45 protein-coding genes (2 of these 45 running past the window's edge) are annotated in these 57,326 nt (G+C 70.2%); 20 read left to right on the forward strand and 25 right to left on the reverse strand.

All coding sequences use genetic code 11. The annotated features are described in order from the left end of the window. The 5 genes in view from Tchl_RS00285 to Tchl_RS00305 are tightly spaced (each overlapping or abutting the next) and all read right to left on the reverse strand, a layout consistent with a single transcriptional unit that may run on beyond the window. Window positions 1-98, reverse strand: the 5' end (the start) of a protein-coding gene (locus tag Tchl_RS00285) for a K+/H+ antiporter subunit F (RefSeq protein WP_075146638.1). Its footprint begins 187 nt before the window's first position; only the first 98 of its 285 coding nucleotides appear in the window; its start codon is at window positions 96-98; its stop codon lies off the left edge, out of view. Further along, the gene (locus tag Tchl_RS00290) at window positions 95-613 is read right to left on the reverse strand and encodes a Na+/H+ antiporter subunit E (protein WP_075146639.1); all 519 of its coding nucleotides are present in this window, start codon (window positions 611-613) and stop codon (window positions 95-97) included. The genes Tchl_RS00285 and Tchl_RS00290 overlap by 4 nt, the downstream gene beginning before the upstream one ends. Next, entirely contained in the window at window positions 610-2,235 is a 1,626-nt protein-coding gene (locus Tchl_RS00295) for a monovalent cation/H+ antiporter subunit D (RefSeq protein ID WP_075146640.1), read from the reverse strand. Before Tchl_RS00295 ends, Tchl_RS00290 begins: the two co-directional genes overlap by 4 nt. Beyond that, window positions 2,232-2,573, reverse strand: a complete 342-nt coding sequence (locus Tchl_RS00300) for a Na+/H+ antiporter subunit C (protein WP_075146641.1) — start codon at window positions 2,571-2,573, stop codon at window positions 2,232-2,234. The genes Tchl_RS00295 and Tchl_RS00300 overlap by 4 nt, the downstream gene beginning before the upstream one ends. Next, complete coding sequence (locus Tchl_RS00305) at window positions 2,573-5,464, reverse strand: monovalent cation/H+ antiporter subunit A (protein ID WP_075146642.1); 2,892 nt, start codon at window positions 5,462-5,464, stop codon at window positions 2,573-2,575. Before Tchl_RS00305 ends, Tchl_RS00300 begins: the two co-directional genes overlap by 1 nt. Window positions 5,465-6,047: 583 nt before the next feature. Here Tchl_RS00305 and Tchl_RS00310 point away from each other — a divergent pair. From Tchl_RS00310 to Tchl_RS00335, 6 genes are all read left to right on the forward strand, one after another. After that, window positions 6,048-6,452, forward strand: a complete 405-nt coding sequence (locus tag Tchl_RS00310; RefSeq protein ID WP_075146643.1) for a hypothetical protein — start codon at window positions 6,048-6,050, stop codon at window positions 6,450-6,452. Window positions 6,453-6,513: 61 nt separating this feature from the next. Continuing rightward, the gene (locus Tchl_RS00315) at window positions 6,514-7,248 is read left to right on the forward strand and encodes a HupE/UreJ family protein (protein WP_075146644.1); all 735 of its coding nucleotides are present in this window, start codon (window positions 6,514-6,516) and stop codon (window positions 7,246-7,248) included. Between the two features lie 20 nt (window positions 7,249-7,268). Beyond that, entirely contained in the window at window positions 7,269-7,943 is a 675-nt protein-coding gene (locus tag Tchl_RS00320) for a transmembrane anchor protein (RefSeq protein ID WP_075146645.1), read from the forward strand. Window positions 7,944-8,014: 71 nt separating this feature from the next. After that, complete coding sequence (locus tag Tchl_RS00325) at window positions 8,015-9,052, forward strand: DMT family transporter (RefSeq protein WP_075146646.1); 1,038 nt, start codon at window positions 8,015-8,017, stop codon at window positions 9,050-9,052. A gap of 302 nt (window positions 9,053-9,354) precedes the next feature. After that, window positions 9,355-15,261 (forward strand): excinuclease ABC subunit UvrA, encoded by a 5,907-nt coding sequence (locus Tchl_RS00330; protein ID WP_075149508.1) that lies wholly within the window; start codon window positions 9,355-9,357, stop codon window positions 15,259-15,261. A gap of 123 nt (window positions 15,262-15,384) precedes the next feature. Then, window positions 15,385-16,065, forward strand: coding sequence for a cytochrome b/b6 domain-containing protein (locus Tchl_RS00335; RefSeq protein WP_083945276.1), 681 nt, complete (start codon window positions 15,385-15,387; stop codon window positions 16,063-16,065). A gap of 24 nt (window positions 16,066-16,089) precedes the next feature. On the opposite strand, the gene Tchl_RS00340 is transcribed toward Tchl_RS00335, so the two are convergent. Then, the gene (locus tag Tchl_RS00340) at window positions 16,090-16,551 is read right to left on the reverse strand and encodes a c-type cytochrome (protein WP_075146648.1); all 462 of its coding nucleotides are present in this window, start codon (window positions 16,549-16,551) and stop codon (window positions 16,090-16,092) included. A 161-nt stretch (window positions 16,552-16,712) separates the two neighbouring features. Then, window positions 16,713-18,194: a DegQ family serine endoprotease gene (locus Tchl_RS00345; protein ID WP_075146649.1), complete on the reverse strand. Its 1,482-nt coding sequence runs from the start codon at window positions 18,192-18,194 to the stop codon at window positions 16,713-16,715. Window positions 18,195-18,444: 250 nt separating this feature from the next. Between Tchl_RS00345 and Tchl_RS00350 the strand changes: the two genes are divergently transcribed. Both Tchl_RS00350 and Tchl_RS00355 read left to right on the forward strand, forming a co-directional pair. Beyond that, the gene (locus Tchl_RS00350; protein WP_075146650.1) at window positions 18,445-19,392 is read left to right on the forward strand and encodes a hydrogen peroxide-inducible genes activator; all 948 of its coding nucleotides are present in this window, start codon (window positions 18,445-18,447) and stop codon (window positions 19,390-19,392) included. 146 nt (window positions 19,393-19,538) lie between these two features. Beyond that, entirely contained in the window at window positions 19,539-20,009 is a 471-nt protein-coding gene (locus tag Tchl_RS00355; protein WP_075146651.1) for a Dps family protein, read from the forward strand. A gap of 121 nt (window positions 20,010-20,130) precedes the next feature. Here Tchl_RS00355 and Tchl_RS00360 read toward each other — a convergent pair whose 3' ends face one another. Further along, window positions 20,131-20,652, reverse strand: a complete 522-nt coding sequence (locus Tchl_RS00360) for an Lrp/AsnC family transcriptional regulator (RefSeq protein WP_075146652.1) — start codon at window positions 20,650-20,652, stop codon at window positions 20,131-20,133. A 116-nt stretch (window positions 20,653-20,768) separates the two neighbouring features. Here Tchl_RS00360 and ipdC point away from each other — a divergent pair, with 116 nt between their 5' ends. Then, window positions 20,769-22,397 carry an indolepyruvate/phenylpyruvate decarboxylase gene (ipdC, locus tag Tchl_RS00365; RefSeq protein ID WP_075146653.1) on the forward strand — a complete coding sequence of 543 codons (1,629 nt, stop codon included), beginning with the start codon at window positions 20,769-20,771 and terminating at the stop codon, window positions 22,395-22,397. 60 nt (window positions 22,398-22,457) lie between these two features. On the opposite strand, the gene Tchl_RS00370 is transcribed toward ipdC, so the two are convergent. The 4 genes from Tchl_RS00370 to Tchl_RS00385 all read right to left on the reverse strand — a co-directional run bounded on the left by Tchl_RS00370 (window position 22,458) and on the right by Tchl_RS00385 (window position 27,949). Next, window positions 22,458-25,040, reverse strand: coding sequence for a DNA topoisomerase III (locus tag Tchl_RS00370; protein ID WP_075146654.1), 2,583 nt, complete (start codon window positions 25,038-25,040; stop codon window positions 22,458-22,460). Between the two features lie 105 nt (window positions 25,041-25,145). Then, window positions 25,146-25,616: a DUF494 family protein gene (locus tag Tchl_RS00375; RefSeq protein WP_075146655.1), complete on the reverse strand. Its 471-nt coding sequence runs from the start codon at window positions 25,614-25,616 to the stop codon at window positions 25,146-25,148. Between the two features lie 106 nt (window positions 25,617-25,722). After that, window positions 25,723-26,895 carry a DNA-processing protein DprA gene (gene dprA, locus Tchl_RS00380; RefSeq protein ID WP_075146656.1) on the reverse strand — a complete coding sequence of 391 codons (1,173 nt, stop codon included), beginning with the start codon at window positions 26,893-26,895 and terminating at the stop codon, window positions 25,723-25,725. Window positions 26,896-26,914: 19 nt separating this feature from the next. Continuing rightward, window positions 26,915-27,949 (reverse strand): LysM peptidoglycan-binding domain-containing protein, encoded by a 1,035-nt coding sequence (locus tag Tchl_RS00385; RefSeq protein ID WP_075146657.1) that lies wholly within the window; start codon window positions 27,947-27,949, stop codon window positions 26,915-26,917. 192 nt (window positions 27,950-28,141) lie between these two features. On the opposite strand from Tchl_RS00385, the gene def reads away from it, so the two are divergent. From def to tpx, 4 genes are all read left to right on the forward strand, one after another. Further along, the gene (gene def / locus Tchl_RS00390) at window positions 28,142-28,645 is read left to right on the forward strand and encodes a peptide deformylase (protein WP_075146658.1); all 504 of its coding nucleotides are present in this window, start codon (window positions 28,142-28,144) and stop codon (window positions 28,643-28,645) included. Further along, complete coding sequence (gene fmt / locus Tchl_RS00395) at window positions 28,642-29,613, forward strand: methionyl-tRNA formyltransferase (protein WP_075146659.1); 972 nt, start codon at window positions 28,642-28,644, stop codon at window positions 29,611-29,613. Before def ends, fmt begins: the two co-directional genes overlap by 4 nt. An 85-nt stretch (window positions 29,614-29,698) precedes the next feature. Further along, on the forward strand, window positions 29,699-30,538 hold the full coding sequence (gene htpX / locus Tchl_RS00400) for a zinc metalloprotease HtpX (protein WP_075146660.1): 840 nt from the start codon (window positions 29,699-29,701) through the stop codon (window positions 30,536-30,538). Between the two features lie 181 nt (window positions 30,539-30,719). Then, the gene (gene tpx, locus Tchl_RS00405) at window positions 30,720-31,220 is read left to right on the forward strand and encodes a thiol peroxidase (protein WP_075146661.1); all 501 of its coding nucleotides are present in this window, start codon (window positions 30,720-30,722) and stop codon (window positions 31,218-31,220) included. An 84-nt stretch (window positions 31,221-31,304) separates the two neighbouring features. Here the strand turns inward: tpx and Tchl_RS00410 are convergent, their stop codons facing one another. From Tchl_RS00410 to Tchl_RS00420, 3 genes are all read right to left on the reverse strand, one after another. Beyond that, window positions 31,305-33,218, reverse strand: a complete 1,914-nt coding sequence (locus Tchl_RS00410; RefSeq protein WP_075146662.1) for a B12-binding domain-containing radical SAM protein — start codon at window positions 33,216-33,218, stop codon at window positions 31,305-31,307. Between the two features lie 310 nt (window positions 33,219-33,528). Further along, complete coding sequence (locus Tchl_RS00415; RefSeq protein WP_075149509.1) at window positions 33,529-34,041, reverse strand: LEA type 2 family protein; 513 nt, start codon at window positions 34,039-34,041, stop codon at window positions 33,529-33,531. 40 nt (window positions 34,042-34,081) lie between these two features. After that, entirely contained in the window at window positions 34,082-36,265 is a 2,184-nt protein-coding gene (locus Tchl_RS00420) for a UvrD-helicase domain-containing protein (RefSeq protein WP_075146663.1), read from the reverse strand. 174 nt (window positions 36,266-36,439) lie between these two features. Between Tchl_RS00420 and Tchl_RS00425 the strand changes: the two genes are divergently transcribed. The 5 genes from Tchl_RS00425 (at window position 36,440) to Tchl_RS18210 (ending at window position 44,481) form a co-directional block, all read left to right on the forward strand. Beyond that, complete coding sequence (locus tag Tchl_RS00425; RefSeq protein WP_075149510.1) at window positions 36,440-38,215, forward strand: ABC transporter transmembrane domain-containing protein; 1,776 nt, start codon at window positions 36,440-36,442, stop codon at window positions 38,213-38,215. Between the two features lie 106 nt (window positions 38,216-38,321). Beyond that, complete coding sequence (locus Tchl_RS00430) at window positions 38,322-39,479, forward strand: metallophosphoesterase family protein (RefSeq protein WP_075146664.1); 1,158 nt, start codon at window positions 38,322-38,324, stop codon at window positions 39,477-39,479. Further along, window positions 39,476-42,160: an AAA family ATPase gene (locus Tchl_RS18205; RefSeq protein WP_075146665.1), complete on the forward strand. Its 2,685-nt coding sequence runs from the start codon at window positions 39,476-39,478 to the stop codon at window positions 42,158-42,160. Before Tchl_RS00430 ends, Tchl_RS18205 begins: the two co-directional genes overlap by 4 nt. 148 nt (window positions 42,161-42,308) lie before the next feature. After that, window positions 42,309-43,916, forward strand: coding sequence for a DUF6351 family protein (locus Tchl_RS00440; protein ID WP_083945070.1), 1,608 nt, complete (start codon window positions 42,309-42,311; stop codon window positions 43,914-43,916). Further along, window positions 43,876-44,481, forward strand: coding sequence for a DUF6351 family protein (locus tag Tchl_RS18210; protein ID WP_146060777.1), 606 nt, complete (start codon window positions 43,876-43,878; stop codon window positions 44,479-44,481). The genes Tchl_RS00440 and Tchl_RS18210 overlap by 41 nt, the downstream gene beginning before the upstream one ends. Window positions 44,482-44,498: 17 nt before the next feature. Here Tchl_RS18210 and Tchl_RS00445 read toward each other — a convergent pair whose 3' ends face one another. From Tchl_RS00445 to leuA, 7 genes are all read right to left on the reverse strand, one after another. Next, a complete protein-coding gene (locus Tchl_RS00445) occupies window positions 44,499-44,984 on the reverse strand; it encodes a MarR family winged helix-turn-helix transcriptional regulator (RefSeq protein WP_075146666.1) in 486 nt (161 codons plus the stop codon). A 116-nt stretch (window positions 44,985-45,100) separates the two neighbouring features. Then, a complete protein-coding gene (locus Tchl_RS00450) occupies window positions 45,101-45,292 on the reverse strand; it encodes a DUF2783 domain-containing protein (protein WP_075146667.1) in 192 nt (63 codons plus the stop codon). A 12-nt stretch (window positions 45,293-45,304) separates the two neighbouring features. Further along, window positions 45,305-46,996, reverse strand: coding sequence for an FAD-dependent monooxygenase (locus Tchl_RS00455; RefSeq protein WP_075146668.1), 1,692 nt, complete (start codon window positions 46,994-46,996; stop codon window positions 45,305-45,307). Window positions 46,997-47,211: 215 nt separating this feature from the next. After that, window positions 47,212-48,342 (reverse strand): alpha-hydroxy acid oxidase, encoded by a 1,131-nt coding sequence (locus Tchl_RS00460; protein ID WP_075149511.1) that lies wholly within the window; start codon window positions 48,340-48,342, stop codon window positions 47,212-47,214. A 93-nt stretch (window positions 48,343-48,435) separates the two neighbouring features. Beyond that, complete coding sequence (locus Tchl_RS00465) at window positions 48,436-50,145, reverse strand: acyl-CoA dehydrogenase family protein (protein ID WP_075146669.1); 1,710 nt, start codon at window positions 50,143-50,145, stop codon at window positions 48,436-48,438. A gap of 146 nt (window positions 50,146-50,291) precedes the next feature. After that, complete coding sequence (locus Tchl_RS00470) at window positions 50,292-51,152, reverse strand: DNA ligase (RefSeq protein ID WP_083945277.1); 861 nt, start codon at window positions 51,150-51,152, stop codon at window positions 50,292-50,294. A gap of 181 nt (window positions 51,153-51,333) precedes the next feature. Further along, window positions 51,334-53,064 (reverse strand): 2-isopropylmalate synthase, encoded by a 1,731-nt coding sequence (gene leuA, locus Tchl_RS00475; protein ID WP_075146670.1) that lies wholly within the window; start codon window positions 53,062-53,064, stop codon window positions 51,334-51,336. 170 nt (window positions 53,065-53,234) lie between these two features. On the opposite strand from leuA, the gene Tchl_RS00480 reads away from it, so the two are divergent. Continuing rightward, the gene (locus tag Tchl_RS00480) at window positions 53,235-53,705 is read left to right on the forward strand and encodes an Lrp/AsnC family transcriptional regulator (RefSeq protein WP_075146671.1); all 471 of its coding nucleotides are present in this window, start codon (window positions 53,235-53,237) and stop codon (window positions 53,703-53,705) included. Between the two features lie 6 nt (window positions 53,706-53,711). Here Tchl_RS00480 and Tchl_RS00485 read toward each other — a convergent pair whose 3' ends face one another. Further along, window positions 53,712-54,542, reverse strand: a complete 831-nt coding sequence (locus Tchl_RS00485) for an extracellular solute-binding protein (RefSeq protein WP_075146672.1) — start codon at window positions 54,540-54,542, stop codon at window positions 53,712-53,714. Window positions 54,543-54,814: 272 nt separating this feature from the next. On the opposite strand from Tchl_RS00485, the gene paaX reads away from it, so the two are divergent. After that, entirely contained in the window at window positions 54,815-55,765 is a 951-nt protein-coding gene (gene paaX / locus Tchl_RS00490) for a phenylacetic acid degradation operon negative regulatory protein PaaX (protein WP_075146673.1), read from the forward strand. Between the two features lie 44 nt (window positions 55,766-55,809). On the opposite strand, the gene Tchl_RS00495 is transcribed toward paaX, so the two are convergent. Next, window positions 55,810-56,712 carry a DmsC/YnfH family molybdoenzyme membrane anchor subunit gene (locus Tchl_RS00495; RefSeq protein WP_075146674.1) on the reverse strand — a complete coding sequence of 301 codons (903 nt, stop codon included), beginning with the start codon at window positions 56,710-56,712 and terminating at the stop codon, window positions 55,810-55,812. Continuing rightward, a protein-coding gene (locus Tchl_RS00500; RefSeq protein WP_075146675.1) for a 4Fe-4S dicluster domain-containing protein crosses the window boundary here: on the reverse strand, window positions 56,709-57,326 show its 3' portion. 30 nt of this gene lie beyond the right edge of the window; the window shows 618 of its 648 coding nt (coding positions 31-648); its start codon lies off the right edge, out of view — the gene reads right to left on this strand; it ends in the stop codon at window positions 56,709-56,711. The genes Tchl_RS00495 and Tchl_RS00500 overlap by 4 nt, the downstream gene beginning before the upstream one ends.

The following is a 57,326-nucleotide window of genomic DNA, read 5'->3' on the forward strand; positions in this document are numbered from 1 at the left end:
GGGCCGATCATCAGGCGCAGCGTGCACAGCAGCATCGCCAGCACCACGCAGGCGAGTGCGAAATAAATCGCCGCCGAGAGCAGCGTCGCCGTCGTCATGTCCGGTCTCCTCGGGTGTCGGGCGTCTCGAACACCTCGATGATGGGCTGTTCGTAACGCGTCTTGATGGTATCCACCCACCACGCCTCGTCGTGCAGGTCGAAGACGTGGAGCAGCAGTTCGTAGCGCTCGGGGAGGATCTCCACCCACACCGTGCCGGGGGTCGAATTGATCAGGCAGGACAGCAGCGCCAGGCCGTGGGGGCTCTTCAGCTCGAGCGGCACGCGGATGAACTGCGAGTTCACGTCGGCCGAGCGGCGCAGCAGGATGATCTGGGTGACGTTGAAGCAGGAGCGCACGATCTCGATCGCCGCCATCCACAGCAGCCGGGCCAGCGCCAGCGGGCGGCGGATGCGCGCATGGCCATGCGGCTGCAGCGGGCGCGCGAGCAGTGGCGCGACGATGCCGAGCACGGCGCCGAGCAGCCAGTGCGCCGGTTCCGCGCTCTGGTTGAGCAGCAGCCACATCAGCAGCAGCGTCAGCGACAGCAGCGGTGAAGGCAGCCAGCGTCTCATCGCCCCCCCTCGGCGGCGGGAAGCCGCTGCACGGCGGGCTCGCCGAGCACGCGCAGGGCGTAGTCGGCGCCGCGCAGCAGCCCCTCGGTGGTGCGCCCGAGGTATTCGAACACCGTGCCCGCCTGCACCGTCAGCAGCACGCACAGCATCACCAGCGCGCCCACCGGCACCGCCTCGGAAAACTGCAGGCGCGGCGGCGTGACCACGCCCGCGGCCCAGAAGGTGCGCACCCCCAGGCGCATCAGCGCGATGATCGCCGCCAGCCCGCCGACCACCATCAGCGCGATCAGCAGCCAGGTCATTGCCGGCACCTTGTCCGATGATGCGGCGAGCATCGCGTGGAAGAGGCTGAACTTGGCGACGAAGCCCGCCAGCGGCGGCATCCCGGCGATCACCAGGGCGCAGGCGGCGAAGCTCAGGCCGAGGAAGGCGAGGGTGCCGGGAATGCCGACCCCGACCGGATCCTCGGGCTTGTCCTCGATCGCGAAGGCCTCCATCGTGATCGCCAGCAGTGCCGCACCGGGCGGGCGGATGCGCTCGGTGAGCTCGATCAGCAGCATGAACGCCGCCATCGCCAGCGTCGAGCCGAGCAGGTAGTACAGCCCCGAAGCCAGCACCGCGCTGCCCGAATGGCCGATCACCGCGAGCAGCGTGCCCGAGGACACGATCGCACCGTAGCCCGCCATGCGCCCGCCGTCCTGGCTCGCGAGCATGCCGATCGCACCGAACAGCAGGGTCGCCATGCCGCCGACCGTCAGCGCGGCAAAACCGAAGCCGCCGAGCGCACCGGCCTGATCGCCGAACACCGCCAGCCACACCCGCAGCACCGCATATACGCCGACCTTGGTCATCAGCACCAGCATCGCCCCCACCGGTGCCGAGGCCGAGGCGTAGGTGGTGGGCAGCCAGAAGCCGAGCGGCCACATCGCGCCCTTGGTCAGGAAGGCGAGCGCCAGCGCCACCGCGCCGATCTGCAGCAGCCAGGCGTCCTGCGCCCCGAGCAGGGCCACCCGGGCGCCGAGGTCGGCGATGTTGAGCGTGCCGGTGGCGGCGTAGATCAGCGCCACCCCGATCAGGAACAGCAGCGAAGCCACCAGGTTCACCGCGATGTACTGCATGCCGGCCTGGATGCGACGCAGGTTGTAGCCGTGCAGCACGAGGCCGTAGGAGGCCGCCAGCATCACCTCGAAGAAGACGAAGAGGTTGAACAGGTCGTGGGTCAGGAAGGCGCCGTTGAGCCCCATCAGCAGGAACTGGAAGAACGGATGGAAGCTCACCCCGACGCGGTCCCAGCGCCGCGCCGAGAACACCAGCACGGCGAGCGCAATCGTCGCGGTGAGCACCAGCATCAGCGCCGAGAGGCGGTCGGCCACCAGCGCGATGCCGAACGGCGCCGCCCAGTTGGCGGCCAGATACACGCCGATGCCGCCCGGCCAGTGCCCGCCATCGGCCAGCACCAGCAGCGCGAGCGCGGCCACCCACAGCAGCACCCCGCTCGCCAGGCCGAGGGCGAACTTGAGCCCGTGGCGCTTCTGATTGATCGGGATCATCAGCGCCCCCACCACCAGCGGCAGCAGCACGGGGACGATGATGAGGTGGTTCACCCAGGGCAACACGCTCATTGCCGCGGCTCCTCGCCATCGACGTGGTCGCTGCCCGACAGGCCGCGTGCGCCGATCATCATCACCAGGTAGAGCGCGGTGGTGGCGAAGCCGATCACGATCGCGGTCAGCACCAGGCCCTGCGGCAGCGGGTCGGCGAACTGCGCCGGGTCGATGCCGGGGGCGGGCGTGATCGGGGGTTTGTCCACCCACAGCCGCCCCATCGCGAAAATGAACAGATTGACCGCGTAGGACATCAGCAGCAGCCCGGTGATGAACTGGAACGTGCGCGGGCGCAGGATCAGCCAGATCCCCGCGCCGAACACCACGCCGACGGCGATCGCAAACACCGCTTCCATCAAGTCCTCCCCCCGTCCGCCGCCACTTCCTCGCCGGGCTGGCGATGCGCGCGCAGCGACTGGTGGGCGAGCGCCACCAGCATCAGCATCGTGGTCCCGACCACCGCCGCGAACACGCCGAGGTCGAACACGAAGGCGCTCGGCAGGTGCAGCTCGCCCACCAGCGGCCAGTCCACATGGGCGGTGTGGGTGGTGAGGAAGGGATGGCCGAACCACCAGGCACCGAGGCCGGTGGCGCACGCCAGCAGCAGGCCGAAGCCGAGCCAGCGGTGCGGGCGCAGGTGCACGTGGCTCTCGACCCATACCGTGCCGGCGAGCATGTACTGGACGAGGATCGCCACCGCGAAGATCAGGCCGGCGACGAAGCCGCCACCGGGCAGGTTGTGGCCGCGCATGAAGAAATACACCGCGATCACCCCCATGAAGGGCAGCAGCAGGCGCAGATAGATGCCCGCCACCAGCAGGTAGCCGCCGTTGGCCTGCTCGGCGGGGCTCTGCCCGCTCGCCGGATCGGCCTCGAAGCGCTGCTGCGGTGGGATGCCCGCGCTCTCGGGCGCCGGGCGGAAGCGGCGCAGCAGGGCATAGACGGTGAGCGCGACGATCGCGAGCACGGTGATCTCGCCCAGGGTATCGAAACTGCGGAAGTCCACCAGCAGCACGTTCACCACATTGCTGCCCCCGCCGCCGCCGAGGGCGTTGAGGAGGAAGAAGTCGGCGATCGTGTCCGAGGCCGGGTGCACCAGCACCGCGTAGGTCAGCGCCGCCAGCGCGCCCCCGCCGCCGAGCGCGAGCGCGAGGTCGCGCGCACGGCGCGCCCACACCCGCCACAGCGGCTGGACCGGGCCGGCGATCGACTCGAGCCGCGGCGGCAGCCAGCGCAGGCCGAGCAGGATCAGCACCGTGGTCACCGTCTCCACCATCAGCTGGGTCAGCGCCAGATCGGGCGCCGACAGCCACAGGAAGGTCGCGGCGGTGACGATGCCGGTGCCGCCGACCAGCGTGAGCGCGGCGAGGCGGTGGTATTTCGCCATCCACGCCCCGGCCACCGCGCAGCCTGCGCCGATCGCCCAGACCCCGGCGAAGAGCGGGTCGAAGTCCTGCCGCGGGATCGCGGTCCACGCCGGCGGCGCGCCGGCGAGCAAGGGCGGGACGAGCAGCAGCAGCCCCATCATCAGCAGCAGCTGCGGCTGCAGCCGGCGCGTGCCGACGCGATGCAGCAGCCACTCCGCACCGCGGGTGAGTTGCAGCATGGTGGTCTCGTAAGCCTGGGCGCCGTTCAAGCGGTGGATCAGCGGCACGCGCTCGCGCTGCGCGAGGTCGAAGTGGCGGCGCAGCACCGCGTAGAGCAGCACCCCGCCGACGAGCGCGCCCACGCTCATCAGCAGCGGCAGGTTCACGCCGTGCCACACCGCCAGGTCGTAGGCCGGTGTCGCCTCGCCCAGGGTCGCCACCACCGCGAGGTGCAGCAGCGGCCCGATGCTGACCCCGGGGGCAATGCCGACGACGAGGCAGGCCAGCACCAGCAGTTCGACCGGAAAACGCATCCAGCGCGGCGGTTCGTGCGGCTCGCGCGGCAGGCCCTGGGCCGGCGCGCCGAAGAACACCGAGATGAAGCGCAGCGAGTAGGCGACGCTGAACATGCCCATCGCCACCGCGGCGTACGACATCCACCAGTTGTGATCGCCGCCGACGTGCAGCGTCTCGGCGAAGAACATCTCCTTGGACAGGAAGCCGTTCAGCAGCGGCACCCCCGCCATCGCCGCGCTGGCGACGATCGCCAGGGTCGCGGTCACCGGCAGCCGGTGGCGCAGGCCGCGCAGCAGGCGCAGGTCGCGGGTGCCCGATTCGTGGTCGATGATGCCCGCGGCCATGAACAGCGAGGCCTTGAAGGTGGCGTGGTTGAGGATGTGGAAGATCGCGGCGACGATCGCCAGCGGCGTGCCGATGCCGATCAGCACGGTGATCAGGCCGAGGTGGCTGATCGTCGAATACGCCAGCAGGCCCTTGAGGTCGTGCTGGAAGATGGCGACGAAGGCGCCGATCAGCAGGGTGCACACCCCCGCGCCGCCGATGATCCAGGTCCATTCCGGGGTGCCCGCGAGCGCCGGCCACAGGCGCACGAGGAGGAACACCCCGGCCTTCACCATCGTCGCCGAGTGCAGGTAGGACGACACCGGAGTGGGCGCCGCCATCGCGTGCGGCAGCCAGAAGTGGAAGGGAAACTGGGCGCTCTTGGTCAGCGCGCCGAGCGCGATCAGCACCAGCGCGGGCCGGTAGAGCTCGTGAGCGCGGATGGTGTCACCGGCGGCGAGCACCGTATCGAGGTCGTAGCTGCCGACGATGTGGCCGAGCACCAGCACCCCGGCGAGCAGGCACAGGCCGCCGCTCGCCGTCACCGTGAACGCCATGCGCGCGCCGCGGCGGGCGTCGGCGCGGTGGTGCCAGTAGCCGATCAGCAGGAAGGAAGTGAGGCTGGTGAGTTCCCAGAACACCACCAGCTGCACCAGGTTGCCCGACAGCACCACCCCCAGCATCGAGCCCATGAAGGCGAGCAGGAAGGCGAAGAAGCGCGGCACCGGATCTTCCGGCGACATGTAATAGCGCGCGTAGAGAACCACCAGCAGCCCGATCGCCAGCACCAGCATGGCGAACACCCACGCCAGGCCATCGACCCGTAGCACGAAGTGCAGCCCGTTCGCCGGCAGCCAGGCGAACTCCGCGCGCACGACCTCGCCGCCGACGATCTGCGGCAACAGCATGCCGACGATCGCCATCCCGCCCACCGCCACCGCGATCGCCAGCCAGGACTCGTGGTTGCGGGCGTCCTGCGGCATCAGGGCCGCGGCCAGACTGCCGAGGAAGGGAAGAAAAATGAGGGCGGCGAGCAGCATCGAAAAGGGATCGAACGGCAGGTCGGTTCGGGCGTGGTGGAGAGGTCGGGGGGTGCTGCGGCAGACCCCGGTGCGATGCGGAATTTATCACAGCAAGTTCAATACCAGATTTTCCGGATGTTTGGCCGCGTGCGGCTGGATGCGCGCGGTGGCTGATCGACGAGGCACGACGGTCAAACGAAGGTAGTGGTAGATTGTCGGCCGGTGCGGCCACTCAGGGTGACCTCCGCCTGATCGCCAACGGCAGCTACTGAGCACTCAGCCCGACCTCACACACTCGGCCACGACCCGCCGTTCGGCTCGCAGGCAGATCGGCCGCTCGGGTGGCCGCTCTGCCCAGAAACCGGCCGTCCGATCGACGCGATCAACTCAGACTCCACGCACGGAAGCACTTGGCTGAACTGTAGTCAAACCAGCAAGGTGCATCCGAACCAGGCGATCCATCCACCCGGCGCCAAGTGTCGAAACACCCTTTTGCCCACGCTCGTTTCCGAGTGTTGCCGAATTGCCGGATCGACCCGACTCCTGTATAAACCGGCCACAGATCGCGAAAGGTTCTCCGCCTTCCCGAACCCGACCCGACATGACCTTTCTTCTCGCCACCCCCATCTTCACGAAAAAGATCGCCCGCGCACTGGCGAGAGTGCTGATCGGGCTGCTGATGCTCTCGCATGCCCTGTTCGCGTTCTCAAGCGCAACATCCCTGTCGCACGCCCCCTTGCGTGCGACTACCCACTCGCATGCCGGAGCGACCACGGATCAATACGATCATGGCCATAGCCATGATGACTTTGAGGACGAGGGCGGCCCCCACCAACACGGTCACAACGCGGCTGATCACAGCCATGACAAGCCGAACGTGCCACCCACGCACGCGATAGGTGTTCCGCCGCTTTCGAATCAGTGGATCGCCGAAGAGCGTCGACCCGCCTATCCCGCGCCCTGCGCCACGCTCGAGCGCCCGCCAAAACGTCTCCTGATCGTTTGACCTGTCGAGTCCCGCGCGTGAAGCGCCGGACTCACCCAGCAAACTTCATTGGAAGACTCTCATGACGCATTCCTTCCCCAGCCGGGGGCGGGCAGCCGTGCTGCCACGCGCCCGGACGATGCTGCACGCTTTCACTGGCGTGCTGCTCTACTTGTTCCTGACCGCTTTTGCGCACGCCCATGGCGTGGCCGAGGGCGACAAGGGCTACATCCAGGAGATCTCGGGCACGCACCTGCTGCCCTTCACCTACCTTGGCGCCAAGCACATGGTCACCGGTTACGATCATCTGCTGTTCCTCGCCGGGGTGATCTTCTTCCTCTACAAGCTCAAGGACATCGCGCTCTACGTCAGCCTGTTCGCGATCGGGCACTCGGTCACCATGCTGTACGGCGTCTATGCCGGGGTGAACGTCAATGCCTACCTGATCGACGCGATCATCGGCCTATCGGTCGTCTACAAGGCGCTCGACAACCTGGGCGCCTTCCAGCGCTGGTTCGGCGTGCAGCCGAACACCAAGGCGGCGACCCTGGTCTTCGGTCTGTTCCACGGCTTCGGCCTCGCGGCCAAGATCCAGGAGTTCGAGATCGCTCGCGATGGCCTGCTGCCCAACCTGCTAGCGTTCAACGTCGGCGTGGAGATCGGCCAGTTGCTCGCGCTCGGCGCGATCCTGATCGCGATGGGCTTCTGGCGCCGTACGGCCGGCTTCTTCCAGCACGCCTATACCGCCAACGTCGCCATGATGTGCGCCGGGTTCATGCTGATCGGCTATCAGCTCACCGGCCTCTTCGTATCCTGAGACTCCTGGAGTTATCGACCATGTACAACACTGACCTCCCCAAGCGCGCCGACTTGCCGAGCACCGGCAATCTGCTGCGCTCGACCGCCCTGGCTGCCCTGATTGCTGGCGGACTGCTCGTCACCACCGTGCTGCCCGCCGAGTACGGCATCGACCCCACGGGCATCGGCCGCGCACTCGGTCTGACGCCGATGGGCGAAATCAAGATGTCGCTGGCGGCTGAGGCTCGCGCAGAAGAGCGCGTTGCTACGGAAACGGCGCCTTCACAGCCCGTAGCCGTCGCACCTGCGGCTCGTGCCGAAGCGGCGCCTGCGCCGGTCGCGGTGGCCGCTCCAACGCCCACAGCGGTCGCGCCCGAGCCCGCCGCCGGACGCAAGGACACGGTGACTGTGACGCTCAAGCCCGGCCAGGGCGCCGAAGTCAAACTGACGATGAACAAGGACAGCCGTGTCCGCTATGAGTGGGCGAGCGCCGGTGGCCCGGTGAACTTCGACACCCATGGCGACCCCTACGACGCGCCGAAAAACTTCTATCACGGCTACGGCAAGGGGCGTAACGAGCTCGGCAACCAGGGCGACCTGGTTGCCGCGTTCGATGGCAAGCACGGCTGGTTCTGGCGGAACCGCTCCGGCTTCGACGTCACGGTCACGCTCAAGATCCAAGGCGATTACACCAAAATCGAGCGCGTGCTGTAAGCGCAGCGCCCCCATCCCGCCGGGGTGGGGGCGCTTCCGATCATTCTGGCCACACCGGTCTGGCAAGGGCAATGAACAACATCTACGTGATCCATGCGTTGCTCGCGGCGGCCTTGTTCGGCGCGAGCACCCCGTTCGCCAAGCTGCTGGTCGGCGAGATGTCGCCGTGGTTGCTGGCCGGCTTGCTCTACCTTGGCAGCGGGCTCGGGCTGGCTGCGTCGCGTCTGATCCGCGATCGCAGCTGGACGCCCTCCGGCCTGGCCGAGGGGGAATGGCGGTGGCTGCTGGGGGCGATCTTCTTCGGCGGCGTGCTCGGCCCCCTCGCGCTGATGTTCGGTCTCACGCGCACAAGTGCCGCGACCGCGTCGCTGCTGCTCAACCTTGAAGCGGTACTGACCGCCGCAATTGCGTGGGTCGTGTTCAGGGAGAACACCGACCGCCGCATCGTGCTCGGCATGCTCGCGATCGTGGCCGGAGGTGTCGTGCTGTCCTGGTCGGGTGGTGAAGAGGGCGCGAACGATTGGATCGGTCCGCTAGCCATCGCCGCTGGCTGTCTGTGCTGGGCAATCGACAACAACCTGACGCGGCGCGTGTCGGCATCGGATGCGCTCTTCATCGCGGCCACGAAGGGTGCAGTGGCGGGCACGGTCAACGTCGGGCTGGCGTTTGCGCTCGGCGCGAGCCTGCCGGACGGCGCGGTCCTGCTCGGCACCATGGTCGTCGGGTTGTTCGGCTATGGCATCAGCCTGGTGCTCTTTGTGCTTGCGCTGCGCGGACTGGGCACGGCGCGTACCGGCGCCTACTTCTCGACCGCGCCCTTCATCGGTGCGGCCGTGTCGCTGGTCCTGCTCGGCGAGTCGACCTCGAGCGCATTCTGGATTGCGGCAGCCCTGATGGGCTGGGGGGTGTGGCTACACCTCACCGAGCACCACGAGCACACGCATGAGCCGATGGAGCATGGCCATCGGCACACCCATGACGAACACCACCAGCACGAACACGACTTCGCCTGGAACAGTGACGAGCCACATGAGCATTGGCACCGCCACAAGGGGCTGGCCCACAAGCACCCGCACTTTCCAGACATCCACCATCGGCACTCACATTGATTGAACGAAGCACCAATTTCGCGTCCCCAACATGTCATGCGAGGTGACGGCTTCACTCGGTTACTTGCCGTTCGCACCACGAAGTGCCCGACGGCTGGATTGGCTCGGTAGGGTGAGCTGGAGATTTCGGCAACCGGTAATTCCTCTCGCATATCGCCGGGCGGAATCGAGCGACATCATTGGCCGACAGCCTGCCGCCCACCCCACGCCCCGCAGCCCCCGCAGGAACCTTTCCCCCCTGGACATGGGTCCGAGCCCGATCCCCGCCTAAAATGGCGGCTTCCGCCTTCGCCTCGCTCCCCATGCCCGCCTCCGCACCCCGCTACATTCCGGTTGGTTCTTCCGTTTCGGTGGCCCCCGCCTCGGTCGCCGACGCCATCCGCATCCGCGGCGCGCGCCAGAACAACCTGCGCAACCTCTCGCTCGACCTGGCGCTGAACCGCCTCACCGTGGTCACCGGGGTGTCGGGCTCGGGCAAGTCCTCGCTGGTGTTCGACACCTTGTACGCCGAGGGCCAGCGGCGCTACGTCGAGACTTTCTCGCCCTACGCGCGCCAGTTCCTCGACCGCATGGACAAGCCGCAGGTGGATCGGATCGAGGGCGTGCCGCCGGCGATCGCGATCGACCAGACCAACCCGGTGCGCACCTCGCGCTCGACGGTGGGGACGATGACCGAGCTCGCCGACCACTTCAAGCTGCTCTACGCGCGCGCCGCGCAGCTGCACTGCTGCGGTTGTGGCAAGCCGGTGCGGCGCGATTCGGCCGACAGCATCGCCGCCGACCTGCGCGTGCGCGCGGCGGCGACGGGCGATCCGCGCCTGGTGGTGTGCTTTCCGCTGGCGGTGCCGGCGAACTTCAGCGCGGACGAGGTCGCCGGGCTGCTCGCCGCGCAGGGCTATACCCGGATCCAGGAACGGTGCGCCGGGGCCGGCGCCGAAGGGCAGGACGTGCTGCAGGTGGTGCAGGACCGCTTCCGCGCATCGAACGCCGAGGATGCGCGCCTGGCCGAAGCGCTGGAGGCGGCGCTGCAGCGCGGCCATGGTCGGCTGTCGGTGTATGTGTCAGGCGAAGGCGTGAACTCGGAGACAAGGAATGGGACGGGGACGCCGGGCGAGGCGGTGTGGCGCTATTCGTCCGGCCTGCACTGCGCAGACTGCGACCTTCATTATTCGGAGCCCACGCCCGGCCTGTTCTCGTTCAACTCACCGATCGGCGCCTGCGACACCTGCCGCGGCTTCGGCCGCGTGATCGGCGTCGATCACGGCCTGGTCGTACCCGACGAGTCAAAAACGCTGGCCGAAGGCGCGGTGAAGCCGTGGCAGACCGAGAGCTACCGCGAATGCCAGGACGACCTGGCGAAGATGGCGAAGAAGGCCGGGGTGGCGATGGACATCCCGGTGCGTGACCTGCCGCCGGAGCATCGCGCCTGGCTGTTCGAGGGCGACCCGAAGTGGAAGAGCTGGGACAGCTCGTGGCCGCGCTACTGGTACGGCGTGCGCCACTTCTTCGACTGGCTCGAGAGCAAGGCCTACAAGATGCACATCCGCGTGCTGCTGTCGCGCTACCGCAGCTACACGGAGTGCCCCGCCTGCCACGGCGCGCGGCTGAAGCCGGATGCGCTGCTGTGGCGGCTGCCGATTGCGGGGCAGGGTTTCGGCAGGAGCGGCTTTAGCCGTGAACCTGCGGAGGCTATCGACCATGGCGGGAAGGGTCGGGTGATCGCGGCTGAAGCCGCTCCTACGGGGCGGTCGACCGGTATTGCGATCCACGAACTGATGGCGCTGCCGGTCGATCGCATCCGCGCGGCGATCGAGGCCCTGGCGCTGCCCGGTGCGGCGGACGAGGCCACCGCGTTGGTGCTGGGCGAGATCCGCAGCCGGCTCGCCTACCTTGCCGACGTCGGCCTCGGCTACCTGACCCTGGACCGCCAGTCGCGCACGCTGTCGGGCGGCGAAGTGCAGCGCATCAACCTGACCACCGCGCTCGGCACTTCGCTGGTGAATACCCTGTTCGTGCTCGACGAACCTTCGATCGGGCTCCATCCGCGTGACATCGGCCGCATCCTCGGGGTGATGACGCGGTTGCGCGACGCCGGCAACACCCTGGTGGTGGTCGAGCACGACCCGCAGGTGATGGTGGCCGCCGATGAGTTGCTCGAGATCGGTCCCGGCCCCGGCGAGCGCGGCGGCAACATCGTCGCCCGCGGCACGCCGGCGGAGATCGCCGCCAACCCCGATTCGGTGACCGGCCCCTGGCTGGCGGGCAGGAAGCGCATCGACGTCGATCGCCCGCCGCGCCCGGTGGACGCCGACACGCCGCGCCTGAAGCTGGTCGGTGCGCGCCAGCACAACCTGCGCGACCTCAGCGTGGGCTTCCCGCTGCGGCGCCTGACCTGTCTCACCGGGGTGTCCGGCTCGGGCAAATCGACGCTGATCCAGGACGTGCTCCATCCGGCGCTCGCACGCCACTTCGGTGAGGCCGCCGGCGGTGCCGAGGCGGGAGCCTTCGACCGCCTCGCGGGTGTGGATAAGTTACGCGGTGTGGTGATGGTGGACCAGTCGCCGATCGGCAAGAGCTCGCGCTCCAACCCGGTCAGCTACGTTGGCGCCTGGGACCCGATCCGCGCCCTGTTCGCCGCCCTGCCGGAGGCGCAGCAGCGCGGCTATACCCCCGGCACCTTCAGCTTCAACGCCGGCCACGGCCGCTGTCCCACCTGCACCGGCTCCGGTTTCGAGCACGTCGAGATGCAGTTCCTGTCCGACGTCTGGCTGCGCTGCCCGGACTGTGACGGCAAGCGCTATCGGCCCGAAGTGCTTGAATTGCAATGGAACGGGCTGTCGGTGGCGGATGTGCTGGCGCTGACCGTGCACGAGGCGCTGGACGTGTTCGGCGCGCATCCCAAGGTCCTCGCCGCACTCGCGCCGCTGGCCGACGTCGGCCTCGACTACCTGCGCCTCGGCCAGCCGGTGCCGACGCTGTCGGGCGGCGAAGCGCAACGCCTCAAGCTCGCCGGCCACCTCGCCGAAGCCGCACAGCGCAAGCCTGTACGCAAAGCCAGTGCTGTGGATAAGTCTGGGGGCAAAGCTGGGGGCAAGCCGGAGCCGGGCCTGCTGTTCCTGTTCGACGAACCCACCACCGGCCTGCATTTCGAGGATGTCGCCACCCTCCTCGGCGCCTTCGACAAGCTGCTGCAGGCCGGCCACTCGCTGATCGTCATCGAGCACAACCTCGACGTGATCGCCGCTGCCGACTGGATCATCGACCTCGGCCCCGAGGGCGGCGAAGAGGGCGGTGCGATCGTCGTCGAAGGCCCGCCCGAGACGGTGCGCGCCCATGCCGCTTCGCATACCGGCGCCGCGCTGCGCGATTACGCCGAGGCGCTGAGGAAAATCGGGGCCAGGCCGACAGGGCGCGCGACGGGGGCTAGGGGCGACCCGCCGGGTCGCCCCTACGGCCATGCATTCGTCACGGGGCCGGAAAATTCCGGTCTGTCCCCTATTTCCCTCGGGACGGAAACCGGGGTCGCGGAACCGCGGGCGCAATATCGCCCGATCGCCGCTCCGGCGATTGAAATCCGCCACGCCCGCGAGCACAACCTGAAGAACGTCAGCCTGCAGATCCCGCGCGACCGCTTCACCGTGATCACCGGCCTGTCCGGTTCGGGTAAGTCCACGCTGGCCTTCGACATCGTCTTCGGCGAGGGCCAGCGCCGCTACCTGGAATCGCTCAACGCCTACGCCCGCCAGTTCGTCCAGCCCGCCAGCCGGCCCGACGTCGATGGCCTGTTCGGCATTCCGCCCACGGTGGCGATCGAGCAGCGCACCAGCCGCGGCGGCAGGAAGAGCACGGTGGCGACGCTGACCGAGATCCACCCCTTCCTGCGTCTGATGTACGTCAAGCTGGGCACCCAGTTCTGCCCCGACTGCGACGTGGCGGTGACGCCGCAGAGCTTCGAGGCCATCGTCGCCCAGCTTCAGCGTGAGCTGCGCGGCGCTTCGGTCGAGGTGCTGGCGCCGCTGGTGGTCAACCGCAAGGGCCTGTACACCGACCTCGCCAAGTGGGCGCGGGCCAAGGGCCATGCGCAACTGCGCGTCGATGGCGACTACCTGCCCACCGCCAGGTGGCCGCGCCTGGACCGCTACAAGGAGCACAACATCGAGCTGCCCGCCGGCAGGGTGGTGGTGCAGCCCGAGCACGAGGCCACGCTGCGCGAGCTCGTGCACCAGGCGCTGGAGATCGGCAAGGGCGTGATCAAGGTGCTCGAGACCGGCAAGCCCGGCGCGGCGCCGATCACCTTCTCCACCCTGCGCGCCTGCCCGAGCTGCGGCACCGGCTTTCCCGAGCCCGATCCGCGCCTGTTCTCGTACAACGCCAAGCACGGCTGGTGCCCCAAGTGCTACGGCACCGGGCTGAAGACCGCGGCGCGCATCGACGACCCGGATGCGCTCGACCTCGGCGATGCGGAAGAAGTCATCGTCAGCGACGAGCCCTGCCCCGCCTGCGCCGGCGCGCGCCTCAACCCGGTGGCGCGCGCGGTGCGCTTCCGCGAACTCGGCCTGCACCAGCTCGCCGCCTGGCCGGTGGACAAGGCGGCGGGCTTCTTCGCCGATCTGGCGCTCAACGCGCGCGAAACCGACATCGCCCGCGACCTGGTGAGCGAAATCCGCGGGCGGCTGGCCTTCCTCCAGCACGTTGGCCTCGGCTACCTCGCCCTCGACCGTGCCGCGCCCACGCTGTCGGGCGGTGAGGCGCAGCGCATCCGCCTCGCCGCCCAGCTCGGCTCCAACCTGCGCGGGGTGTGCTACATCCTCGACGAGCCCACCATCGGCCTCCATCCGCGCGACAACCGCCTGCTGCTCGACACCCTCGAAGCCCTGCGCGACCGCGGCAACACGCTGCTGGTGGTGGAGCACGACGAGGACACCATCCGCCGCGCCGACCACGTCATCGACCTCGGCCCCGGCGCCGGCGTGCGCGGCGGCCGCGTGGTCGCTGAGGGCACCATCGACGATCTGTTGAACGCGCCCGAATCGGCCACCGGCGAATGCTTCCGCCACCCGCTGCAGCATCCGCTGCGTCCGCGCCGCGCGGTGGCAGACGAGCATGCGGCGATCCGCATCGAGGGCGCCAACCTGCACAACCTGCGCGACCTTTCGGTGCGCATCCCGCTCGCGCGCCTCACCGTGGTCACCGGCGTCTCCGGCTCGGGCAAGTCCAGCCTCGCGCGCGACGTGATCCACACCAACCTGCGGGCGCGGCTGGGCGACCCCGAGGCCACCCGTGCCCGCCGCCGCGGCCAGGCCCAACCCAACGAGGTCGACCAGGCGCTGGTCGGCTGCAAGGCGATTCGCGGCTGGCAGCAGCTCGGCCGCGTGCTCGAAGTCGACCAGACCCCGATCGGCAAGACCCCGCGCTCCTGCCCGGCGACCTACGTCGGCTTCTGGGATGCGGTTCGCAAGCTCTTCGCCGACACTTTCGATGCCCGCACCCGCGGCTGGAACGCCTCGCGCTTCTCCTTCAATACCGGCGCCGGGCGCTGCCCGGTGTGCGACGGCGCCGGCCAGACCACGGTGGAGATGAGCTTCCTGCCCGACGTCAAGACGCCGTGCGAGGGCTGCGGCGGCGCGCGCTTCAACGCAGAGACCCTGTCGGTGCGGTGGAAGGACAGGACCGTGGCCGAGGTGCTGGCGATGGCGGTGGACGAGGCGGTGGGCTTCTTCTCCGCCCATCCGGCAATCGCCCACCCGCTGCAGCTGCTGCAGGACGTCGGCCTCGGCTACCTGAGCCTGGGCCAGCCCAGCCCGACGCTGTCGGGCGGCGAGGCGCAGCGCATCAAGCTGGTGACCGAACTGGCCAAGGTGCGCCGCCGCCCGGGCGATGCCGAGGACACCGGCGGCGTGCCGCTGCCCGCCGACAAGCACAGCCTGTACGTGCTCGACGAGCCCACCGTGGGCCTGCACATGGCCGACGTGGACAAGCTGATCCGTGTGCTCCACCGCCTGACGGATGCCGGCCACAGCGTGCTGGTGATCGAGCACGACCTCGACGTCATCGCCGAGGCCGACTGGTTGATCGACCTCGGCCCGGAAGGCGGCGACGGCGGCGGCCGGGTGGTGGCCGAAGGCCCGCCCGAGGTGGCGATGGCGACGCCGGCCTCACACACCGGGCGCCATCTGCGTGAGTTCCTGGTGCAGCGCAGGCCCGGATGATGCGGTGCAGCGGAACCATGGATTGATGTCTCGGTCATGGTTCGTTGCGGGAGCCCGCTCCCACGGTTTGCGGCGTCGGCCGCCCATCGAACGAGCATGGATGAAGGAACCAAAACGATGAATATGCGCAGGGTGCGGGTCTGGGATCTTCCCACCCGTCTGTTCCACTGGCTGCTGGCCGTGCTGGTCGTGGCGGCCTACGTCACCGCCCAGGTCGGCGCCAGCCTGATCGAATGGCATGGCCGGGTCGGCATCGCCATCACCGTGCTGCTCGCCTTCCGCCTGGTGTGGGGGGTGATCGGCTCGACCTACGCCCGCTTCGCCGACTTCGTGCCCGGTCCGGCGCACCTGTGGGCGCACCTGCGCGGGCACTGGAGCGGGCTGGGGCATAACCCGCTCGGCGCGCTGTCGGTGCTGGCCTTGCTCGGGGTGATGCTCTACCAGGCCGTCACCGGGCTGTTCTCCAACGACGAGATCGCCTTCTCCGCCCCGCTGCGCGCGCTGGTGAGCAGCGACACCAGCGACTGGCTGTCCGGGCTGCACCGGCAGAACTACTGGGCGATCATCGTGCTGGTCGTGGTGCACGTCTGCGCGGTGCTGTTCTACGCGCTGGTCAAGAAGGACAACCTGCTGCGGCCGATGATCACCGGCATGAAGGAGGTCGACGAAGCCGACGCCCAGCCCGCGCAGGGCGGCGGCATGTTCGCCTTCGTGATCGCGCTGGCGATCACCGCGGCGGTGCTCTACCTCGCCACCGGCAGCTTCATCGAACCGCCCCCGCCGCCGCCGCCCGCGGCCTGGTGAGGCCTTGCGGCCGGGGTGGGTGCATCACTCCATGCGGTACTTGTCGTGACAGGCCTTGCAGGTCGCGCCGGTATCGCTGAAGGCTTGCTGCACTGCGGCCTTGTCGCCGCCGGCGGCGACCTTGGCAAGGTTGGCGGCGGCGGCGTTGAAGTCGGTGGCGAGCTTGCCGACGTTTGGCATCTGCTGGAAGAACTCCGGCTTGACGCGGGTCTTTAGGCTGCCGATGTCCTTCTCGGTGCCCGGGCCGTAGAGCGCGCCCATGCCCGAGCCGGCAATGCCGGCGATGGCGTTGGCGGCAGCCTGGACCTGCTGGGCGTTGTATTCGCCTTCGAGATTGGCCTTGATCTTGCCCATGTTCCAGCTCATGAAGCTGTAGCCGGCCTGGCGGAACTTGATCTGGTCCTCGGGCTTGACCTGGGCCGAGGCGGCGCTGGCGAGCGACAGGGCGAGCACGCCGAAAACGGTGCGGAGAAAGGGTTTGTGCATGGTGACCTCGTGTCGTGGGAAGGGGATGGACGAAAGGGGGCCGGCGAAAGGGGATGAGCGAAGCGGACCGGCCTCGCGCAAGCCCGCTTCATTAGATTGCGATTATATTCTAAAGGGATCGATGCCGCCCCGCCACGCCGTGGCGCCGGGGCGGCGGTCGCTTAGTCGATGCGCACGGGCACGAAGATGCGCGCTTCACCGCGCTGTACCAGCACGGCGAAGCGATTGCCGGCGCGCTCGAGGAGGGTGCGCAGTTCGCCCACGGATGCGAGGACCTGGTTGTTCACCGCGAGGATGACGTCGCCGCGCTGGATACCGGCGCGCGCCGCGGCGCCATCCACCCCTTCGACGACGACGCCGCCGCGTAGCTTGAGCTCGCCGGCTTCCTGCGCGGTCAGCGCGCGCACGCTGAGGCCGAGCTTGGGACCCAGGCTCTCGACCTGGCTCGGCGCCGCAGGGGCGGCGCTGGCGACGGTGCTGTCGGTGCGCAGCTCGTCGAGAGTCGCGACCACGTCGCGGCTGCGGCCGTTGCGCCAGATTTCCATCCGCACCTCGGTGCCGGGGCGCTTGTCGCCGATCACTCGCGGCAGTTCGGAAGAGTCGGTGATGCGCCGGCCGTCGACGCCGAGCACCACGTCGCCCGCCTGCAGCCCGGCTTTCTCCGCTGCGCTGCCTGCATCCACGCTCGCCACCAGGGCGCCGCGCGCATCCGGCAGGCCGAAGGACTGGGCGAGATCCTTGCTCACCTCCTGGATGGCGATGCCCAGGCGGCCGCGCTGCACGCGGCCATGGGCGACGAGCTGGTCCTTGACGTTCATCGCGACGTCGATCGGGATCGCGAACGAGATCCCCATGAAGCCGCCCGAGCGCGAATAGATCTGCGAGTTGATGCCGATCACCTCGCCGCCGAGGTTGAACAGCGGCCCGCCCGAGTTGCCGGGGTTGATCGCGACGTCGGTCTGGATGAAGGGCACGTAGGTCTCGTCGGGCAGGCGGCGCGCCTTCGCCGAGATGATGCCGGCGGTGACGGTGTTGTCGAAGCCGAAGGGCGAGCCCATCGCCACCACCCACTCGCCGACGCGGGCGTTTTCGGCATTGCCGATCTTCACCACGGGCAGGTCCTTGGCGTCGATCTTGAGCAGGGCGACGTCGGTGCGGCGATCGATGCCGACCACGGTGGCCTTGAACTCGCGCTTGTCGATCAGGGTCACGGTGACTTCGGAGAGCGTGGCGTCGGTGTTTTCACCGGCGACGACGTGGGCGTTGGTCAGCACGTAACCGTCCTTGCTGACGATGAAGCCGGAGCCGATCCCCTGCCGCGGGCGCGGCCCCATTCCGGGCTGGCCGGGCATGCCCGGTACCGGTACGCCGAAGCGGCGCAGGAAATCGTAGAAGGGGTCGTTGGCGAAGGGGTGCTCGCCCATCGTGCCCTGTGCCTGGCGCTGGACCACGCTGATGTTCACCACCGCGGGGCCGACCTGTTCGACGAGGTCGCCGAAATCGGGCAGGCCGTAGCGGTTCGGTGCCACCATCGAGGACGCCGGTGCGGAGGCCTGGGCGAAGGCGGGCGACAGAAGGGTGCCCTGCGGGAGCGCGACCGCAAGGGCGGCGGCTAGGGTGCTGACGGCTAGGATTTTTCGCATAGCGGGATTCTTCGAAAGTAATGGGGAAGGAGTCGGCCTGCTGGCAATCGACCTGCTGTGGTGGACGCGGGTTCCGCCGTCCTGTTCCCGAGAAGACTCCGGCTTTCAGATCGGGGCCACCCGCGGCGGGTTCAAGCCGGCTCCCGATCCTCGCCGTGGGCGCATCCGGGTACGCAGGAGGCGGGGTGACGGGGTAACATCCGGGAACTGCCGGCCTATGGTTTCATAATCCTTCCTGCGTGTCGCCGCCATGACTCTTACCGATCTGCGTTATCTCGTCGCGCTCGCCCACGAGCGCCATTTCGGGCGCGCTGCCGAAAAGTGCCACGTCTCCCAGCCCACCTTGTCGGTGGCGATCAAGAAGGTCGAGGACGAGCTCGGCATCCAGCTGTTCGAGCGCAGCGCCACCGAAGTGAAGATCACCGAGACCGGGCGGCGGATCGTCGTCCAGGCGGAAAAGGTGCTGATGGAGGCGGGCCAGATCCAGGAGATCGCCGCCGCCGGCAAGGACCCCCTGGCCGGGCCGCTGCGGGTCGGGGTGATCTACACCATCGGCCCCTACCTGCTGCCGCGGCTGATTCCGCGCGTGCACCAGCTCGCGCCGAAAATGCCGCTGATCATCCAGGAAAACTACACCGCGAGGCTTGCCGAAGCGCTCAAGCGCGGCGAGCTCGACGTCATCGTCATCAGCCTGCCGTTCGACGAGAGCGGCGTGGTGGTGCAGCCGGTGTATGACGAACCCTTCCGCGTGCTGATGCCGGCGGAACACCCGTGGACGCGGGAAGCGCGCATCGACCCCGAGCATCTCGCCGAAGACCAGCTGCTGCTGCTCGGCGCCGGCAACTGCTTTCGCGAACAGGTACTCGAAGTGTGCCCGAGCTGCCGCAACATCGGCGGTCTGCAGCGCACCCTGGAAGGCAGCTCGCTGGAGACGATCCGTCACATGGTCGCCACCGGGCTCGGGGTCACCGTGCTGCCCAGCTCGGCGGCCGACGAGCTGACGGCGCAGAACCCGCTGGTCGCGGTGCGTCCTTTCGCCGAACCCGAGCCCTCGCGGCGGGTGGCGCTGGCCTGGCGGGTGACCTATCCGCGCAGCGGCGCGATCGACGTGCTGCGCACGGCGATCCTCGACAGCGCGCTGCCGGGGGCGAGGCCGGTCGGTCGTGCGCCGGGGCTCGAAGCGCTGGTCGGCGCCTGAGTCATAGTCTCCATAGATCGAAGATATTTTTTCGATCGATTGGATCGATCGATCCGATTGGTTTAGCATCGAAACATGAGCCAGGCGCTGTACCGATGCGCCTTCCGACATACCTCACGATCCCACCACCGCGCACGGAGAACGACATGAAAATCGATATCGGCATCAACGAACAGGACCGCATCCAGATCGCCGACGGGCTGTCCCATCTGCTCGCCGACAGCTACACGCTGTACCTGATGACGCACAACTTCCACTGGAACGTCACCGGGCCGATGTTCAATACCCTGCACCTGATGTTCGAGCAACAGTACACCGAGCTCGCACTGGCGGTGGATCTGATCGCCGAGCGCATCCGCGCCCTCGGCTGCCCGGCACCGGGCACCTACCAGGCCTTCCAGAAGCTCACCAGCCTGGCCGAACCCGAAGGCGTGCCCAACGCGCAGGACATGATCCGCCAACTCGTCCGCGGCCAGGAAGCGGTGATCAGGACCGCACGCAGCATCGCCCCGGTCGCGGACAAAGCGGCCGACGAGCCGACCCTCGACCTGCTGACCCAGCGCATGCAGGTGCACGAGAAGAACGCCTGGATGCTGCGCAGCCTGCTCGAAGGCTGAGGCGGGAATCCTCCATTGCGAAGTACGAAACGGGCCGCAAGGCCCGTTTCGCATTCACGGCTGCGCCCGCCACGGTGCGGCGGCCGACCGCCACCCGGCCCCACCTGCCCGGACCCGGCGCTCACCCGCCGGCATAGCGCAGGCGGGAAGCGGGCCGCGGCGGGCGGGCGATGTGTTCCAGCGGCAGGACGTGGGTCTGCTTGATCTTGTGCAGGGCGATGTCGGTCTTGATGTTGGCGACGCCGGGCAGGCGCAGCAGGCGCTTCATCATCAGCTCGGAAAAGGCGGCCAGATCGGGGGCGACGATGCGCAGCACGTAGTCGGCGCTGCCGCTCACCGAAAAGCATTCGAGCACTTCGGGAAGCGCGGCGACGCCGCTTTCGAAGGCGTCGGGGCGCTGTGCGCCGTGGCGTTCGAGGGTGACGTGGGCGAAGGCGGTGACGCCGAGGCCGAGCGCAGCCGGATCGAGCAGCGCCGCATAGCCGGCGATGAGGCCGGCGTCCTGCAGGCGCTGCAGCCGGCGGCTGACCTGTGAGGCCGACAGGTGCACGCGCTCGCCGAGCACGGCGTTGGTGGCGTCACCGCTGCGCTGCAGCGCGTCGAGGAGGGCGAGGTCGTGGCGGTCGACCGTGATGGCGTTCATCATCCAGAACCTTAATGCACGAAACGTGCATATCATCGCACTTCAAGGTGCTAAAAAGCGCACATCGTGCAGGGTATGCGCAGCATAATTTTCCGACCATTCCGGAGGAGACAAGCATGAACCTGACCGAATCCCTGCTCCATGCGCTGAAGGCGCATGGCGCCCGCCAGATCTTCGGCATTCCCGGCGACTTCGCCCTGCCTTACTTCCGCATCATCGAGGAGTCGCGGATCCTGCCGCTGTACACCCTGTCGCACGAGCCTGCGGTCGGTTTCGCCGCCGACGCCGCGGCCCGCGTCGGCGGCGGGCTGGGGGTGGCAGCGGTCACCTACGGTGCCGGTGCGCTCAACATGGTCAATGCGGTGGCCGCCGCCTACGCCGAAAAATCCCCGCTGGTGGTGCTCTCCGGCGGCCCGGGCAAAGGCGAGTCGCGTTCCGGCCTGCTCCTCCACCACCAGGCCAAGACGCTCGATTCGCAATTCCAGATCTTCCGCGAGATCACCTGCGACCAGGTGCGCCTGGACGACGCCGCGCGCGCCCCGGCCGACATCGCCCGCGTGCTCGCCAGCGCCCTGCGCAACTCGCAGCCGGTGTACATCGAGATTCCGCGCGACATGGTCGCGGTGCCGTGCGCGCCGGTGGTCGCCGAAGCGCCGCCGGTGGTCGATGCCGAGGCCCTCGCTGCCTGCGTCGACGAGATCCTCGCGCGCATCGGCCGCGCCCGCGCGCCGGTGCTGATGGCGGGCATCGAAGTGCGCCGCTTCGGCCTCGAGGACAAGGTCGCCGAACTGTCGCGCCGCCTCGGCCTGCCGGTGGTCACCAGCTTCATGAGCCGCGGCCTGCTCGCCGAGCAGGACGCGCCGCTGATGGGCACCTACATGGGCCGCGCCGGCCTGCCCGAAGTCACCCGCCTGGTGGAGGATTCCGACGGCCTGTTCCTGCTCGGGGTGATCGTCTGCGACACCAACTTCGCGGTGTCGGAAAAGCACATCGACCTGCGCAAGACGATCCACGCCTTCGATGGGCGGGTGACGATCAGCTATCATACCTATCCGGCGATTCCCCTCGGCGCCCTCGTCGACGGCCTGCTCGCCCGCGTGCCGGCCCGCAGCGCCGCGGTCGGCGGCGAGCGTCAGGTGTTTCCGCGCGGCCTGGTCGCCGACGACGCCCCGGTGTCGCCGTCCGACATCGCCACCGCGGTCAACGACCTGATGGCCACGCACGGCAAGCTGCCGATCGCGGCCGACGTCGGCGACTGCCTGTTTACCGCGATGGACATCGAGAACACCGCCCTGGTCGCACCCGGCTACTACGCCACGATGGGCTACGGCGTGCCCGCCGGCTTCGGCGTGCAGGTCGCGACCGGCCAGCGTCCGCTGATCCTGGTCGGCGACGGCGCCTTCCAGATGACCGGCATGGAGCTGGGCAACTGCCGGCGCTACGGCTGGGACCCGATCGTGCTGCTGTTCAACAACGCGAGCTGGGAGATGCTGCGCACCTTCCAGCCCGAATCGGGCTTCAACGACCTCGGCGACTGGGGCTTCGCGCAGATGGCGACCGGCCTCGGCGGCGACGGCGTGCGCGTCCATACCCGTGCCCAGCTGAAGGCGGCGCTCGACACCGCGCTCGCCACCCGCGGCCGCTTCCAGCTGATCGAGGTGATGATTCCGCGCGGGGTGCTGTCGGAGACGCTGTCGCGCTTCGTCAACAGCGTCAAGCGCCTGACCGTGGCCAAGCCGGACTGAAGCGCTCCGCCCGGCGGGCGGCGCGCCGTTCCGGAAAGGCGGGGGGCGGCGGGGGCGGTTTCAGCCCGCCTTGGGCGCCGCGGTGCGCTTGCGCGCGGCCGGCTTGGCGGCCGCAGGGGGTTCGCCGGCGGCGTCGGCATCGTTGCCGGCTTTCGCCGCTGCGCTCTTGGCGCCGGCTTTCGGTGCCTTGGCCTCGAACTCGAAGCCGACCTTGCCGTCCTTGCCGCGCACCAGGTAGGCGGAGAACTTGCGCCGGGTGCGCGCCGAGACGAAGCCCTTGAGCAGCTCGGTCTTGCCTTCGGTCAGCAGCCTCGCCATCTGCTCGCGCTCGATCGGCTGCTGCAGGATGACCTTGCCGGAGCGGAAATCGCAGCTCTTGCCCGGCCCCACGGATTTTTCGCAGACATAGGCCATGCCGTGCTCGAACACCCGGGCGGCGCACTTCGGGCAGGCGCCGACCGGCTGCTGGGCGGAGAAGTCCACCGCCTCGGCTTCCTCGCCTTCCTTCGGCTGGCCGAAGTCGAAGGTGGGCTGCTGGTCGTCGTTCAACACGATGTCGGCGTTGAACAGTCGTCCCATCTTGTTGCGAAAGCCCAGCAGCGGGCCGACCTTGCCCGTGCGCAGCAGGGTCTCGATCTCGTCGTACTCGAACTGGCGCCCGGCGACGATCTTCCACGTACTCCAGTCGCAGCTCTGGCAGGCGAACTTCTTGTAGTTTTCCTTCACCACCCCGCCGCACTTCGGGCACGGGGTCTGCAGGGTGACGAACTCGCCCGGCACGGTGTCGGACTCGTAACGCTTGGCGCGCTCGACGACCTCGCGCGTCATCTCGGCGATCTCGTTCATGAAGGCTTCGCGGCTGAGCTTGCCGTGCTCCATCTGCGCGAGCTTGTATTCCCAGCCGCCAGTGAGCTCGGGCGAGGTCAGCGCGGTCACGTCCAGGCCCTTCAACAGGGTGATCAGCGAGAACGCCTTCGCGCTCGGGATCAGCTCACGACCGTCACGGTGGATGTACTGCTCGCTGATCAGGCCCTCGATGATCTGCGCGCGCGTGGCCGGGGTGCCGAGGCCGCGCTCGGCCATCGCCGCGCGCAGTTCCTCGTCGTCGACCATCTTGCCCGCGCCTTCCATCGCCGACAGCAGGGTGGCTTCGTTGAAGCGCGCCGGCGGCTTGGTCTGCAGCGACTTGACCACGATGTCCTCGGTGGACACGGTCTCGCCCTGCTTCACCGCGACCAGCTGCGGGCCGCCGCCGTCTTTCGCATCCTTCTCGTCGCTGGCCGCTTCCTTGCCATACACCGCAAGCCAGCCCGGATTGACCAGCACCTTGCCCTCGGTCTTGAAGGCTTCGCCCTCGACGCGGGTGATGCGGGTGGTGATCTGGTACTCGGCCGCGGGGTAGAACACCGCGAGGAAGCGCTTGGTGACGAGGTCGTAGATCTTGTGTTCGGCCTCCGACAGGCTTTTCGGCAGCGCCCCGGTGGGGATGATGGCGAAGTGGTCGGAGATCTTGGCGTTGTTGAAGATGCGCTTGTTCGGCTTCACCCAGCCCTGCCTGGCGATTTCGTTGGCGAAGGGCGCGTACTGGTCGGGCAGGGTGCGCAGCACCTCGCCCACGGTGGCGAGGTAGTCCTCGGGCAGGGCGCGCGCGTCGGTACGCGGGTAGGTCAGCACCTTGTGCTTCTCGTACAGCGCCTGCGCGAGCTGCAGCGTAACGCGGGCGGAGAAGCCGAAGCGGCCGTTGGCCTCGCGCTGCAGGCTGGTGAGGTCGAACAGTAGTGGCGACAGCTGGGTGGAGGGCTTGGCCTCCTCGCTGACCACGCCCGCCTTGCCTTCGCATCTGGCGCGGATGGCCTCGGCCTGCGCCTTGTCCCACAGGCGGAAGGCGGTGGCGTGCTCGTCGCCCTCGGGGCGCTTGAATTTCTCGTCGAACCAGCGCCCCGGGTATTCGCCGGCGGCGCAGCCGAAGCGCGCCTCCAGCTCCCAGTAGTCGCGCGACTTGAACTTGCGGATGCGGTCCTCGCGCTCCACCACCATCGCCAAGGTCGGGGTCTGCACGCGGCCCACGGTGGTGAGGTGAAAGCCCCCGGTTCTGGAGTTGAACGCGGTCATCGCCCGGGTGCCGTTGATGCCGATCAGCCAGTCCGATTCGGCGCGGCAGATCGCGGCGTTGCGCAGGCCCTCGACGTCCTGCGCGGCGCGCAGGTGGGCGAAGCCGTCGCGGATCGCCTGCGCCGTCATCGACTGCAGCCACAGGCGCTGCATCGGCTTCTTGGTGCCGGCATGCTGGGCGATGAAGTTGAAGATCAGCTCGCCCTCGCGGCCCGCGTCGCAGGCGTTGATGAGGCCGGTGACGTCCTTTCTCTTGATCAGCCGGGTCAGCAGTTTCAAGCGGTCCTCGGTCTTCTCGATCGGCCTGACCGCGAAGTGGGGCGGAATCACCGGCAGATGGGCGAAGGTCCATTTGCCGCGCTTGACTTCGAACTCCTCGGGCACGGCGAGCTCGAGAAGGTGGCCGACGGCCGACGACAGCACATAGCCGTCGGACTCGTAGTAGTCCTTCTCCTTGGTGAAGCCGCCCAGCGCACGGGCGATGTCCTGCGCGACGGAAGGCTTTTCCGCGATGATCAGTTGCTTGCTCATGCTTTGGCAGAAGGGGGGGCTGGGCGCCGGCAGGCGCGGGGGTTCAGGGAGCGGCCGATGATAAGGACAGCGTGCTTGCGCGTGCAAGCCGGTTGGGTGATGCGCTCAATGCACGACCGGTTCGTAGTCCCAGTCGTCTTCTTCGGTCAGCAGTTCGTCCACCATCAGGGTGTCGATCGGTTCTTCCTGCTGCCACAGCACCATCAGCACGATCACCTTCAGGCGGTTCAGGGTGATGGTGAAGTCGTGCAAGGCCATCGCCCGTTCGATGATCAGCTCGCGGTGGGCCGCACCGAGCACGCCGGCGCTTTCCAGCAGGCTGAGAAAGCCGCGGCAGGGGGCGTCGAGATGGGTCTGCTCGGCGTCGGTGTAGATGCGCACCGAGCCGGCACTGGGGGTGCATCCCGGATGGATTTCGCGTGCCACCCGGCGCAGGCCGGCGAGCCACTCGAGCGCTTCCGAGATTTCTTCCTGCTCGAAGCCGGCGGCCGACAGCTTGCGCGCCAGCAGCTCGGATTCGGGGCAGGCGTCGGCGTGAATGTAGCTTTCGAACAGGTATACAAGAATGTCGAACAAAACGGCCTCTTCTGGATTCGGCGCTGCGGGACACGTACGGCAAACACGCCTGCGGGCGGCTTCGGCGGCGATTCAGGCGATGTTTCAGGACTGGCAGCGCACCGCTTCAGGTGCGGTGCAGGCGGCCGCCGGGCAGGCGGGCGAGGTGTCCGTCCAGCTCCAACGGCAGCAGGATGGCGTAGAGGGCATCGACCGTCAAGCCGCAGCGCTGGGCGAGGGTGTCGATGTCCACCGGGTCGTGGCCGATGATCTGGAGCACGCGCGCGGCCTCGGCGTCGAGGACGAGCGCGGCCTGCGCCGGGGCGGCGGAGGGCGGCTCCGGGGTGCCGGCGCCGGGTGCGCGGGCCCCGCGGTGGCGGCTGGGCGCAGGCGCGGACGGGGTTTTCCAGCCGAGCCGGCCGCGCAGCTCCTCGACCACGTCCTCGGCGGTTTCGACCAGCTTGGCGCCGTCGCGGATCAGGCGGTGGCAGCCGCGCGCCAGCGGCGAGTGGATCGAACCGGGGATGGCGAACACTTCGCGCCCGCTTTCGGTTGCCAGGCGGGCGGTGATCAGCGAGCCGCTGTTGACCGCCGCCTCCACCACCAGCACGCCCTGGGCGAGTCCGGCGATCAGGCGGTTGCGGCGCGGGAAGTTGTGCGGCAGGGGTGGGGTGCCAAGCGGCAGCTCGCTGACGACCACGCCGGCGGCGGCGATCTCGCGCGCCAGCGCGGCATTCTGTGCCGGATAGATGCGGTCGATGCCGGTGCCGATCACCGCCACCGTGCCGCCGCCTTCGGCGCCGGCGGCGAGCGCACCGCGGTGGGCGGCGGCGTCGATCCCCAGCGCCAGGCCGCTGACGATGGTCAAGCCCTGCGCGGCCAGGGCGCGGGCGAAGGCTTCGGCGTTGGCGTTGCCCTGCGCGCTCGCCGAACGGGCACCGACGAGGGCGATCGCCGGGCGCTGCAACAGCTCCGGTCGTCCCTTCAGGTACAACAGCGGCGGTGGATCGGCGATGTCGAGCAGGCTGCGCGGATAGGCGTCGTCGGCCAGGGTCAGGAGGTGGTTGCCGCTTTCGGCGGCCCAGGCCAGGCCTTGTTCGATGCGCTCTGGCGGTGGCGGGGCGAGCACGGCCGCCGCCGCCTCGCGGCCGACGACCGCGGCAAGCGCGCCGCGGCCGGCGGTGAAGATGTGCTGCGGCAGGCCGAAGGCGGCGAGCAGGCTGCGCTGGTGGGCGGCGCCCAGGCCGGGCACCGCGCTCAGGCGCAGCCAGTGGGCGAGATCGTCCGTGTCGGGTGCCACAGTGCGGTGCCGGGGGCGCTCAGGGTCTGCGCACGGCGTCGGCGAGGGTGACGTAGCCGTCGGCGTCCATCACCAAAGCGTAGGAGACGCGCTCGAAGACGCGGAACACGAACACCGTGCCGTAGCGCTTTTCCGGCAGGGTGAAGCTTTCCTTGCCGTCCTCGCCGTTGAATTCGGCGCTGCCGCGGTTGCGGAACAGCGCCAGCACATGGCCGCGCTCGATGCCGTCGCGCTCGCCGAGGTTGAGGGCGACGACGTTGAGGCGGCCGGTTTCGCTGACGCCGCGATGGATCGAGATGATCCGGCCTTCGAGTGCCTGCGCCGGCGCGTGTGGGGCGTAGGAGAACACGGCCGGGCGCTCGCTCGGCAGCATCAGGTCGCCGACGCCGATTTCCTCGACCGCGGAGACGATTTCGAGCGTTGCCGGAGTGCCGCGTCCGGTGACGCGGGCGGTGCCGAGGTAAGCCGCTTCCCAGGCGATGGTCTCGCGTGTCAGCGGGTCTTCGAGGGGCCGCGCGGGGCGGTAGATGTGCCAGACTTCGGTGCTGTCGTCGACGTCCTTGGCGAAGATGGTGTCGCCCGAACCGGTCAGCACCCGGCTGGTCTCGGTGGCGACGATCGTCGCCGAGCCTTCCAGGCGCGGTCCATCGACCACCAGCGGGCGGCTGAGGAAAGGCTCGATGATCTGTAACGGAATGCTCGGCACCGCGGTGTCGAGGGCTTCGCTGTAGACCTGCGGTTGCAGCCGGACCTCGCGGGTGCCGCCGATGCGGCGGCCGATCGACAGCCAGGGGCCGCTGCGGTCGAGCAGGATCACCTGCCCGGGGTAGATCAGGTGGGGGTTGCGGATCTGGTCGTGGTTCAGGCGCCAGACTTCGGGCCAGCGCCAGGGCTGCTGCAGGAAGCGGGCGGAGATGTCCCACAAGGTGTCGCCCCGCGCGACGGTGTAGCTGTCGGGGGCGTTGTCGGCCAGGCGTGCACCGGACTGGGCGTGGGCGGCCGCGCTGAACAGGGCCGCAATGCCGAGCAGCAGAGGGAATATAATTCGGGTCATCGATCGCTTCCGGTAGATGGGGGGCGCCGAAATCGTTCCGGAACGCTGCCGGAACCTCAGGGTCGAAGCGGCAGCGCGGCGCAGGCCGGGTCGCGCAGGTGCCGCGGCATCCCATCCCACCCCCATTACATGCGCATGCATGTGAAATCGCTGGAAATTCTGCACGCAAAGGTTTAACCCGGCAAGGCATTCATGGCTCTCCTACCTATTCTCCGCTACCCCGATCCCCGCCTGCACACCGTCGCCAAGCCGGTGGCGCAGGTCGACGACGACATCCGCCGACTCGTCGAGGACATGGCTGAAACCATGTACGAAGCACCCGGCGTCGGTCTCGCCGCCACCCAGGTGAACGTTCACCGGCGCGTCGTCGTGATCGACGTGTCCGAAGACAAGAGCAGCCTGATGGCGCTGATCAACCCCGAGATCCTCGAGCGCGCGGGCGAGCAGGTGTGCGAGGAAGGCTGCCTGTCGGTGCCCGGCGTCTACGAAAAGGTCAAGCGCGCCGAGCGGGTCAGGGTCCGCGCCCTGGACGCGAAGGGCGAGACGGTCGAGTTCGAGGCCGAGGGCCTGCTCGCGGTCTGCGTCCAGCACGAGATCGACCACCTCGACGGCAAGGTCTTCATCGAATACCTGTCCCAGCTCAAGCTCGGCCGCATCAAGAGCAAGCTGGCCAAGCAGGCCCGCATCACCGCATGACGGCCGCGCCCGCTTCCAGTGGCGGCACGTTGCGCGTCGCCTTCGCCGGCACGCCCGAGTTCGCCGCGTGCGCGCTCGACGCCATCCTGCAGGCCGGCTACGAGGTTCCGCTGGTGCTGACCCAGCCCGACCGCCCGTCCGGGCGCGGCATGAAGCTCACCCCGAGCGCGGTCAAGCAGCTCGCCCTCGCCCGCGGCATCGCCGTCGACCAGCCGGAGAAGCTGCGCACCGCAGAGCAGCGCGCCGCGCTCGCCGCCTGTGCGCCCGACGTGCTGGTGGTGGCGGCCTACGGCCTGCTCCTGCCGCCGGCGGTGCTGGCGCTGCCGCGCCTGGGCTGCATCAACATCCACGCCTCGCTGCTGCCGCGCTGGCGCGGCGCGGCGCCGATCCACCGCGCAATCGAAGCCGGCGACGCCGAGACCGGGGTCACCATCATGCAGATGGATGAAGGGCTCGACACCGGGGCGATGCTGCTGGTGCGCAGGACGCCGATCCTGCTCGCCGACACCACCGCCCGCCTGCACGACCGCCTTGCCGCACTTGGCGGCGAAGCCATCGTCGATGCGCTCGGCGCGCTCGCTGCCGGCACCCTGCGGGCCACGCCGCAGCCGGACGAAGGCGTCACCTACGCGGCCAAGATCGGCCGTGCCGAAGCGACGATCGACTGGACGCGGCCGGCGGCGGCGATCGAGCGTGCGGTGCGCGCCTTCGACCCCTTTCCCGGCGCCGTTTCCGTGCTGCGCGACAGCGCGATCAAGTGCTGGGCGGCGCAGCCCGTCGACGGCCGCGGCGCACCCGGCACCGTGCTCGCGGTGGACGATGGCGGCATCACCGTGGCCTGCGGCGAAGGCGCGCTCCGCCTCCTCAGCCTGCAGCGCGCGGGCAGCAAACGCCTGCCCGCGGGGGAATTCCTGCGCGGCTTCGCGGTCTGTGTCGGCGAACGCTTCGCCACCGCTTCCCCGGCGTGAACCGGCGCGGGCGGCCGGCTCTTGATTCCGCCTCGCCCGCCTCCATTTTCATCGTCAATCAATCTCGTGCAGGAAGGATTCCGCAATGTTCGGTAACTGGATCAAGACTTCGATACTGATGGCCGGCATCGTCGCCCTGTTCGGCGCGATGGGCGCGGCCATCGGCGGCCAGCAAGGCATGCTGATCGCGCTCGTGGTCGGCGGCGCGATGAATTTCTGGGCCTACTGGTTCTCTGACAAGGCGGTGCTGAAGATGTACCACGCCCGCCCGGTCGATGCCGCCTCCTCGCCCTACCTCTACAACATGGTGCGCGAACTCGCTCAGCGCGCCGGGCTGCCGATGCCCAAGGTGTACATCATCGACGAAGCCCAGCCCAACGCCTTCGCCACCGGACGCAACCCGGAAAACGCCGCTGTCGCCGCCACCACCGGCATCATCCGCATGCTCTCCGAGCGCGAGCTGCGCGGGGTGATGGCGCACGAGCTGGCCCACGTCAAGAACCGCGACATCCTGATCTCGACGATCTCGGCGACGGTCGCCGGCGCGATCTCGATGCTCGCCAACTTCGGCATGTTCTTCGGCGGGCGCGACGGTGAGGACCGCCCCAATCCGGTGGTGTCGATCGCGATGATGATCCTCGCCCCGCTCGCCGGCATGATCATCCAGATGGCGATCAGCCGCACCCGCGAGTTCGGCGCCGACCGCGGCGGCGCGGAGATCTCCGGCGACCCCGAAGCGCTCGCCGCGGCGCTGGCCAAGATCGACGCCTACGCCCGGGGCATTCCGATGCACACTGCCGAACAGCACCCCGAGACCGCGCAGATGATGATCATGAACCCGCTCTCCGGCGGCGGCCTGCGTGGCCTGTTCTCGACCCACCCGTCCACCCAGGAGCGCATCGCCCGCCTGCGCGCGATGCGCTGAAGCGGCGGTATCCGCGTTCCCCCGCCGCTGCCCGGCCGGCGGCGGGGTGATCGCCGCGCCCACGGCACGCATGCCCGATTTTTCACCTTCCCGCCCTGGCCGGATCGTGTACGCTTTGCCTTTCGCCGACCCGCAACGGACAAGCGCGGCGGCCTTCTTCAATCACCCGGAGGACAGACTCATGACTACAGTGACCCTTGGCGGCAACCCGATCGACGTGGCGGGCCGTTTTCCCCAGGCCGGCGATACCGCGCCCGCCTTCAAGCTGACCGGCGCCGACCTCGCCGACGTCGGCCTCGACGCCTTCGCCGGCAAGCGCAAGGTGCTCAACATCGTCCCCAGCCTCGACACCCCGGTGTGCGCGACCTCGACGCGCAAGTTCAACGAGGAAGCCGGCAAGCTCGCCGACACCGTGGTCCTGGTCGTTTCCGCCGACCTGCCTTTCGCCGCGAAGCGCTTCTGCGAGACCGAAGGCCTCAACAACGTGCACACCCTGTCGACCTTCCGCAACCCGGGCTTTGCCCAGGCCTACGGCGTGGCGATCACTTCCGGCCCGCTCGCCGGCGTCACCGCGCGCGCGGTAGTCGTGATCGATGCCAACGACAAGGTCGTGCATGCCCAGCTCGTGCCCGAGATCAAGGAAGAACCCGACTACGCCGCGGCGCTCGCCGCGCTGAAGTAAGCCGGGTACCCCCGGCGCGTTGCCCGCCCGCTGCTGCGGCGCGGGCTTGCGCAGCGAAGCCGAAAAATACCGCCTGCACGCTGCTCAGTGCTGCAGCGCCCGGGCGACGAACTGGCGCGCCACCCGCGGCCGCGGCACGCGCTCGTCGAACCACTGACGCACGTCGGCCTCCAGGCCGATGCCGTGCATGTAGTTGTAGAGCGCCTTGTTGAGTGCCTTGCCGAGGCGGTCGTGGTCGACGCCGGTGGGGTCGATGAAGCCGACGTCGTTCTTCGCGAACGTCCCCTTCGGCAGCGGCACCAGGGTGACGCCGAATTCCTCCGGATTCTTGCCCACCGGCGAATGCACGGTGCACGCGAAGCGGTGGAAGAAGCCGGACTGGATGCAGCCGGCGGCGAACAGCTGGCGCACGTATTCGAGCGCATCGACGGTGTCGGGCACGGTCTGGGTCGGGAAGCCGTACATCAGATAGGCGTGGACCAGCACGCCGGCTTCGCTGAAGGCGTGGGTGACGCGCGCCACCTGTTCCACCGACACGCCCTTTTTCATCAGCTTCAGCAGGCGGTCGGAGGCCACTTCCAGCCCGCCCGAGACCGCGATGCAGCCGCTGTCGGCGAGCAGGCGGCACAGTTCCGGCGTGAACGATTTCTCGAAGCGGATGTTGCCCCACCACGAGATCGCCACCCCGCGCCGCAGCAGCTCCTCGGCGAGCGCGCGCAGGGCTTTCGGCGGTGCGGCCTCGTCGACGAAGTGAAAGCCGCTCTGCCCGGTCTCGGCGATGATCGCCTCGATGCGATCGACCAGCGCGCTGGCGGCGGCACCGTCGTAGCGGCCGATGTAGTCGAGACTGATGTCGCAGAAGCTGCACTTCTTCCAGTAGCAGCCGTGGGCGACGGTGAGCTTGTTCCAGCGCCCGTCCGACCACAGCCGGTGCATCGGGTTGAGCATGTCGAGCACCGACAGGTAGCCGTCCAGCGGCAGGCCGTCCCAGGTCGGGGTGCCGACCTCGGCGAAGGGCACATCGGGCTCGGCACAGTTGATGTAGCGCACCGCGCCGTCGGCCTCGCGTACGAACGTGCGCACCAGGCGCTCGCGCTCGCGTTTGCCCTGCAGGTGTTTGAGCAGGGCCAGCAGCGGGCGCTCGCCGTCGTCCAGGGTGACATAGTCGAAGTCGTCGAACACCCGCGGCTCGGCCAGTTCGCGCAGCTCGGTGTTGACGAAGCCGCCGCCGAGCACGGTGACGACCTCCGGGTGGCGCGCCTTGATCGCCCGGGCGATGCGAAAGGCGCCATACACCGAACCGGGAAAGGGGGTGGACACCAGCACCACCTGCGGTGCGTGGCGGGAAACGGCTTCGAGGGCGAGCTCGCTCAGATACGCATCGACTAGCGTCGGCGGCGCGGCCAGCGCGGCGGCGAGCGGTTCGAAGCTGGGCTGGCTCATCGCCAGCGATTCGGCGTAGCGCACGAACTCGAAGCGCGCATCGACCGCCTCGCGCAGCAGGTCGGCAAGTTCGTTGAGGTACAGCGTGGCGAGGTGGCGGGCGCGGTCGGCGAGACCGAGCGCGCCGAAGGCCCAGGCCAGCGGATCGCCGCCGTCGGGATCGTCGGGGTCGACGTAGGCGTCGAGCGCATCGAAGCGCGGTCCTTCGGGCAGGAAGCTGCGGCTGGCGATGCGGTGGGCGAGGGTCGGGTCGCGCCCCTGGAGAAAGGCGATGGTCGGGCCGATGGTGTAGCGGTAACGGGCGAAGTGCTCGAGAAAACCCTGCACCAGCGGCGTGCGCCGGTTTTTCGGCAGGGCCCCGGCGCGGGCGCGGATCGCATCCAGCCCGGTGGGCGACAGCAGGCGCAGCACCAGCGCCAGGGCGAGGTCTTCCTGCACTGCGTCGATGGCGCGCGAACGCAGGAAGCCGGTGAGGTAGGCGGTGGACGGGTAGGGCGTGTTGAGCTGGGTCATCGGCGGGATGACGGAGAGCACGCGCAGGCTGGGAGGTGTCATCGGAGGGGGGCGTATTTCCGTTCGTTGCAAGGGCTGAACTGCGCATGAGGGCTGGCCCGCGGTGAAATTTTCCCCTTTTTTGATGTTCGCGGGTTCTCCGTGCAGCGCCCTTGTCGGTTGATCGGGACCTTGTTCTTGAACTCGGGAGGCCGCCGGCCGTCGAGCGTGAAATCCGACTGAGCGCCAGGCAGGCTTTGCCTTTGCCGGCCGACAACGGCCCGCAGGCTCGAGATCGACTCCGGGGTGGAACCGTGCGCGCGGGTTCTGTGGCCGGGTTCGGGGGCGTGGGGGCGGAAAGGACGAAGCGCGCTCAGCGCCGGCCCGGCGGGATGTCGCGCAAGGGTTCGGGCAGCTTCAGCGTGCCCGAGTCGGAGAAGCGCATGCCGCCCAGCAGTCCGCCGGCGAGGCGGCCGCGCAGGGTGTAGGGCACTTCGGTGGCGGGCTTGCCTTCGAGTGCGCCCAGCGCCTGGCGGAGCACGGCGGCGGCGGACACCGACACCGGGATCTCGAGCAGCGCTTCGCCGAAGCGCGGCACGCTGCCCTGGCGGTCGCTGACTCCGGTGGCGAAGGGCTTGCCGTTGAGGTCCAGCTCCAGCGCGAGGCCGTCGAAGTCGATCGCGCGCTCGTTCGGGTTCTGTACCCGCAGCCTCACCGTGAAGCGGATTTCCATGCCCTGGCCGGGCAGCGGCTCGATGCCGACGACGTTGATCCGCACCGGCTCGCGCGGCCCCAGGCTGGCGCAACCGGCGAGGGCGAGCGCGAGCAGCACGAGGAGGGCGGCGGTGGCGTGACGGAGCGGAACGGGGAAGGCTGGGCGGAACATCGTGGGCACCTTCGTCGGCAGGGCGGGGGCGGGGGACATTCTACCCCCGGCCCCGCGCCGCGTCCGGCGCAGCGGGCGGGTGGCGGGCGCGCGCGATCGCGTCGCCGATTTTCATCGCGCTGACGAAGGGGCTGAGCCTGGCGGGCTCCGCGGGCACGAGCAGGGTGAGCTCGTCGCGCATCCGCGTTGCGGCGACGTAGAAGCGGTTGCTTTCCTCGCTGCGGTCGCAGCCGGCGAGCGGAAACGCGCCCTCTTCGAGCAGGGGCAGGATCACGGCATCGAACTCCTGGCCCTTGGCCGCTTCGACGGTGCAGAGCAGCACGGTCTTGCGCCGGCGCAGCTCGGCGACCCGTTCCTCGGCCTGGCGCAGCCACTGGGCGAACTCGCGCAAGGGGCGGCCGCTGCGGCGGGCGGCGTCGATGAAGCCGGCGATCGAGCGGCTCACCGCCGCCGCGCTCGCCGGGTCGATGAAGATGCGCTGGGCGACGCGCTCGAGCTCGAGCGCGGCGACCGCCCGTTCCAGCGCCACGTCTGCGGTTTCATCGGCCGGCGCGGCGCGCAGAATCTCGAGCGCGCCGGCCAGGCGCACGCGGGCCGATTGCTGCGCCGGGGTTTCGGCGACGGCCTGCGCCGCGGCGCGTTGCCGGCTGAGCAGGACGTCGGCCTCGTCGTGCCGGCCTTCGCGGCGCAGCCGGGCGAGGAGGGCGAGGAGACGATGCGCGGCCTGCGTCTCCTCGTCGTCGGAGAGTCCGGCGGCGGCGCGGTCGGCGAGCGTCTGCGGCTGCAGCAGCCGGCCCTGGAGGAAGGCGTCGAACAGTTCGGGCTGGGCGGCGGCGGTCTTCAGGTCCTCGATCCGGCTCGTCGCCCAGGCCAGTTCCTGCCACAGCTCCAGCGCCTGGAGGACCTGCAGGCGCCGCTCCGCTCCCGGAATCGATTCGTAGTCTTCGAGGGCGAACGCGATCACCCCCCGCAGCATGAGGATTTCGGGGCGCAGGAAATAGCTCTCCAGGCCTTCGACGCGGACGCCGATGCCGGCTTCGAGGAGGGCGTTTTCGATCGCGATCGACTGGTCGGGGGAACGCAGGATGATCGCGCAGCGGTCGAGCCGGCGGCTGCGCCGCTGCCAGTCGAGGACCCGGGCGACGGTGCGCCGGGCGGCATCGCCGGCGTCGGCATAGGCCTCGACCTCGATCCGGGCGGCATGGTCGCGGCCGGACACGACCTCCTTCGCCTTGAGGGCGGCGGTGGCGAGCGCCATCGCCGCGCCGTGGCGGAAGGTCATCGTCAGCGGCAGGCGCCGGACGCTGTGCCAGCCGGCGCCGAAACGGCTGCGGATGAAGTTCGTGCCGGCGCCGGCCCAGCGGTGGATGACCTGGTCGAAGTCGCCGGCGCCGGTGAAGAAGGCACTGCCCTGGGCGAGCAGGTGCTCGAGGCAGGCGTAGCTTGCCGGGTTCATGTCCTGCAGTTCATCGACGATCACCATGCGGTATTTGGGCAGCGTGGGGGGTGGGTCGCTGCCGGTCAGCAGGCAGGCGAGGTCGTAGGTGGCGTCGAACACGGTGCGCCAGCGGCACGCTTCGCCGTCGCCGGCGCGCTCCTTTTCGAGCTGGCGGTAGAGGGCGAACACGCCTTCCGCGATGTCGAGCGCGTCGGCCCGCATCGCCACGGTTTCGTCCTCTTCCAGCGCCGGCCTGACGAGTTGGGTCTTGAGCCGGCGGGCGATCTGGAGGAAGTCGGCGATCTGCGCGTTGTGTTCCGGCAGCCATAGCTCGCGCGGCGCCTGGCGCAGGGCGTTGAGCCGGTGCAGCTCGGCGACGGCGGCGCGGACATGGGGGGCGAGGGCCTCGAAGCTGGCCAGGAAAGGGGTGTCGCCGCCCTCCAGCGCACGCAGCGTGTCGCGGGCGAAGTCATCGAAGGTGGTGCACCGCACGCGCCGGGCGAGCCCGGGGTCGAGGCCGACCTCGACCAGACGCTGCTGCAGCACGCGCGCCGCCTCGGCGGAAAAGCTCAGGACGATGATGTGCTCGGGCGCGACCCGGCGCGTGATCGACTCGGCGATGCGCAGTGCCAGCGTCGTGGTCTTGGCTGCCCCCGCGTTCGCCATCGCGATCACGTGGCGGGCGCGGTTGGTCTGGATCGCAACCTGCTCGGCGGTCGGGGTGAACGCCGCCGGCTGGAAGCGCGGTACGGCATGCGCGGTTGCGGGCGGGGTCTTGTCGGTCATGTCGGAGTGGGGGTCGGTGTCGGATGGCGGTACGGATCTTACCCGTCTTGTGCTCCCGGGCAGGGCGGCCGGGGCGGTCCGCGGCTTTATCTGGGATCATGGCGGGACGAGAGAGCGGATTTCGAGATGAGCCAAGCTTCGCATCGCACTGCCACCGCCGCCGCGCCCGCCGGAATGAAGCCGGGTGCGGGGCGCGTTTCCGCGCTGCGCGGGCTGCTCCCCTTCCTGCGCCCCTACCGCGCCCGGCTCGCGCTCGCCTTCGCGCTGCTGTGCCTGGGCTCGGGCACCATCCTGGTGGTGCCGCTGGCGTTTCGCGACCTGATCGACTCCGGCTTCGGCACGGGCGTGGCGCAGGGGCGCGCGCTGCTCGGCACGGCCGGCCTGGACGGCCAGTTCCTCGTCCTGTTCGGGCTCGCCACCTTCTGGGCCGCGGCGGTGGCGGCGCGCTACTACGCGGTGTCGTGGGTCGGCGAGCGGGTCACCGCCGACCTGCGCTGCGCGGTCTACGCGCGGGTGCTGGGGCAGTCGCCGCAGTTCTTCGAGACGCTGCAGACCGGCGAAGTGCTGTCGCGGCTGACCGGCGATACCACGCTGATCCAGACCGTGGTCGGCAGCTCGGTGTCGATGGGGCTGCGCAGCCTGTTCCAGTTCGGCGGCGGGATGGTGATGCTGGCGGTGACCAGCGCACACCTGTTCGGCCTGATCTTCGGCCTGATGGCGGTGCTCGCCCTGCCGATTGCCGCCATCGGCCGGCGGGTGAGGACGCTGTCGCGCGAATCGCAGGACCGCATCGCCGACGCCTCGGCGCTGGCGGGCGAGATTCTCAACGCGATGCCCACGGTGCAGGCCTTCACCCAGGAACAGTACGAAGCGCAGCGCTTCGCCGCGCGCACCGAGACCGGCTTTCGCACTGCGGTGCGGCGCACCCGGGTGCGGGCGTTGCTGGCGGCGCTGATCATCGGCGCGGTGATGGGCACGATCATCTTCGTGCTGTGGATCGGCGCGCGCCAGGTGCAGGCCGGCACTCTCAGCCTCGGCGAGCTCGGCGCCTTCGTCCTGTATGCGGCGCTGGTGGCGGGCGGGGCGGGCACGCTGGCCGAAGTGTGGGGCGACGTGATGCGCGCCGGCGGCGCCACCGAGCGCCTGCTCGAACTGCTGCAGGCCGAGTCGGCGATCCGCGAGACGAGCGCGCCGCAGCCGCCGCGGCGGGCGGCGCAGGTGGGCATCGTCTTCGACCATGTCGGCCTTGCCTATCCGGCACGCCCCGGCGTGCGCGTGCTCGACGACCTCTGCCTGGAGATCGTGCCCGGTGAGCGGGTGGCGCTGGTGGGGCCGTCGGGCGCGGGCAAGACCAGCCTGTTCCAGCTCCTGCTGCGCTACTACGAGGTCTCGGCGGGCGCCATCCGCATCGACGGCCAGGACATCCGCCAGCTCGCGCTGCGCGAGCTGCGCCGCGGCATCGCCCTCGTGCCGCAGGAGCCGGTGATCTTTTCCGCCAGTGCGCTGGAAAACATCCGCTACGGGCGGCCGGCGGCGAGCGACGAAGACGTGCTCGCCGCCGCGCGCGCGGCCGCCGTCGACGAGTTCATCACCCGCCTCCCCGAAGGCTATGCCACCTTCCTCGGCGAGCGCGGGACCCGCCTGTCGGGCGGCCAGCGTCAGCGTATCGCGATCGCCCGCGCGATCCTCAAGCGCGCCCGCCTGCTGCTCCTCGACGAAGCCACCAGCGCGCTCGATGCCGAATCCGAACGCCTCGTGCAGCAGGGACTGGCGGCGGCGATGGAGGGCCGCACCACCCTGATCATCGCTCACCGCCTGGCCACCGTGCAGCAGGTGGACCGCATCGTCGTGATCGACCACGGGCGCATCGTCGAGACCGGCACCGCGGCCGACCTGCGCCGTCAGGGCGGCCTCTACGCGCGCCTCGCGGCGCTGCAGCTGGCATCATGAGCGGGCGCGGGGCGCGCTGCGACCGGCGCTGCCGGCGCGGGTCATTTATCATCGGCGGCGCCGCCTTGCCGCCCGCTGTTCCGCCGACTTCATCCGAGACGTTCCGATGCCCCGCTTCCTCCACACCGCCGACTGGCAGATCGGCAAGCTGTTCGGCCAGTTCGAGCCCGACGAAGCCGCGCTCCTTGCCGAGGAGCGCTTTGCCGCGGTCGAGCGCCTTGCCCGCCTCGCCCAGCAGCATGCGGTCGATGCGGTGCTGGTGGCGGGCGACGTGTTCGACGCCCAGACCGTCGCCGATCGCAGCGTCCACCGCCTGTTCAACGCGATGGCCGGCTTTGCCGGGCCGTGGCTGCTGCTGCCCGGCAACCACGATGCTGCGCTCGCCGAGTCGGTGTGGACGCGCGCCGCGCGCCTGCACGCGATCCCGCCCAACGTCCGCGTCTGCCTGGAGGCGCGGCCGGTGCTGGTCGAAGCGGCCGGGATGGCGGTGCTGCCGGCGCCGCTGACCCAGCGCAATACCTTCAATGACCTCACCGAGTGGTTCGCCGGCGCCGACACTCCGCCCGCGTTGGTGCGCATCGGTTTCGCCCACGGCAGCGTGCAGGGCATCCTCGCCGAGGACATCGACGCCGCCAACCCGATCGCCGCCGGCCGTGCCGCATCGGCCCGGCTCGACTACCTCGCGCTCGGCGACTGGCACGGCACGCGCCGGATCGATGCCCGCTGCTGGTACGCCGGCACCCCGGAAACCGACCGCTTCCGCGCCAACGATTCGGGCCGGGCGCTCCTCGTCGAGCTTGCCGCGCCCGGCGCGCTGCCCGCGGTCAGCGTGCTCGCCAGCGGGCGCTATCGGTGGCACGCGCTCAGCGCCGAGCTGCAGGTGGCGAGCGACGTCGACCGCCTGCTCGCGGAGCTTGCCCGCTTCGGCGCGGACGACGTGGTCCAGCTCGAGGTCGGCGGCCGCAGCGACCTCGCCGGCCACCGCCGCCTGAGCGATGCGCTCGGCCAGGCCCGGGGGCGCACGCGCAGCCTGGTCGCCGAGCTCGGCGCGCTGCAGCTCGAACCGACCGTCGCCGACCTCGAGGGCCTCGCCGCCGACGGCTATCTGGGCGAAGTCATCGCCCGCTTGCAGGCCGCCCAGCACGGCGCCGAGCCGGCGGCGGCGCAGACCGCGCGCGATGCCCTGGTGCTGCTCGCCGGCCTCCTCGAGCGCCGCGCCCCGGGCGCGGCCGCTGCCGCCGCTGCGCCCGGAGGGGACCGATGAAGCTCACCCGCATCCGCGTCGACCAGTTCCGCCAGTTCCGCCGCGCGCTCGAAATCGACGGCCTCGATGCCGGCCTGAACCTGTTCACCGGCCCCAACGAGGCGGGCAAGAGCACCCTGGTCGCCGCCATCCGCGCCGCCTTCTTCGAGCGCCACCGCTCCGCCAGCGTGGACGATCTGCGCCCCTGGGGCGATCCCGCCGCCGCGCCCACGGTGGCGCTCGACTTCGAGCTGGACGGCCAGCCCTGCCGGCTGGTGAAGACTTTCCTGGCGAAAAAGCGCTGCACGCTGCAGATCGGGGGTGAGACGCTCGACGGCGAGGAGGCCGAAAACCGCCTCGCTGCGCTACTCGGCTTCCAGCACGCCGGGCGCGGTGCGAGCAAGGCCGAGCACTGGGGCATTCCGGGGCTGCTGTGGATCGAGCAGGGCGGCGCGCAGGCGCTGCGTGAAGCGGTCGGCCACGCCGGCGATCATCTGCGCGGCGCGCTCGAAGGCGCGCTCGGCGAAGTCGCCGCCAGCGGCGGCGACGCCCTGCTTGCCACCGTCGAGGCGCAGCGCGCCGAACTGCTCACCGAAGCCGGCGGCCGTCCGCGCGGCGCCTACAAGGAGGCGCTCGAAGCCGAGGTCGCCCTGGCCGGCGAGCTGGGCGCGCTCGATGAGGCGATCGCCCGCTACCGCCAGCGCGTCGATGCGCTCGCCGCGCTGCGCGCCGAACATGCCGCCGACGAGGCGGAGCAGCCCTGGCGTGCGTTCCGCGCCCATCAGCAGGCGGCCGCCGAGCGCCTGGCGGCCGTCCGCGAGCGCGAGGCGACGCTCGCCGCGGCGCGCACGCGCGCCGCCCAGGTCGATGCCCAGCTCGCCCTGCTGCGCAGCCAGGTGGACGGCTTCGCGCGCGAGGACGAGGCCGCCGCCGCCCGCGCCGCCGCGCTCGAGGCCGCGCGCGCGGCGCTCGACAGCGTCCGCGCGCCGCTCGAACAGTGGACGGCACGGCGCGTCCAGGCCGCGCAGGCGCTGGAGACGGCGCGTGCCGCCCTGCGCGCGGCGCGCCAGGCCGAAGCCCGCGACAGCCTCGCGCGCGAGGCCGCCGCCAGCCGCACCCGCCACGCCGCCGGCGCGGCCCAGCTCGCGCGCGCCGAAGCCGCCCACGCCCAGGTGCTGGCGCTGCAGCATGCGGTGGCGGCGAACGAACTGCGTCCGGCCGATCTCGAGACCCTGCGCACCCAGGACCGCGCGCTCGCCGACCTGCGCCTGCAGCAGGCGGCGGCGGCCACCCGGCTCGTCTATGTGCTGGAGCCGGGGTGCAGCCTCGAACTCGACGGCGACACCCTGAGCGGTGCCGGCGAACGCCGGCTGCTCGCCGCCGCCAGCCTCGTCCTGCCCGGCCTCGGCCGCCTGCAGATCGCTCCCGGCGGCGCCGACCTTGCCGCGCTTGCCGCCCGTGGCGCCGACCTCGAAGCCCGCCAGCAGGCCTTGCTCGTTCGTCTCGGGCTGGGTTCGATGGACGCCGCCGAGCGCCGCCAGCTCGAGCACGCGCGCCTCGGCGGCGAGCTCGCCACCGCCCAGGCCACCCTCGATGCGCTCGCTCCGGGCGGCATCGATGCGCTGCGCGCGGAACATGTCCGCCTGCAGGCGCGGGCCGCCGAGGCCGCGCAGGCGCTCGCCCGCCTCACCGCTCCCGCCGCGGCGGAGGTCGCCGTGCCCGCCGCTGCCGTTTCCGTCGCCGATGCCGAGGCGGCCGAGGCGGCCGCCGCCCACGCGCTCGCCGCGATCCAGGAGGGGCTGCACCGCGCCCAGCTCGCCGCCGCCAATGGCGAAACCGCGCTCGCCGCCGCCGCGCGCGAGCTGGCCGCCGCGCGCGCCCAGCTTGCGGCCCCGGAACGTGCCCGCCGTATCGCCGCAGCGAGCGCCGCCCTCACCGATGCGCGCGCCGAGCAGCTCACCCTGGCCGCCCGCAGCGAAGCGCTCGCGGCTGAAATCGCCGCGGCCCGCCCCGACATCCTGGAACAGGACGTCGACCGCTTCCGCAGCAGCGCCGAGCAGCTCGAAAAGCGCCATGCCGAGCGCCGCGACCAGCTCGTGCGCCTCGAAATCGAGCTCCAGAGCGAGGGCGCCCAGGGGCTGGAGGCGCGCCGTGCCGAATGCGCCCGCGACCACGCCCGGGCCGCCCGCCGCGCCGCCGAGCTGCGCCGCCGGGCGCAGGCGCTCGATCTGCTGCGCAGCCTGCTGCGCGATCAGCGCCGCGCCCTCACCCGCCGCCTGCAGGCGCCGCTGCAAAAGCACCTCAACCGCTACCTGCAGCTGCTGTTCCCGCACGCCTGCGTCGAGATCGACGACAACCTCGTTCCCGGCCCGCTCACCCGCCCGCTCGCCGGCGCCGGCGGGGGCCTCGAAACCGGCGACTTCGAGGCCCTGAGCTTCGGCGCGCGCGAGCAGATGGGCGTCCTCAGCCGTCTCGCCTATGCCGACCTGCTCGCCGAAGCGGGCCGGCCGACGCTGGTGATCCTCGACGATGCGCTGGTGCATAGCGACGCCGAGCGTCTGGCGCAGATGAAGCGGGTGCTGTTCGATGCCGCCACCCGCCACCAGATCCTGCTGTTTACCTGCCATCCGGCTGCCTGGCGCGATCTGGGCGTGGGGGCGAGGTCGCTGGCGGCGCTGCGCGGGCTGAACGCCGTCGTCTAATATGCAGGAGGGGCACCCGCCGCGCGTGCCCAAAGCACGGCGGCGGGCGTGTTGCCGGTGCCCGGTCCGCAGGAGAACGCGGCGGCGGCGGCCGTGTCCCATCGTGCATAGAGATCGAGGATTGCAACCGACTCCGGGGGGATTCACCGTGAAACCCTTGCCCCGCCGCTTTTCCCCCATCCGCGTGCTGTTGCCGGTCGTGCTGCTCGGTGCGCTCGCCGGCGCGGTCGCGTTCGGCCTGCAGGATGAAAAGGCGCCCGTCCGGGTGGTCGCGATCGCCGATGAAACCGCGGGTGAATTCGACCCGGTATCGATCCCCGAGCGCTACCCTGTCGCGCTCGGCAGCGTCGGCTCGGCGCGGGTAGCGGGCGCGCCCCCGCTGCAGTATCCGTTCCTGTGCGAGAGCACGCGCTCCGGCCTGGGCCAGCCGCGGGTCGACAACCGGCGCGGCCACGGCGTCGCGGTGTACGCCGAGCGCGCGGACGGCGAACGCACCGAGCGCATCGTCGGCTTCAGCCGCGACTGCGGGGTCGCGACCCGGGTCGATTACTACTACAAGCCGGTCGGCGCGGCGCACTTCCTGCCCTGGACGCCGGCGGTGCGCGACGTCGAGCTGATCGCGCACGGCGCCCGCCGCGTGCCCTTCATCGTCCGCGTCGAGCGCGGCACGCTGAACCGCTTCCTCTACGCCATCGCGGTCCTCGCCGACCCCGGCGAAGATCCCGCGGCGCCGGACGGGCGCTACTGGAACCGGCGCCTGGTCTATCTGTTCGGCGGCGGCGTCGGCATCGGCCGACGGCAGGGGCGGCTGTCGCTGAGCAAGGTGCTCGACCGCAACCTGGAGATCCTCGCCCAGGGCTACGCGCTGGCGACGTCGACCGGCAATCACACCAGCAACCACTACAACATCGGCCTCGCCGGGGATACCGCGCTGCGGGTGAAGCGCCAGTTCGTCGCGCGCTACGGCGCGCCGCTGCATACGATCGGCCTCGGCGGCTCGGGCGGCGGGCTGCAGCAATACCTGTTCGCCCAGAACCTGCCCGGCCTGATCGATGGCGCGATCGCGCAGTACGCCTACCCGGACATGGTGACGCAGACGATCCATGTGCTCGACTGCGAGCTGCTGGAGTACTACTTCGACGTTGCCGCCGCCGACCCGGCGTACTGGCGCGATCATGGTCGCCGGCGCGAGGTCGGCGGACTCAACACGCTCGAGGGCGCCGCCAACCGCTATGCCGCGCTCTATCCGCCCAACTTCCTGCTCCAGGGGCGCTGGCCGCGGCTGCCGACGGGAGCCAGCGAGTGCGTCCAGGGGTGGCGCGGGCTGACCCCGCTGGTGCTCAATCCGCGCTTCACCCCGCTCGCCCGCCACTATGCCGATGAGGTGGTGGCGGCGGTGAACTGGACCTACTGGGACGATCTGGTGTCGATCTACGGCCGCGATGCCAGCGGCCACGCGCGCCGCACCTGGGACAACGTCGGCGTCCAGTACGGGCTGCAGGCCTTGCGCAGCGGGGCCATTTCGGTGGACGCGTTTCTCGACCTGAATGCGCGCATCGGCGGCTGGAAGCCCGCTGCGCAGATGGCGCCGGAACGGCTGTGGCGGCCTTTCGACGAGGTGCTGCCGCTGTGGCTGTCGATGTGGGGCGCGCACAACATGGAGCGGGCCGCGGGCCGCGGCCATCGCCGCGGCGTATCGCAGCGGGCAGGTGTTCATGGGGTATCTGGACATTCCGGTGATCGATGTCCGCCATGACCGCGAGGCGCAGCTCAACATGCATCACCTCAGCGCCTCGTTCGCGACCCGGCTGCGGATCGAGCGTGCGCTGGGCGACAGCGCGCGGCAGCTGATCTGGGTTGCCGAACTGGGCTTCGACCCCACCCTGGAGGCCCTGCGGGTGATGGACGAATGGATCGGGGCGGTGCGCGAGCAGCCGTGGCGCGGGGTCGCCGGCAACCGCCCGGCGCGTGCCGACGATGCGTGTTTCGATGCCGGCGGGCGGACCCTCGCCCGCGGCCCGGAGGTCTGGGACGGCGACTGGAACGGCGCCGCGCCGGGGGCGTGCACGCGCGCCATGCGCAGCTTCGGCACTTCGCGCAGCGCCGCCGGAGGACCGCTCGCCGGCGATCTGTTCCAGTGCCGCCTGCAAAGCGTGGAGGCCGCGATCGCGGCCGGCGTGTACCGCCCGGTGGATCTCCGCCCCCATGCCGCTCGCCTGAGGGAGATTTTTCCGCAAGGGGTCTGCGATTACCGCCGGGGGGATGCGGGGCGGCCGGCGGATGCGGTTCCCGCGCGCTGGCGGCGCAGCGGCGACGAGTGACCGCCCCGGCGTCCGGCTCAGTGTCCGGGAGCGGAGCCGTCGCCGGCGCGATTGTGTTCGATGAGGCGATCGAGGAGGGCGCTCAAGGTCGCCCTTTCCTCGTCGTCGAGGCAGGCGAGGATCTGCGCGTTGCGGCGATGGACGTACGCCATCGTCCGCGCCCAGACTTCCTGCCCGGCGGGGGTGAGGGTGAGGACCACGCCCCGCCCGTCCGCGGTGCTGTCGTCCTTGCGCACCAGGCCCTGGTCGACCAGGGCCTGGGCGGCGCGGCTGGCCTGGCTCTTGTTGAGGTGGGAGCGGCTGGCGAGCTCCTTGATCGACAACGGGGCGAAGCTGCCAATGGCGGCGAGGCTGCGCCCGTCGCTCAACGACACGCCGATCTCGTCCGCGTAGCCGGGCGCGCTGGCGCGCTCGATTTCCTTGCGCAGGAGGTTGAAGCGGTAGGTGAAGGTGCGATCGAGCGGCGGCACCGGGGCGTGCCGCGGGCGGTTGGAGTGGGGCATGGGGGCAACGGCGTGGAGGAAAGCGGGGATTTTATCGGTGTTCGGCGCGCGGCCGGCCCGTGCGACCCGGGGGCGCCCGGGGTCCCGGAGCGCTCCCGGCCCGGGCGGACGAGGCGTCAGAGCTCGTTCAACGCGGCCTGCAGGTGCTGCTGGAAGAGGCCGGCGTCGCCCAGCGCGTTGGCGTTGAGGAGGGCGAGCTTGACCAGGAAGAGCTCGGCCTGGTCCGGCCCGGCCTGGTCGATGGCGGTGGCGAGGGCGTCGTACACGGTTTCGAGCCCGGCGATGTCCAGCGTCTTGGTGGGGGTCATGGCGGGTTCTCCTTACTGCGGCAGGGCGGTGGCGAGGGCGGCGTGCAGGCGGGTGGCATCGAGCGTCAGCCAGCGTGCGCAGACGTGCTGGTCGGGGCGCAGCAGATAGGCGCCGCCGCCGGCGCGGATGCCGTAGCGGCGGCGGAAGTGGCCGTCGGTGTCGGCGAGGGTCAGGTCGGCGCCGGCGACCGGCGCGGGCGCGCCGACGGCGATCACCTTCAGCGGTACGCCGCGCGCACGGGTGGCCGCGACCACCTCCTGCAGCGGCGCCGGAATGGCCTCTGCCGCAGTGAAATAGAGCAGGTCGAAGCCGCCGCCGAGGTGGTCGAGGAGGAAGTCGTCGGTCGCCAGGCGGATGTTCTGCGGCGGCGCGCCGTGGGCGGGGCCGGCGGTAAACAGGGCGTTGTCGTCGCCGGCGCTGTTGAGCATCGAACGGGTGTACTCGTGCGGGCGCGAGGTGCGCCAGTGGTACAGCGGGCGCACGAAGGCTTCGCTCAGCGACAGCGACAGCACCGCGTCGCGCAGCAGGCGGAAGCCGCGCGACGGCGGGGTCATGAAGCGCGTGCTCTTGCCGGCTTCGTCGATGATCTCGCGGGCGGCGCCGACGCGCTCGGCGCTGTAATTGGCCAGCAGCTTCGTGCCGGCCAGGCCCCGAATGACGAAGGCGAGCTGCCAGCCCAGCGATTGCGCGTCCTGGAAGGCGGTGTTGGCGCCGCGCACGCCGAAGATCGGCAGCAGGTGGGCGGCGTCGCCGGTGAAGATCACGTTGCCATGGACGTAGTCGGGCAGGGTCAGCGCGCGCGCGGAGTACACCGAGCTCCAGTCCAGTTCCCATTCGGCGCCGGGGTGGCCGATCATCGCCAGCTGGGCGTCGATGCGCGCTTTCAGCGATTCGGGGCGCAGCGCCTCCTCGGGGGTCTCGCCGGGCGGCAGCTGGTAGTCGACGCGCCAGATGCCGTGCGGCTCGCGATGCATCAGGATGGTGTTGCCCGGGTTCCACTCGGGGTCGAAGAAGGCCAGCCGCTCGGTCGGCAGTGGCAGGTCGATGCGGATGTCGGCGATGACGAACAGGCCCTCGTAGGAGGCCCCTTCCATCTGCAGGCCGAGCGCGGTGCGGATGCCCGAGCGGCCGCCGTCGGCGGCGACCACCCAGTCGGCGTCGAGCGTGTAGGGCTCGGCCGGAGTGTCGATCCCGACCCGGGCGCAGCCTTCCATCTGATCCACGCGGGTGACCTTGTTGCCCCAGCGCACCTCGATCAGCGGGTTGGCCGCGCAGGCCTCGAGCAGGTATTCCTCCAGGTACTGCTGCTGGAGGTTGAGCATCGGCAAGAAGCGGTCGTCGGGGTCGTGCGGCGCTTCCATGCGGAACACGCGCTGGCCGCGGTAATAGGAGTTGCCGAAGCGCCACGGCAGGCCGTTTTCGGTCATCCGCGCGGCGACCCCGAGCTGCTGCAGGATTTCCATCGAGCGGCGCGTGAACACGATCGCGCGGCTGCCTTGCGAGACCTGCAGCTCGGCGCTCGCCACCACGCTGGGCACGCCGTGGCGGGCGAGTTCGAGGGCGGTGACCATGCCCGCCGGGCCGGCGCCGACGATCAGCACTTTGCTGCGCTGCTGGGGCGGATGGGCGGATGGCAGCCAGGGTTCGTGTACCCGGTAGTCGTAGTAGATCGAGGGGCGCGGTTCGGTGGTCGGGGTATGCATTGCGGGCTCTCCTTGGGGGCGGGGTGGGGCAATCTTCTTTTTGGTTGCGCATGCAACTATAAGGATGAAAAGTTGCGCGCGCAACCAGATATTCCGCCCGCCCGCCATGACCCGGATCAAAAGTGGTGCACGTTTCCGTCCCCTCACCACCCTTTCCGGCACGCGCGCGGCGCCGGCCGGCGCTTCCCGCGTGCGCTGCGGGGCCGGGCGTCGGGTCAGGCTGCGCGCACCAGGCCGCGTTCGAGTTCGGTGATGCGTCGCGCGCCGGCGAGGATCATCGTGCGTTCGAGCTCGGTGGCGATCAGCTCGAGCACCGCGGTGGCACCGGCTTCGCCATCGACCGCCAGTCCGTAGAGCAGCGGGCGGCCGAGAAACACGCCGCGGGCGCCGAGGGCGAGCGCCTTGGCGACGTCGAGCCCGCTGCGAAAACCGCTGTCGACGAACACCGGCAGGCGGTCCTCGACCGCATCGAGCACCGCTTCCAGCGCGTCGATGGTGGCGATCGCGCCGTCGAGCTGGCGGCCGCCGTGGTTGGAGACGATCAGCCCGTCGACGCCGCGCGCGCACGCCTGGCGCGCATCGTCGGGGTGGAGCACGCCTTTGAGCAGCAGCGGTCCGTCCCACAGCCGGCGCAGCCAGTCGAGGCTTTCCCAGCTCAGGCTGCGGTCCATCTCGCGGCTGAGGAGGGCGGCTTGCAGCTGCAGGGTGTCGCTGCCTTCCTCTTCGGCGAGGTTGACGAAGCCCGGCATGCCGTGGGCGATGAAGCGCAGCAGCCAGCGCGGCCGCGTCGCCAGGTTGGCGAGGGTCGCGGGCGAGGGGCGGAACGGCATCTTGAAGCCGTTGCGCACGTCGCGTTCGCGATAGCCGCTGACCGGCACATCGACGGTGAGCACCAGCGCGCGGTAGCCGGCGCGCCGTGCCCGGCGCACCATCTGCTCGGCGATGGCGCGTTCGCCCATGACGTAGAGCTGGAACCAGTTGAGTGCGGACGACGGCTGGACGACGGCCTCGAGGCGCGCATTCGACGCCGTCGACAGCACGAACGGGACGCCCGCGGCGGCGGCGGCGCGCGCCAGCAGGACGTCGCCCTGCGGCCGGGTGAGGCCGTTGAAGCCCATCGGCGCGATCGCGAACGGCCGCTGCCAGGTTTCGCCGAACACTTCGATCCGGGTGTCGAGTCCGCGGGTGTCGCGCAGCACCCGCGGCCGCATCGCCAGGCGGTCGAGCCCGCCGCGGTTGCGCTGCAGGCAGTCGCCGCGCTCGGCGGCGCCATCGACGTAATCGAACACGAAGCGCGGCAGGACCGTGCGCGCGGCGCGCCGGTAGTCTTCAACGTTGAGTTTCATCGGGGCCCCGGATCCATGGATGAGGCCGCCATTGTATCGGCGGCGGCCGGCGGGGCCGGCGGTGACATCGCGCCTGCGCATCGCGCTGCCGGGCTATCCGGCCTGCCAGGCCCGTGCCAGCAAGATTGGTGCCGCCGCCGGGTCGGCGAGCAGGCCGAAGACCGGGTCGCCCGTGCCGCCGGCGGCGTCGGCGAAGCGGCTGGCGATGAAGCTGTCGGCCACCGTCGCCGGGGCGTCGCGGCGCAGCAGCGCGGCCTGGGCCAGCAGCACGAGGCCGGCGGTGAGGGCGCGGGCCTGCCATTGGTGGGCGGCCGACGTGTGCAAGGCGGGGAGGAGGGCGTGCAGGGCGCGGACGAGGCGGGGTTCGCCGGCACAGCCGTCGGCGAGGTCGTCGACCAAGCGCGTGGCGGCCTCGGGTTCGCGGTCGAGGGCGCGCAGCACGTCGAGGCACATCACGTTGCCCGCGCCCTCCCAGATCGAGTTGACCGGCGCTTCGCGCAGCAGGCGGGGCATCGGGCCGTCCTCGATATAGCCGTTGCCGCCGCAGATTTCCATGCATTCGGCGGTGAACGCGATCGCGCGCTTGCACACCCAGAACTTCGCCGCCGGAGTCAGGATGCGGCGCCGGGCGCGGGCGAGGGCCGCGGCGTCGCCGTCGCCGTCGGTGCTTCCCCCGGCGGTGCCGGCGGCCGCTTCGTCCCCGCCGGCATCGACCGCGGCGGCGAGGTGGAGGGCGAGGGCGAGCGCGGCCTCGCTCTCGAGGGCAAGATCGGCGAGCACGTTGCGCATCAGCGCGTGCTCGAGCAGCGGGCGGCCGAAGGCGCGGCGGTGGCGGGCGTGGTGGAGCGCTTCGGTGAGCGCGCGGCGCATCAGCGCGGCGCTGCCGAGCACGCAGTCGAGCCGGGTGTGGGCCGCCATCGCAAGCAGGGCGGGAAGGCCGCGCCCGGGTTCGCCCACCAGCACGCCGAAGGCGTCGCCGAACTCGACCTCGCCGGAGGCGTTGGCGCGGTTGCCGAGCTTGTCCTTCAGGCGCTCGATGCGGATCGCGTTGCGCGTGCCGTCGGGCCGCCAGCGCGGCACGAAGAAGCACGACAGGGCGTCGTCGGCGCTGCGTGCGAGGACCAGATGGGCGTCGGCCGCGGGGGCGGAATAGAACCACTTGTGCCCGACCAGGGCGTACTCTGCGCCGCGTCCGCCGGCGCCGATCGCGCGTGCGCGGGTGGTGGTCGCGCGCAGGTCGGAACCGCCCTGCTTTTCGGTCAGCCCCATGCCCACGCTGAGGGTGCGCTTGGCCGCCAGCGGCAGGTCGCGGGCGTCGTAGTCGCGCGCGGCGAAGCGCTTGGCCAGGGTATGCCATAGCGCCGGCTCGCGGCGCAGCAGCGGCAGCGCGGCGAAGGTCATCGTCACCGGGCACAGGCTGCCGGCCTCGACCTGGCCGTGGAGGTAGAAGGCGGCGGCGCGCGCGACGTGGGCGCCGGGCTGCGGGTCGAGCCAGGCCGCGCTGTGCACGCCCGAAGCGTAGAGGAGCGCGCTGAGGCGGTGCCAGGCGGGGTCGAAATCGACCCGGTCCACCCGCCGGCCGCAGGTGTCGTGGGTGGCGAGCACGGGTGGGTGGCGGTTGGCCTGCTCGCCGAGGGCGAGGATTCCGGTGCCGCCCAGTTGTGTGCCGAGGGCGTCGAGGGCGCCGGCCCGGGCGCTGCCGCCTTCGCGGGCGAGGGCGTCGTGCAGCGCCGCATCACAGGCGAACAGGTTGTAGTCGACCAGAGGGGGAACCTGGTTGAACACCTCGTGGGTTTCCCGCATGCGTCCTCCGGTGCCGTCCGGGCCGGCGATGAAGAAGGGGGGTTCTTCGCAGTGTAGGAAGCCGATGCGGCGGTTGCCATGTGTGCCGTGTCCGCGCGGCCGGGAAGAAGTGTCGGGCCGGGTGCAACCCGGGCCGGAGGCGGCGTTCAGGGCAGGTCGCGCATGCGCAGGTAGCGCGGGAAGCGCGGCAGGCCGGCGGGGGTGAGTTCGCGGTAGCGGTAGGTGACCAGGGTGCCGGGCGGCGGCGGGCTGCGCCGGAGCGCGTCGCTGAGCCCGCTGCCGAGGCGGAAGCGGCGGCCGTCGGGGGTTTCCACCAGCAGGGAGCCGGTCATTCCGTGCAGCCGGCCCTTGCCCGGCAGGTGGGCGAGGACGCGCGCTTCGGCGTCGTGCCAGGGAGTGAGCTTGAGCAGCGCGCTGCTGCGCCCCGGTATCCAGCGTGCGCTGGCGCGGTGCAGCATCAGGCCTTCGCCGCCGCCGCGAACGACTTCCTCGAAGCGGCGCTGCAGCGCGCGCCGGTCGGCGACCCGGGTCTGCGGCACGGCCTGCAGCCAGGGCACGGCAGCGCGCTCGGCGAGTTCGCGCAGCTGCTGCACGCGGGTGCTGAAATCGCCCTCTGCGCCGGGCAGCTCGAACACCATGTAGCGGACTTCGCGCCATCCCGGATCGTCGGGCGCGTTGCGTCGGATCAGGCCGGAGAGGCGGTCGAAACTGCGCCGTCCCATCCACAGCTCGCCGTCCAGCACCACCGCCGGCAGCGCGGCGACGAACCAGCCCGGGGCGGCGACCGGTTGCCCGCTGCGCAGGCGCAGGCGGCTGCCGTTCCAGTGCGCGCGCACGCCGTCGAGTTTTTCGCTGACCCAGTAGTCGGCCGGATCGATGCCGTCGTGGTAGCGCTCGGCGAGCATCGCCGGCGGTGCAGGAAAGTCGCCTCCGGTGCTGCCGCAGGCGGCGCCGGCGCCCGCCAGCAGCAGGCCCAGGAGGAAGCGCAGGATCGATCGATTGAGCATCTGCTTATACATATCACATAAAAATGACAATGATATAAGCGTTGCCGCGGCGGCGCCAGGATGGGCCGCGGAGGAATGTGCAGGGAGGACGGGCGTGCAGGGAGGACGGGCGGTCGGAAGCGGAGCGCCCCCGGGCGCGGCGGCCCCCGCCGGAATGCTGCCGGCGGGGGCCGCTGGCCGGTCACGCGGCGAGGGTGTGGCGGTCCTTGCCCGCCTCGCCCGCGCCGACGCCGAGGCGGTTGGCCGCGCTGACGAGGGCGCGGATCGAGGCGGTGACGATGTTGGCGTCGACGCCAACGCCGTAGGCCTCACCGCGACCTTCGGCATCGAGTTCGACGAAGGCGCAGGCGCGTGCCTCACCGGCGTCGTGGCTGGGGGCGAGCGAGCGCTCCTCGTAGCTGCGCACGGTGACGTGGAGGCCGGCACCGTGCAGCGCGTGCACCGCGGCGTCGATCGGGCCGTTGCCTTCGCCGACCAGGAGGTGGCGGGTGGCGCCGACCTCGACGACGAGGCGGATGCCCTGCGCCGCGCCGTGCTCGAAGAGGTGGTGCTCGAGGTAGCGCACCGGTGCGACGGTGTCGAGGTAGGTGCGTCGGAACAGCGCCCAGATCGCCGCCGCGCTCATTTCGGTGCCGCTGGTGTCGGTGACTTTCTGCACTTCGCGCGAGAACTCCACCTGCAGCCGGCGCGGCATCACGATGCCGTATTCGGTCTCGAGCAGGTAGGCGATGCCGCCCTTGCCCGACTGGCTGTTGACGCGGATCACCGAGTCGTAGCTGCGGCCGAGGTCGGCGGGGTCGATCGGCAGGTAGGGGACGTTCCACCGGCCCGTTTCGCCACGGCGTCCGCCACCGAGCGCCTGCCGGGCGGCGAAGCCCTTCTTGATCGCGTCCTGGTGGGAGCCGGAGAAGGCGGTGAACACCAGATCCCCGACATAGGGGTGGCGCGGGTGGATGGGGAGCTGGTTGCAGTATTCGACCGTGCGCGCGACCGCGTTGATGTCGGAGAAATCGAGCCCGGGCGCCACGCCCTGGGTGTACAGGTTGAGCGCGAGGGTGACGATGTCGACGTTGCCGGTGCGCTCGCCGTTGCCGAACAGGCAGCCTTCGATGCGGTCGGCACCGGCCATCAGGCCGAGTTCGGCGGCGGCGACGCCGGTGCCGCGGTCGTTGTGCGGATGGAGCGAGAGCACCACGCTGTCGCGGCGGGCGAGGTGGCGGTGCATCCACTCGACCTGGTCGGCGTAGACGTTGGGGGTGGCGACTTCGACCGTCGCCGGCAGGTTGAGGATGACCTTGTCGGCCGGCGTCGCGCCCCATGCCGCGGTCACCGCATCGCACACCTCGCGGGCGAACTCGAGCTCGGTGGCGGAAAAGGTCTCCGGGCTGTACTGGAGCACGATCGTGGTCTCCGGCATGGTCGCGGCGATGTCCTTGATCAGGCGCACCGCTGAGACCGCGAGCGCGACCACTTCGGCCTTCTCCATGGCGAATACCATTTCGCGAAAGGCCGGCGAGGTGGCGTTGTAGACGTGGATGATCGCCCGGCGCGCGCCGCGCACCGCCTCCAGCGTGCGCCGGATCAGCTCCGGGCGTGCCGGCGTCAGCACTTCGATGGCGACGTCGTCGGGAATGTGGCCGCCTTCGATCAGCGTACGGACGAAGTCGAAGTCGGTCTGCGACGCGGACGGGAAGCCGACCTCGATCTCCTTGAAGCCGATGCCGCACACGGTGCGGAACATGCGCATCTTGCGCTCGGCGTTCATCGGTTCGAACAGGGCCTGGTTGCCGTCGCGCAGGTCGGTGCTCATCCACACCGGGGCGCGCTCGATGGTTTTGCCCGGCCACTGGCGGTCGGCGAGGGCGATGGTCGGGAAAGGGCGGTACTTGGCGGCGGGGTCGGGCAGCATCATGGCGCGGTCCTCGTGGGCGGGGCGTGGTTCGATGGAGGAAAGTCTACGCCGGGGGGCGCGGCAGACGATTGCGTTGTTGCACTGCAATTTGCCCATTGCGAGAACGATATTTCAGATATCGTTCATTTCGTGCAATGATCTGCCGATCTCATCCATGAATTGCGCCGATCATGCAACTCGACCGCTATGACCGCCAGCTCCTCGATGTCCTGCAGCAGGACGGGCGGATCAGCAACCAGGACCTCGCCGACCGCATCGCGCTGTCGCCCTCGTCCTGCCTGCGCCGCCTGCGTGCGCTGGAGGAGGCCGGCCTGATCCTCGGCTACCGTGCCCTGCTCGATGCGAAAAAACTCGGCCTGGCGCTGATGGCGCTGATCCACATCTCGATGGACCGCCACACCCCCGAGCGCTTCAGCCGCTTCGAAGCGGAGGTCGGCGCCATTGCCGAAGTGCTCGAATGCCTGCTGATCACCGGCCAGGACGCCGACTACCAGCTCAAGGTGGTGGTCGCCGACATGGACGCCTACCAGGAACTGCTGCTCAATCGCATCACCCGCATCCCCGGCGTCACCGGCGTGCATTCGAGCTTCGTGCTGCGCCGGGTGATCGACAAGACGGCGCTGCCGGTGGGCGGGGGGTGACGCCTTTCAGCGCCCGGCGTTGGGGAAGAACAGCTGCTCGCCGTCGATCTGGTAGCTTGCGATCGTGGCCTGGCCTTCGTCCGAGACCACCCAGTCCACGAACTTGCGCGCTGCGGCGGCCTTGACGTGCGGATGGCGCGCGGGATTCACCACCATCACGCCGTACTGGTTGAAGAGGCGGGTGTCGCCTTCGACCAGCACCGCGAGGCCGGCGCGGTTCTTGAAGCTGAGCCAGGTGCCGCGGTCGGCGAGCACGTAGGCGCCGGCCGAGGCCGCCATGTTCAGCGCCGGGCCCATGCCGCAGCCGCATTCCTTGTAGCCGGTGCCTTTGTCGCTTACGTCGGCGGCCTTCCAGTAGCGCAATTCGGCGGCGTGGGTGCCGCTCTTGTCGCCGCGCGAGACGAACGCGGCATGGGCCGTGGCGAGCTTTTGCAGCGCGCCGGTGATGTCCTTGCCGCGGGTCGCGGCGGGGTCGTCGGCGGGGCCGACGAGGACGAAGTCGTTGTACATCACCTTGCGGTGGTCGACGCCATGGCCTTCGGCGACGAACTTCTTCTCCGCCGCCTCGTCGTGCACGAACACCACGTCGGCATCGCCGCGGCGGCCGATGTCGAGCGCCTGGCCGGTGCCGAGCGCCACCACCTTGACCTCGATCCCGCTGGCCTGGGTGAAGCGCGGCAGCAGGTGGCCGAACAGGCCGGACTGCTCGGTCGAGGTGGTCGAGGCGACGACGATGGCGGGGGCGGACTGGGCGAGCGCGGCGAAGGACAGCAGGCTTAGGACCGCGCCGGCGGCGAGGCTCTTGAGGTGCTGGCGGGTGCGGCGGATGGATTGCATGGGGGGCTCCTGCACGGGGGCGGATGGATGAGGGCGTTCGGCGGCATGCGCCGGGGCCAATCCCGAAAACGGGACGGATTGCAGGAATTTATGGATCGAGCTGGATTCGATCAATATGAACGGATGTGCATAGGAGTCGGCACGTGCGCACCGGGTCGATTGGAGAAGCGGCCCGAGGGCTTTGGCGGTCTGCGGCCGAAACCGTAGAATCGGGTCCGCCTTTCCCGCGTTTGCAACCCGCACGGCCCGCCGTGCCCACCCGACGGACAAGCATGAAAAGCCGTGTCATCGATCGCTGGATCAGCGACTACCTGTCCCAGTGCCGCGTCAGCGCCAATTCGCTGATCATTACCGTCTACGGGGACCTGATCGCAGCGCATGGGGGGGGCGTCTGGCTCAGCGACTTCATCCGCCTGGTCGAGCCGCTCGGCCTCAACGAGCGGGTGGTCAGGACCAGCGTGTACCGGCTGGTGCAGGACGACTGGCTGGTGTCCGAACAGATCGGGCGGCGCAGCTACTACCACCTTACGCCGTCCGGCCTGCGCCGCGCCGAGCATGCTTCCCGGCGGATCTACGACGTCCACGACGAGCAATGGGACGGCCGGTGGCAGGTCGTGATCCTGCCCGCGGCCCTGCCCACGCGCTTGCGCGACACCTTGCGCCGGGAACTGTCGTGGGCGGGATACGGTGCGGTGGCGGCGGGCGTGCTCGTGCGCCCGTCGTCCGATTCGGCGACCCTGCTGGAAATCCTCGACGGCACCGGTACGCGCGACAAGGTGGTGCCGCTCGACGCCCACAGCCTCGATGCGCTGACCAGCCTGCCGCTCGTGGAACTGGCGCAGGAGTGCTGGGACCTGGAGGCGATCGGCGCCACCTACGACGCGTTCCTTGCCCGCTTCCGCCCCCTGCTGCGCACCCTGAGCGCCGCGCGCAGCCTCGATCCCGAGCAATGCTTCCTGGTGCAGACGCTGCTGATGCACGAGTTCCGCCGTGTGCTGCTGCATGATCCGCAACTGCCCGCGCAGATGACGCCGCGCAAGTGGAGCGGGGCGACCGCCCGCGAGCTGTGCCGCGCCCTGTATCGCCTCACCTACCGCCTCGCCCAGCAGCACCTGCTGGCGCTGTGCGGGACGCCGAGCGGGCCGCTGCCGCCCGCCGCGGCCAGGTTCTACCGGCGCTTCGGCGGGCTCGGCGACGAACCTGCCGCAATACCCGCGCCGTGATCCGGTGCGCGGTGGGGGCTGTACGGTAGCGCGGGGCAGGCCTGTCAGTGCCCGCTCCAGCCCGGCTTCACTGCTGCGCCGGCCGGGCCGCGGCCGCGTACCGGCAGGTGTTTGAGTGCGATTCCCTGGGTGAACGCGGCGCGCCGGACCAGGGTGTACTTGAACAACCAGCCGCCGCCGACCGCCATCAGCCCGGCGAAGGCGAGCGCGGCGGCGGCGCCCGGCATGCCTGCCCCTGCCGCCGCGGCGAAGGCGGCCGGCACGAGGTGGCCGAACAGCACGAAGCGGCGCTCGATTGTGCTCAGCGCCTGGAGGCTGCCGAGCGGGGCGCCGTCGGCGTTGAGGCCGGCGAGATAACGCTTCCACCGCCACAGGCGGGCGAGCAGGGCGAGGATCAGGACGAGCGCGGCCAGCGGCAGCAGGCGCGCCGGCAGGACTGGCGTGGCGAGGGCGAGCAGGCCGGCGCCTTCGGCGAGACCGGTCGCCACCACCACGGCCGCGCAGCGTGGATGGCGCCAGGCCGGGATGCCTTTGTCGGCAGCCAGGATGCGTGCCTGGCTGTAGAGAAAGGCCAGCCCGCACAGCCCGGCGAGCACCGGCAGCACCGGATGGAGGCCGGCGACGGCGAGCGCGCCGGAAATGAAGAGCAGCGGCGCCACCGAAGCTTCGCGCGTCATCCACGAGGTGCGCAGGTGACGGAAGACGTTGAGCGCGCGCCATGGGCGGCCGATTTCGAGCCATACGCAGAACAGTCCGGTGCCCACCAGCAGCAGGCCGGCACCGATCAGATGGCGCACTTCGGCGCCGGCGAGGTGGGCGAGCGCGGCCAGGAACAGCAGGCCGCCGCCCGCCCCCCCGCAGACGAAGTTGCCCGCGGCGCGCCAGTCCCAGTTTTGCTGCCGGCGGGGCGCCAGGTGGCCGGCCGGTCTTTGCTGAACGTGTTTCATGCCTGATCCCAGATGTAATACACGCTGGGCCCGGTGCCGAGCTCCTCGTGCATGCGGAAATGCTGTGTTTCGGCGAGCAGCCGGCTGACCGCGCTGTCGGGGTCGTCGAGGTCGCCGAAGGCCATCGCCCCGGAGATGCACGAGTTGACGCAGGCCGGAGTGACCTCCGGGTCACGGCCCGGAATGCGTCCGCTGCGCGCGGCCTCGTCGATGCGGTCCTTGCAGAAGGTGCATTTGGTTGCCACCGAGATGCGCGCCGGATCGAAGCGCACCGCTTCCGAGGCGATCGGCTGGTCGCCGTAGGCGAAGCGCGCTTCGTGCACGATCGAGCGCGCCTCGTAGGGGCAGGCCATGATGCAGTTCGCGCAACCGATGCAAACGTCGTAGTCGATGGTGACCAGGCCGTCGCCGCGCTTCTGCGTGGCCTGGGTCGGGCACACTTCCTCGCACGGCGGGTTCTCGCAGTGCATGCAGGCCATCGGCAGGAAGCTGCGCCGCACGTCGGGGAACTTCCCGGTTTCGAGGTCGAGCACGCGTCGCCATTGCACCCCGGGCGGGGTGGCGTTGGCGTTCTTGCACGCGGCGGTGCAGGTCTGGCAGCCGACGCAGCGGCG

Origin of the sequence: Thauera chlorobenzoica (genome assembly GCF_001922305.1) — a bacterium.
Lineage (GTDB): Bacteria > Pseudomonadota > Gammaproteobacteria > Burkholderiales > Rhodocyclaceae > Thauera > Thauera chlorobenzoica.

Coding starts and splice junctions, on each gene's coding strand:
- Tchl_RS00290 (WP_075146639.1), bottom strand. CDS start 613: ATGAGACGCTGGCTGCCTTCACCGCTGCTGTCGCTGACGCTGCTGCTG.
- Tchl_RS00295 (WP_075146640.1), bottom strand. CDS start 2,235: ATGAGCGTGTTGCCCTGGGTGAACCACCTCATCATCGTCCCCGTGCTG.
- Tchl_RS00300 (WP_075146641.1), bottom strand. CDS start 2,573: ATGGAAGCGGTGTTTGCGATCGCCGTCGGCGTGGTGTTCGGCGCGGGG.
- Tchl_RS00305 (WP_075146642.1), bottom strand. CDS start 5,464: ATGCTGCTCGCCGCCCTCATTTTTCTTCCCTTCCTCGGCAGTCTGGCC.
- Tchl_RS00310 (WP_075146643.1), top strand. CDS start 6,048: ATGACCTTTCTTCTCGCCACCCCCATCTTCACGAAAAAGATCGCCCGC.
- Tchl_RS00315 (WP_075146644.1), top strand. CDS start 6,514: ATGACGCATTCCTTCCCCAGCCGGGGGCGGGCAGCCGTGCTGCCACGC.
- Tchl_RS00320 (WP_075146645.1), top strand. CDS start 7,269: ATGTACAACACTGACCTCCCCAAGCGCGCCGACTTGCCGAGCACCGGC.
- Tchl_RS00325 (WP_075146646.1), top strand. CDS start 8,015: ATGAACAACATCTACGTGATCCATGCGTTGCTCGCGGCGGCCTTGTTC.
- Tchl_RS00330 (WP_075149508.1), top strand. CDS start 9,355: ATGCCCGCCTCCGCACCCCGCTACATTCCGGTTGGTTCTTCCGTTTCG.
- Tchl_RS00335 (WP_083945276.1), top strand. CDS start 15,385: ATGCGCAGGGTGCGGGTCTGGGATCTTCCCACCCGTCTGTTCCACTGG.
- Tchl_RS00340 (WP_075146648.1), bottom strand. CDS start 16,551: ATGCACAAACCCTTTCTCCGCACCGTTTTCGGCGTGCTCGCCCTGTCG.
- Tchl_RS00345 (WP_075146649.1), bottom strand. CDS start 18,194: ATGCGAAAAATCCTAGCCGTCAGCACCCTAGCCGCCGCCCTTGCGGTC.
- Tchl_RS00350 (WP_075146650.1), top strand. CDS start 18,445: ATGACTCTTACCGATCTGCGTTATCTCGTCGCGCTCGCCCACGAGCGC.
- Tchl_RS00355 (WP_075146651.1), top strand. CDS start 19,539: ATGAAAATCGATATCGGCATCAACGAACAGGACCGCATCCAGATCGCC.
- Tchl_RS00360 (WP_075146652.1), bottom strand. CDS start 20,652: ATGAACGCCATCACGGTCGACCGCCACGACCTCGCCCTCCTCGACGCG.
- ipdC (WP_075146653.1), top strand. CDS start 20,769: ATGAACCTGACCGAATCCCTGCTCCATGCGCTGAAGGCGCATGGCGCC.
- Tchl_RS00370 (WP_075146654.1), bottom strand. CDS start 25,040: ATGAGCAAGCAACTGATCATCGCGGAAAAGCCTTCCGTCGCGCAGGAC.
- Tchl_RS00385 (WP_075146657.1), bottom strand. CDS start 27,949: ATGACCCGAATTATATTCCCTCTGCTGCTCGGCATTGCGGCCCTGTTC.
- def (WP_075146658.1), top strand. CDS start 28,142: ATGGCTCTCCTACCTATTCTCCGCTACCCCGATCCCCGCCTGCACACC.
- fmt (WP_075146659.1), top strand. CDS start 28,642: ATGACGGCCGCGCCCGCTTCCAGTGGCGGCACGTTGCGCGTCGCCTTC.
- htpX (WP_075146660.1), top strand. CDS start 29,699: ATGTTCGGTAACTGGATCAAGACTTCGATACTGATGGCCGGCATCGTC.
- tpx (WP_075146661.1), top strand. CDS start 30,720: ATGACTACAGTGACCCTTGGCGGCAACCCGATCGACGTGGCGGGCCGT.
- Tchl_RS00410 (WP_075146662.1), bottom strand. CDS start 33,218: ATGACACCTCCCAGCCTGCGCGTGCTCTCCGTCATCCCGCCGATGACC.
- Tchl_RS00415 (WP_075149509.1), bottom strand. CDS start 34,041: ATGTTCCGCCCAGCCTTCCCCGTTCCGCTCCGTCACGCCACCGCCGCC.
- Tchl_RS00420 (WP_075146663.1), bottom strand. CDS start 36,265: ATGACCGACAAGACCCCGCCCGCAACCGCGCATGCCGTACCGCGCTTC.
- Tchl_RS00425 (WP_075149510.1), top strand. CDS start 36,440: ATGAAGCCGGGTGCGGGGCGCGTTTCCGCGCTGCGCGGGCTGCTCCCC.
- Tchl_RS00430 (WP_075146664.1), top strand. CDS start 38,322: ATGCCCCGCTTCCTCCACACCGCCGACTGGCAGATCGGCAAGCTGTTC.
- Tchl_RS18205 (WP_075146665.1), top strand. CDS start 39,476: ATGAAGCTCACCCGCATCCGCGTCGACCAGTTCCGCCAGTTCCGCCGC.
- Tchl_RS18210 (WP_146060777.1), top strand. CDS start 43,876: ATGGGGTATCTGGACATTCCGGTGATCGATGTCCGCCATGACCGCGAG.
- Tchl_RS00445 (WP_075146666.1), bottom strand. CDS start 44,984: ATGCCCCACTCCAACCGCCCGCGGCACGCCCCGGTGCCGCCGCTCGAT.
- Tchl_RS00450 (WP_075146667.1), bottom strand. CDS start 45,292: ATGACCCCCACCAAGACGCTGGACATCGCCGGGCTCGAAACCGTGTAC.
- Tchl_RS00455 (WP_075146668.1), bottom strand. CDS start 46,996: ATGCATACCCCGACCACCGAACCGCGCCCCTCGATCTACTACGACTAC.
- Tchl_RS00460 (WP_075149511.1), bottom strand. CDS start 48,342: ATGAAACTCAACGTTGAAGACTACCGGCGCGCCGCGCGCACGGTCCTG.
- Tchl_RS00465 (WP_075146669.1), bottom strand. CDS start 50,145: ATGCGGGAAACCCACGAGGTGTTCAACCAGGTTCCCCCTCTGGTCGAC.
- Tchl_RS00470 (WP_083945277.1), bottom strand. CDS start 51,152: ATGCTCAATCGATCGATCCTGCGCTTCCTCCTGGGCCTGCTGCTGGCG.
- leuA (WP_075146670.1), bottom strand. CDS start 53,064: ATGATGCTGCCCGACCCCGCCGCCAAGTACCGCCCTTTCCCGACCATC.
- Tchl_RS00480 (WP_075146671.1), top strand. CDS start 53,235: ATGCAACTCGACCGCTATGACCGCCAGCTCCTCGATGTCCTGCAGCAG.
- Tchl_RS00485 (WP_075146672.1), bottom strand. CDS start 54,542: ATGCAATCCATCCGCCGCACCCGCCAGCACCTCAAGAGCCTCGCCGCC.
- paaX (WP_075146673.1), top strand. CDS start 54,815: ATGAAAAGCCGTGTCATCGATCGCTGGATCAGCGACTACCTGTCCCAG.
- Tchl_RS00495 (WP_075146674.1), bottom strand. CDS start 56,712: ATGAAACACGTTCAGCAAAGACCGGCCGGCCACCTGGCGCCCCGCCGG.